Source organism: Streptomyces corchorusii, from assembly GCF_001514055.1.
Lineage (GTDB): Bacteria > Actinomycetota > Actinomycetes > Streptomycetales > Streptomycetaceae > Streptomyces > Streptomyces olivaceoviridis.
In genome coordinates, this window is sequence record NZ_KQ948356.1 from 343,103 (window position 1) to 399,155 (window position 56,053).

General features: G+C 72.5%; 52 protein-coding genes, 2 tRNA genes, 2 pseudogenes and 1 riboswitch (2 of these 57 cut by a window edge). Of the genes and pseudogenes, 23 read left to right on the forward strand and 33 right to left on the reverse strand.

The genetic code is table 11. From position 1 onward, the window contains the following. On the reverse strand, positions 1–1,595 hold the 5' portion of the coding sequence (locus tag AQJ11_RS17080) for a protein kinase domain-containing protein (protein ID WP_175252209.1). Its footprint begins 43 nt before the window's first position; the window shows 1,595 of its 1,638 coding nt (coding positions 1–1,595); it begins with the start codon at positions 1,593–1,595; its stop codon lies off the left edge, out of view. A 343-nt stretch (positions 1,596–1,938) separates the two neighbouring features. Between AQJ11_RS17080 and AQJ11_RS17085 the strand changes: the two genes are divergently transcribed. Continuing rightward, positions 1,939–3,579, forward strand: coding sequence for a protein kinase domain-containing protein (locus tag AQJ11_RS17085; protein WP_059263624.1), 1,641 nt, complete (start codon positions 1,939–1,941; stop codon positions 3,577–3,579). Positions 3,580–3,664: 85 nt separating this feature from the next. Here AQJ11_RS17085 and AQJ11_RS17090 read toward each other — a convergent pair whose 3' ends face one another. After that, complete coding sequence (locus tag AQJ11_RS17090) at positions 3,665–4,210, reverse strand: bacterial proteasome activator family protein (RefSeq protein ID WP_015493299.1); 546 nt, start codon at positions 4,208–4,210, stop codon at positions 3,665–3,667. Between the two features lie 174 nt (positions 4,211–4,384). Here AQJ11_RS17090 and AQJ11_RS17095 point away from each other — a divergent pair, with 174 nt between their 5' ends. Beyond that, positions 4,385–5,230, forward strand: coding sequence for a hypothetical protein (locus AQJ11_RS17095; protein ID WP_059263625.1), 846 nt, complete (start codon positions 4,385–4,387; stop codon positions 5,228–5,230). Positions 5,231–5,319: 89 nt separating this feature from the next. Here AQJ11_RS17095 and AQJ11_RS17100 read toward each other — a convergent pair whose 3' ends face one another. Genes AQJ11_RS17100 through pdhA form a run of 7 tightly spaced genes read right to left on the reverse strand, consistent with a single transcriptional unit; the run spans position 5,320 to position 13,360 of the window. Continuing rightward, on the reverse strand, positions 5,320–6,300 hold the full coding sequence (locus tag AQJ11_RS17100) for an NAD(P)H-quinone oxidoreductase (protein ID WP_014673831.1): 981 nt from the start codon (positions 6,298–6,300) through the stop codon (positions 5,320–5,322). A 29-nt stretch (positions 6,301–6,329) separates the two neighbouring features. Further along, a complete protein-coding gene (locus AQJ11_RS17105; RefSeq protein ID WP_175252208.1) occupies positions 6,330–7,427 on the reverse strand; it encodes a potassium channel family protein in 1,098 nt (365 codons plus the stop codon). Then, on the reverse strand, positions 7,424–8,809 hold the full coding sequence (locus tag AQJ11_RS17110; protein ID WP_059263626.1) for a molybdopterin molybdotransferase MoeA: 1,386 nt from the start codon (positions 8,807–8,809) through the stop codon (positions 7,424–7,426). The genes AQJ11_RS17105 and AQJ11_RS17110 overlap by 4 nt, the downstream gene beginning before the upstream one ends. Next, entirely contained in the window at positions 8,806–9,735 is a 930-nt protein-coding gene (locus AQJ11_RS17115; protein WP_059263627.1) for an NTP transferase domain-containing protein, read from the reverse strand. The genes AQJ11_RS17110 and AQJ11_RS17115 overlap by 4 nt, the downstream gene beginning before the upstream one ends. Before the next feature lie 60 nt (positions 9,736–9,795). Continuing rightward, a complete protein-coding gene (locus AQJ11_RS17120; protein ID WP_059263628.1) occupies positions 9,796–11,196 on the reverse strand; it encodes a dihydrolipoamide acetyltransferase family protein in 1,401 nt (466 codons plus the stop codon). Next, positions 11,196–12,200: an alpha-ketoacid dehydrogenase subunit beta gene (locus AQJ11_RS17125; RefSeq protein WP_014673826.1), complete on the reverse strand. Its 1,005-nt coding sequence runs from the start codon at positions 12,198–12,200 to the stop codon at positions 11,196–11,198. Before AQJ11_RS17125 ends, AQJ11_RS17120 begins: the two co-directional genes overlap by 1 nt. Continuing rightward, positions 12,197–13,360: a pyruvate dehydrogenase (acetyl-transferring) E1 component subunit alpha gene (pdhA, locus tag AQJ11_RS17130; RefSeq protein WP_059263629.1), complete on the reverse strand. Its 1,164-nt coding sequence runs from the start codon at positions 13,358–13,360 to the stop codon at positions 12,197–12,199. Before pdhA ends, AQJ11_RS17125 begins: the two co-directional genes overlap by 4 nt. A gap of 175 nt (positions 13,361–13,535) precedes the next feature. On the opposite strand from pdhA, the gene AQJ11_RS17135 reads away from it, so the two are divergent. Then, the gene (locus AQJ11_RS17135) at positions 13,536–14,033 is read left to right on the forward strand and encodes an Lrp/AsnC family transcriptional regulator (protein WP_382564273.1); all 498 of its coding nucleotides are present in this window, start codon (positions 13,536–13,538) and stop codon (positions 14,031–14,033) included. A gap of 2 nt (positions 14,034–14,035) precedes the next feature. Here AQJ11_RS17135 and AQJ11_RS17140 read toward each other — a convergent pair whose 3' ends face one another. Continuing rightward, positions 14,036–14,623, reverse strand: coding sequence for a TetR/AcrR family transcriptional regulator (locus AQJ11_RS17140; protein ID WP_014673823.1), 588 nt, complete (start codon positions 14,621–14,623; stop codon positions 14,036–14,038). Beyond that, positions 14,620–16,134: a 3-hydroxyacyl-CoA dehydrogenase gene (locus AQJ11_RS17145; RefSeq protein ID WP_059263630.1), complete on the reverse strand. Its 1,515-nt coding sequence runs from the start codon at positions 16,132–16,134 to the stop codon at positions 14,620–14,622. Before AQJ11_RS17145 ends, AQJ11_RS17140 begins: the two co-directional genes overlap by 4 nt. Before the next feature lie 158 nt (positions 16,135–16,292). Here AQJ11_RS17145 and paaN point away from each other — a divergent pair, with 158 nt between their 5' ends. After that, positions 16,293–17,984, forward strand: a complete 1,692-nt coding sequence (gene paaN / locus AQJ11_RS17150; RefSeq protein WP_059263631.1) for a phenylacetic acid degradation protein PaaN — start codon at positions 16,293–16,295, stop codon at positions 17,982–17,984. Here the strand turns inward: paaN and AQJ11_RS17155 are convergent. The 3 genes from AQJ11_RS17155 to AQJ11_RS17165 are packed head-to-tail and all read right to left on the reverse strand — an operon-like array spanning position 17,981 to position 20,705. Next, complete coding sequence (locus tag AQJ11_RS17155; RefSeq protein WP_059263632.1) at positions 17,981–18,733, reverse strand: TrmH family RNA methyltransferase; 753 nt, start codon at positions 18,731–18,733, stop codon at positions 17,981–17,983. The genes paaN and AQJ11_RS17155 overlap by 4 nt on opposite strands. Beyond that, positions 18,730–19,941 (reverse strand): HTTM domain-containing protein, encoded by a 1,212-nt coding sequence (locus AQJ11_RS17160; protein WP_059263633.1) that lies wholly within the window; start codon positions 19,939–19,941, stop codon positions 18,730–18,732. The genes AQJ11_RS17155 and AQJ11_RS17160 overlap by 4 nt, the downstream gene beginning before the upstream one ends. Further along, positions 19,938–20,705: a DUF5819 family protein gene (locus tag AQJ11_RS17165; protein ID WP_014673818.1), complete on the reverse strand. Its 768-nt coding sequence runs from the start codon at positions 20,703–20,705 to the stop codon at positions 19,938–19,940. Before AQJ11_RS17165 ends, AQJ11_RS17160 begins: the two co-directional genes overlap by 4 nt. A gap of 444 nt (positions 20,706–21,149) precedes the next feature. On the opposite strand from AQJ11_RS17165, the gene paaA reads away from it, so the two are divergent. The 6 genes and pseudogenes from paaA to AQJ11_RS17195 all read left to right on the forward strand — a co-directional run. After that, positions 21,150–22,178, forward strand: coding sequence for a 1,2-phenylacetyl-CoA epoxidase subunit PaaA (gene paaA / locus AQJ11_RS17170; protein ID WP_059263634.1), 1,029 nt, complete (start codon positions 21,150–21,152; stop codon positions 22,176–22,178). Further along, positions 22,175–22,462, forward strand: a complete 288-nt coding sequence (gene paaB / locus AQJ11_RS17175; protein ID WP_014673816.1) for a 1,2-phenylacetyl-CoA epoxidase subunit PaaB — start codon at positions 22,175–22,177, stop codon at positions 22,460–22,462. The genes paaA and paaB overlap by 4 nt, the downstream gene beginning before the upstream one ends. Continuing rightward, positions 22,459–23,214, forward strand: a complete 756-nt coding sequence (gene paaC / locus AQJ11_RS17180) for a 1,2-phenylacetyl-CoA epoxidase subunit PaaC (RefSeq protein WP_059263635.1) — start codon at positions 22,459–22,461, stop codon at positions 23,212–23,214. The genes paaB and paaC overlap by 4 nt, the downstream gene beginning before the upstream one ends. Further along, positions 23,208–23,795, forward strand: coding sequence for a 1,2-phenylacetyl-CoA epoxidase subunit PaaD (gene paaD / locus AQJ11_RS17185; RefSeq protein ID WP_059263636.1), 588 nt, complete (start codon positions 23,208–23,210; stop codon positions 23,793–23,795). Before paaC ends, paaD begins: the two co-directional genes overlap by 7 nt. Further along, positions 23,795–24,859: a 2Fe-2S iron-sulfur cluster-binding protein gene (locus tag AQJ11_RS17190; protein ID WP_058081180.1), complete on the forward strand. Its 1,065-nt coding sequence runs from the start codon at positions 23,795–23,797 to the stop codon at positions 24,857–24,859. The genes paaD and AQJ11_RS17190 overlap by 1 nt, the downstream gene beginning before the upstream one ends. Positions 24,860–24,890: 31 nt before the next feature. Next, positions 24,891–25,561, forward strand: a pseudogene (locus tag AQJ11_RS17195) (acyl-CoA dehydrogenase); the annotation flags it as partial. A 27-nt stretch (positions 25,562–25,588) separates the two neighbouring features. Here the strand turns inward: AQJ11_RS17195 and AQJ11_RS17200 are convergent. The 6 genes from AQJ11_RS17200 to AQJ11_RS17225 form a co-directional block, all read right to left on the reverse strand. Continuing rightward, a complete protein-coding gene (locus AQJ11_RS17200) occupies positions 25,589–25,918 on the reverse strand; it encodes a rhodanese-like domain-containing protein (protein ID WP_059263637.1) in 330 nt (109 codons plus the stop codon). A gap of 49 nt (positions 25,919–25,967) precedes the next feature. Further along, complete coding sequence (locus tag AQJ11_RS17205; protein WP_059263638.1) at positions 25,968–26,780, reverse strand: hypothetical protein; 813 nt, start codon at positions 26,778–26,780, stop codon at positions 25,968–25,970. A gap of 145 nt (positions 26,781–26,925) precedes the next feature. Continuing rightward, positions 26,926–28,413, reverse strand: coding sequence for a DUF2252 domain-containing protein (locus AQJ11_RS17210; RefSeq protein WP_398780563.1), 1,488 nt, complete (start codon positions 28,411–28,413; stop codon positions 26,926–26,928). A 38-nt stretch (positions 28,414–28,451) separates the two neighbouring features. Beyond that, entirely contained in the window at positions 28,452–28,982 is a 531-nt protein-coding gene (locus tag AQJ11_RS17215; protein ID WP_059263640.1) for a DUF3293 domain-containing protein, read from the reverse strand. Positions 28,983–29,027: 45 nt separating this feature from the next. Then, a riboswitch (SAM riboswitch) is annotated at positions 29,028–29,143 on the reverse strand. Between the two features lie 104 nt (positions 29,144–29,247). Next, positions 29,248–32,508 carry an FG-GAP-like repeat-containing protein gene (locus AQJ11_RS17220; RefSeq protein ID WP_244218276.1) on the reverse strand — a complete coding sequence of 1,087 codons (3,261 nt, stop codon included), beginning with the start codon at positions 32,506–32,508 and terminating at the stop codon, positions 29,248–29,250. A gap of 332 nt (positions 32,509–32,840) precedes the next feature. Then, a tRNA-Leu gene (locus AQJ11_RS17225) sits at positions 32,841–32,924 on the reverse strand. A gap of 440 nt (positions 32,925–33,364) precedes the next feature. Between AQJ11_RS17225 and AQJ11_RS17230 the strand changes: the two genes are divergently transcribed. The 6 genes from AQJ11_RS17230 (at position 33,365) to pknB (ending at position 41,652) form a co-directional block, all read left to right on the forward strand. Continuing rightward, positions 33,365–34,234, forward strand: a complete 870-nt coding sequence (locus AQJ11_RS17230; protein ID WP_059263641.1) for an FhaA domain-containing protein — start codon at positions 33,365–33,367, stop codon at positions 34,232–34,234. 10 nt (positions 34,235–34,244) lie between these two features. After that, on the forward strand, positions 34,245–34,775 hold the full coding sequence (locus AQJ11_RS17235; RefSeq protein ID WP_014673804.1) for an FHA domain-containing protein FhaB/FipA: 531 nt from the start codon (positions 34,245–34,247) through the stop codon (positions 34,773–34,775). Between the two features lie 140 nt (positions 34,776–34,915). Beyond that, positions 34,916–36,508, forward strand: a complete 1,593-nt coding sequence (locus AQJ11_RS17240) for a Stp1/IreP family PP2C-type Ser/Thr phosphatase (protein WP_208616539.1) — start codon at positions 34,916–34,918, stop codon at positions 36,506–36,508. A 27-nt stretch (positions 36,509–36,535) separates the two neighbouring features. Then, positions 36,536–37,978 (forward strand): FtsW/RodA/SpoVE family cell cycle protein, encoded by a 1,443-nt coding sequence (locus AQJ11_RS17245; protein ID WP_059263643.1) that lies wholly within the window; start codon positions 36,536–36,538, stop codon positions 37,976–37,978. Further along, positions 37,975–39,462 carry a peptidoglycan D,D-transpeptidase FtsI family protein gene (locus tag AQJ11_RS17250; RefSeq protein WP_059263644.1) on the forward strand — a complete coding sequence of 496 codons (1,488 nt, stop codon included), beginning with the start codon at positions 37,975–37,977 and terminating at the stop codon, positions 39,460–39,462. The genes AQJ11_RS17245 and AQJ11_RS17250 overlap by 4 nt, the downstream gene beginning before the upstream one ends. A 195-nt stretch (positions 39,463–39,657) precedes the next feature. Then, on the forward strand, positions 39,658–41,652 hold the full coding sequence (gene pknB / locus AQJ11_RS17255; RefSeq protein WP_059263645.1) for a Stk1 family PASTA domain-containing Ser/Thr kinase: 1,995 nt from the start codon (positions 39,658–39,660) through the stop codon (positions 41,650–41,652). 60 nt (positions 41,653–41,712) lie between these two features. Here pknB and AQJ11_RS17260 read toward each other — a convergent pair whose 3' ends face one another. The 6 genes and pseudogenes from AQJ11_RS17260 to AQJ11_RS17275 form a co-directional block, all read right to left on the reverse strand. Continuing rightward, positions 41,713–42,468 (reverse strand): class E sortase, encoded by a 756-nt coding sequence (locus tag AQJ11_RS17260; protein ID WP_014673799.1) that lies wholly within the window; start codon positions 42,466–42,468, stop codon positions 41,713–41,715. A 28-nt stretch (positions 42,469–42,496) separates the two neighbouring features. Then, positions 42,497–43,669, reverse strand: coding sequence for a class E sortase (locus tag AQJ11_RS50385; RefSeq protein ID WP_203348970.1), 1,173 nt, complete (start codon positions 43,667–43,669; stop codon positions 42,497–42,499). After that, positions 43,666–44,304 carry an aminodeoxychorismate/anthranilate synthase component II gene (locus AQJ11_RS17270; protein WP_014673797.1) on the reverse strand — a complete coding sequence of 213 codons (639 nt, stop codon included), beginning with the start codon at positions 44,302–44,304 and terminating at the stop codon, positions 43,666–43,668. The genes AQJ11_RS50385 and AQJ11_RS17270 overlap by 4 nt, the downstream gene beginning before the upstream one ends. After that, positions 44,301–44,462 carry a hypothetical protein gene (locus AQJ11_RS48255; RefSeq protein ID WP_014673796.1) on the reverse strand — a complete coding sequence of 54 codons (162 nt, stop codon included), beginning with the start codon at positions 44,460–44,462 and terminating at the stop codon, positions 44,301–44,303. Before AQJ11_RS48255 ends, AQJ11_RS17270 begins: the two co-directional genes overlap by 4 nt. A 63-nt stretch (positions 44,463–44,525) precedes the next feature. Beyond that, a pseudogene (locus tag AQJ11_RS51075) lies at positions 44,526–44,868 on the reverse strand (class E sortase). Between the two features lie 21 nt (positions 44,869–44,889). Beyond that, positions 44,890–45,678 carry a DUF881 domain-containing protein gene (locus AQJ11_RS17275; RefSeq protein ID WP_041665372.1) on the reverse strand — a complete coding sequence of 263 codons (789 nt, stop codon included), beginning with the start codon at positions 45,676–45,678 and terminating at the stop codon, positions 44,890–44,892. A gap of 152 nt (positions 45,679–45,830) precedes the next feature. Here AQJ11_RS17275 and crgA point away from each other — a divergent pair, with 152 nt between their 5' ends. Then, positions 45,831–46,085 (forward strand): cell division protein CrgA, encoded by a 255-nt coding sequence (gene crgA / locus AQJ11_RS17280; protein ID WP_014673794.1) that lies wholly within the window; start codon positions 45,831–45,833, stop codon positions 46,083–46,085. Between the two features lie 248 nt (positions 46,086–46,333). On the opposite strand, the gene AQJ11_RS17285 is transcribed toward crgA, so the two are convergent. Both AQJ11_RS17285 and AQJ11_RS17290 read right to left on the reverse strand, forming a co-directional pair. Continuing rightward, the gene (locus AQJ11_RS17285; RefSeq protein WP_015493297.1) at positions 46,334–47,221 is read right to left on the reverse strand and encodes a rhomboid family intramembrane serine protease; all 888 of its coding nucleotides are present in this window, start codon (positions 47,219–47,221) and stop codon (positions 46,334–46,336) included. Positions 47,222–47,306: 85 nt separating this feature from the next. Next, entirely contained in the window at positions 47,307–47,837 is a 531-nt protein-coding gene (locus AQJ11_RS17290) for a peptidylprolyl isomerase (protein ID WP_014673792.1), read from the reverse strand. Positions 47,838–48,112: 275 nt separating this feature from the next. On the opposite strand from AQJ11_RS17290, the gene AQJ11_RS17295 reads away from it, so the two are divergent. Then, positions 48,113–48,814, forward strand: coding sequence for a DUF5324 family protein (locus tag AQJ11_RS17295; RefSeq protein WP_014673791.1), 702 nt, complete (start codon positions 48,113–48,115; stop codon positions 48,812–48,814). A gap of 131 nt (positions 48,815–48,945) precedes the next feature. Here the strand turns inward: AQJ11_RS17295 and AQJ11_RS17300 are convergent. Next, positions 48,946–49,018, reverse strand: a tRNA-Ala gene (locus tag AQJ11_RS17300). Between the two features lie 182 nt (positions 49,019–49,200). Between AQJ11_RS17300 and AQJ11_RS17305 the strand changes: the two genes are divergently transcribed. Next, entirely contained in the window at positions 49,201–49,749 is a 549-nt protein-coding gene (locus AQJ11_RS17305) for a helix-turn-helix domain-containing protein (protein ID WP_014673790.1), read from the forward strand. 105 nt (positions 49,750–49,854) lie between these two features. Continuing rightward, positions 49,855–51,219, forward strand: coding sequence for a serine/threonine-protein kinase (locus tag AQJ11_RS17310; protein WP_059263646.1), 1,365 nt, complete (start codon positions 49,855–49,857; stop codon positions 51,217–51,219). Here AQJ11_RS17310 and AQJ11_RS17315 read toward each other — a convergent pair. Both AQJ11_RS17315 and AQJ11_RS51080 read right to left on the reverse strand, forming a co-directional pair. Next, entirely contained in the window at positions 51,183–52,517 is a 1,335-nt protein-coding gene (locus AQJ11_RS17315) for a hypothetical protein (RefSeq protein ID WP_059263647.1), read from the reverse strand. The two genes, AQJ11_RS17310 and AQJ11_RS17315, sit on opposite strands and share 37 nt — an antisense overlap. Before the next feature lie 333 nt (positions 52,518–52,850). Continuing rightward, complete coding sequence (locus AQJ11_RS51080; protein ID WP_003999697.1) at positions 52,851–52,979, reverse strand: DLW-39 family protein; 129 nt, start codon at positions 52,977–52,979, stop codon at positions 52,851–52,853. Between the two features lie 254 nt (positions 52,980–53,233). On the opposite strand from AQJ11_RS51080, the gene AQJ11_RS17320 reads away from it, so the two are divergent. Continuing rightward, entirely contained in the window at positions 53,234–53,617 is a 384-nt protein-coding gene (locus tag AQJ11_RS17320; protein WP_014673787.1) for a DUF6344 domain-containing protein, read from the forward strand. A 160-nt stretch (positions 53,618–53,777) separates the two neighbouring features. After that, a complete protein-coding gene (locus tag AQJ11_RS17325; RefSeq protein WP_244218277.1) occupies positions 53,778–54,560 on the forward strand; it encodes a glycosyltransferase family 2 protein in 783 nt (260 codons plus the stop codon). Positions 54,561–54,613: 53 nt separating this feature from the next. On the opposite strand, the gene AQJ11_RS17330 is transcribed toward AQJ11_RS17325, so the two are convergent. Together AQJ11_RS17330 and AQJ11_RS17335 are read right to left on the reverse strand one after the other, a co-directional pair. Further along, on the reverse strand, positions 54,614–54,814 hold the full coding sequence (locus AQJ11_RS17330) for a ferredoxin (protein WP_059263649.1): 201 nt from the start codon (positions 54,812–54,814) through the stop codon (positions 54,614–54,616). Between the two features lie 97 nt (positions 54,815–54,911). After that, positions 54,912–55,148 (reverse strand): hypothetical protein, encoded by a 237-nt coding sequence (locus AQJ11_RS17335; protein WP_059263650.1) that lies wholly within the window; start codon positions 55,146–55,148, stop codon positions 54,912–54,914. Between the two features lie 378 nt (positions 55,149–55,526). On the opposite strand from AQJ11_RS17335, the gene AQJ11_RS17340 reads away from it, so the two are divergent. Beyond that, positions 55,527–56,053, forward strand: partial view of an nSTAND1 domain-containing NTPase gene (locus tag AQJ11_RS17340; RefSeq protein ID WP_059263651.1) — the beginning only. The gene runs 3,871 nt beyond the window's last position; only the first 527 of its 4,398 coding nucleotides appear in the window; its start codon is at positions 55,527–55,529; the stop codon falls past the right edge of the window.

Consider the following 56,053-nt stretch of genomic DNA (forward strand, 5'->3'; position numbering starts at 1 on the left):
TCGGTGCCACCGGTGTCCGTGCCGCCGGTGTCCGTGCCACCGGTGTCCGTGCCACCGGTGTCCGTGCCGCCGGTGTCCGTGCCGCCGGTGTCCGTGCCGCCGTTCGTCGGGTCCGTGGGCTGCGACTGCGAGGTCTGCGGCTGCGACGGCTCGGTGCTCGGGGTGGAACTCGCCGTCCTCGACGGGGTGTACGACGGGGTCGTCGCCGGCGGCCAGCCGGAGCCGGTGCCCGTGTCGGAGCCGTTGCTCGTCTCGGGGTCCGAGGGCTGCTGGTCGGTCTTGTCGTCGGTCGGGGTCGGGGTGGGCGACTCGTGCTTCGTGCTCTTGGACTGGGTCTTCGTCGGCTGGATGTCGGTGTCGTTGCCGCCGCTGCCGCCCGCGCCCTTCAGCGCCAGCGCCACGCCCGCCGCGATGGCGATGACCGCGAACACGGCGAGGAGCCACAGCTTGCCGCGTCCGCTGCCCTTGTTGCCGTGCCCCTCGAAGCCGCCGTCGTCGCCGCTGCCGTAGCCCGCGGGCAGGATCGGCTGCGGGATCTGCGTGGTGCCCGAGGCGTCCGCCGGGTGCGGCATGACGGTCGTCCCGGCGAAACCGCCCGCCGGGGTCTGCCGGCCGTCGTGCGTCTGCACCGGGCCGGTGTTCCAGGTGCCGGTGTGCCCGCCCTGGTCGTAGAGCATCTGGAGGCCGTACTGGACGAGCCCGCGCATCTCCTCGGCCGTCTGGAACCGGTCGTCGGGGTCCTTGGCGAGCGAGCGCATGACCAGGCCGTCGAGCTCCGGCGGGCAGGTCCCCTCGGAGACCTGCGACGGCGGCACCGGCATGTCCTGGACGTGCTGGTAGACCACCGACAGCGGGGTCTCGCCGGTGAACGGGGGCCGCAGCGCGAGGAGTTCGTACAGCAGGCAGCCGGTGGCGTACAGGTCGGAGCGGTGGTCGACGGCCTTGCCGAGCGCCTGCTCCGGGGAGAGGTACTGGGGGGTGCCCATGACCATGCCGGTCTGCGTCATCGTCGTCGACGCGCCGTGCAGGGCGCGGGCGATGCCGAAGTCCATCACCTTGACGGCACCGCTGTGGGTGATGATGACGTTCGCCGGCTTGATGTCACGGTGGACGATGCCGTGCTGATGCGAGTAGGCGAGCGCCTCCAGCACACCGGAGACGATGATCAGGGCCTGCTCGGGGCCCGGCGCCTCGGCGTTCAGCAGCAGGTCGCGGATGGTGCGGCCCTCGACCAGCTCCATGACGATGTACGGCACGGACTGGCCGCCCACCGTGTCCTCGCCGGAGTCGTACACGGCGACGATCGCGTGGTGGTTGAGGCCGGCGACCGACTGTGCCTCGCGGGTGAAGCGGGCCTTGGAGACCGGGTCCTCGGCCAGGTCCGCGCGGAGCAGCTTGACCGCGACCGTCCGGCCCAGACGGACGTCCTCGGCCGCGAACACCTCGGCCATGCCGCCCCGGCCCAGCCGGTGCGTGAGCCGGTAGCGGCCGTCGCCGACGAGCCCGCCGTTGCCCCACATCTCCGGCGCGTCTGACATGCCGCCGCCAGTCGCCTCGGGGTCGGACGGGCCCTGAGAGCGCTGCGTCTGTGCCATCAGTCCTCGCCGTCGTTTCTGCCCGCGGTGCGCGCGGTGTTGTTACGGTCTCCGTCCGCCACGCTACAGCCTCCGCGGGGGCCACCGGTTCGGAACGGCAACCGGGACCGACCCGAGACGGACCGGCCATGAAACCTCTAGCACGCGCTGTCGTGCAAATTCTGTGCGCCGGCCGTACGTCCCCTGTAACGCTTGCGCGACGCTTCTTGCGCGTACGGTCACGGAACGGGCACCGCGCTTGACGTGCCGGGGCCCTCGGGCAGACTTGGCCGGGAATGACACATTCGATCAAGGCCTGTCCGCCGGCTGACGGCGCCGCACGGCCGGTGGGGGACGCGGAGAGATGAGCCAGGACGGCGCACACGGCCGGTACGCGGGGCAGGCGCTGGCCGGGGGCCGCTACCAGCTGCGCGACTTGCTGGGCGAGGGCGGCATGGCCTCCGTGCACCTCGCGTACGACGCCGTGCTGGACCGCCAGGTCGCCATCAAGACGCTCCACACCGAACTCGGCCGGGAACCGGCCTTCCGCGAGCGCTTCCGCCGCGAGGCGCAGGCCGTGGCCAAGCTCACGCACACCAACATCGTCTCCGTCTTCGACACGGGCGAGGACGAGTTGAACGGCATGGCGACGCCGTACATCGTCATGGAGTACGTCGAGGGCCGGCCGCTGGGCTCCGTCCTGGAGGAGGACATCCGGCAGTACGGCGCGATGCCCGCGGACAAGGCCCTGAAGGTCACCGCCGATGTGCTCGCGGCCCTGGAGATCAGCCACGAGAAGGGGCTGGTCCACCGCGACATCAAACCGGGCAACGTGATGGTGACCAGGCGGGGCGTGGTCAAGGTCATGGACTTCGGCATCGCCCGTGCCATGCAGTCCGGCGTCACCTCGATGACCCAGACCGGCATGGTCGTCGGCACCCCGCAGTACCTCTCGCCCGAGCAGGCCCTCGGCCGCGGCGTGGACGCCCGCTCCGACCTGTACTCGGTCGGCATCATGCTGTTCCAGCTGGTCACCGGGCGGCTGCCGTTCGACGCGGACTCACCGCTGGCCATCGCGTACGCCCATGTGCAGGAGGAGCCGGTGGCGCCCTCCTCGGTCAACCGCGCGCTGCCGCCCGCCGTGGACGCGCTGGTCGCCCGCGCGCTGAGGAAGAACCCGAACGAGCGCTTTCCGACCGCCGAGTCCATGCGCGACGAGTGCCTGCGGATCGCGGCCTCCTTCCAGGCGGCCCCGCCGAGCATCGTGCCGGGCGCCGGACCGGCGCAGAGCGGCTCGGGCGTCGGCTCCGCGGTGTTCCCGCCGGTGGACCGGACGGCCCCGGCGGCGCCGCACGGGCAGGTGCAGACGCCGTACCCGCCGGCTCCGGCACCGGTTCCGAACCCGTACGGCCACCCGACTCCCGCCCCGGGTTACGGCTACCCGCAGCAGGGCGGCTACCAGACGGCGCCCGTGGGCTACGGCCCGCAGGGCGCCGCCCCGACCCCGCCGCCGTACACGATGGCGCCGCAGCAGGCGGGCCGGCCCGGCGGCGGCCGGAACAGGCGGCCGGTGGTCGTCGGATCGGTCGCGGTGGCGGCCGTCGTGGCCGTCGGCCTGATCGTCGCGCTCACGCTGAGGAACACCGGCGAGGACGCCAGGGGCGGCAGCGGCGGATCGAGCGCCTCCGCGTCCGCGTCGCACCAGGCGGGCTACCGCGGTCCGGACACCACCCGGCGGATCGACAAGACCAAGTGCACCGATCCGCAGGAGTCCTACAGCGACCCGGACAAGATCGAGCTGCCCGACTTCCGGTACAAGGACATCGGCTCTGTGAAGGAGTGCCTCCAGGCCGCGGGCTGGAAGTGGGACATCAAGAAGGAGGACGACAACACCTGGGGTGAGGGGACCGTCCTCAACCAGTTCCCCGAACAGGGCACCGACGTCGACCAGGACGACGTGGGCACCATCGAGCTGAGGGTGTCGACGGGCAATCCGCCGCAGTGAACCGCCCCCCGGCGGTCCGGGGCACGAGTCGGGCCCGGCGGTCGTCCGCCGGGCCCTTGGTGTGTCTGGCCGAGTCAGGGGGTGCTTACAGGTACGGGCCGCCCGAGCGACCGCCGGCGTGCTGGTCGTCGCCGCCCTCCGGGCCGGTCACGCCCGGCGGGAGCGCGCGGCGCATCTGCTCCAACTGGGCGCGGGCGGCCATCTGCTGGGCGAACAGCGTCGTCTGGATCCCGTGGAAGAGACCCTCCAGCCAGCCCACCAACTGTGCCTGCGCGATCCGCAGTTCCGCGTCGCTCGGGGTGGCGTCGTCGGTGAACGGCAGGGAGAGCCGTTCCAGTTCCTCGACCAGCTCGGGGGCCAGGCCGTCCTCCAGCTCCTTCACCGAGCTGGCGTGGATCTCCTTGAGTCGCACCCGGCTGGCCTCGTCGAGGGGAGCCGCCCGCACCTCCTCCAAGAGCTGCTTGATCATGCTGCCGATCCGCATGACCTTGGCCGGCTGTTCCACCTGCTCCGTCACCGGGGTCTCACGGGAGTCCTCGTGCCCGTCGCCACCGCCGAGCGCCATCCCGTCCTGACCCACGACAAGGATCTGGGGGTTCCCCGGCGACCGTTCGTTCCTCGGCATCTCCATGCCGCCATTCTCTCGCACGCCACCACCTCATCAGCGTGGTGCCCCCTCATGGGGCTGATCCACCGTTTAGACCCGACGGCCCAATCCGGAATGCCTTCCTGGCCATGGAATGTGAGGCTTGTTCCCGTCGGTTTTCCATCGGTCACGGCACCTGGGCCCCGGGAGGTCACCGACGTGACTGCACGCCCACGACTCACGCTGCGCTGTCTCCGGCTGCTGGTCGTCCTCACGGCGACGGCACTGCCGGCGCACGGAACCGCCGTCGCGTACGGCGGCACGCCCCTCCTCGCCGCGGAGCCGGACACCGCCCGCCCGTCCGCCACCGGGCACCGGGAGCAGGCCGGCGCACGGCAGGGAACCAGACAGGGCGCGGCCCCGGGGCACGCGCGTCCGCTGCCGGCCGTCCCGGAGCACTCGCCCGTCGAGCACACGGCTCCGGAGCCTGCCGCCCCGCACCGCGGACGCCCGGACCAGGGTCCCCCCAAGGAGGCGTCCCCGGAGGAAGCCTCCTCGGATGAGCCGTCCGACGAGGCGTCCCCGGGTGAGACGTCCTCGGAGGACGCGTCCGACGAGGCGTCCTCGGAGGAGACGTCCGCCGCCGTTCCGATGCCGTCCGACTCCGCCTCGGCGTCGGCTCGCCCCTATCGCCCCCTCGCCTCCGTGGAGCCGTCCCGGGCGGGCAGCCGGGCCGGTGAGGGGCGGATGCGGCCGGGGCGGCCGGACGGGCCCGAGATCGAGGACGAGGGCGACGACGACCCCCCTCCCGCCACCCCTGCCGCCCAGCCGGAGGAGCCTGAGGAGCCGGAGACCGCGGAGGTGCCGGGCGTCTCCCCCTCGCCCCTGGAGACCGGCCCCGACCCCACCGGTTCCCCGCAGGGGCCCGCCGCCGAGCAGGCGGCCCCACCCGGAGAGGCCCCCACGGAGCCGGTGCTCCGCATCCTCCCGCTCGGCAGCGGTCTGGTCCTCATCGGCCTGGGCCTGGGGCTGGCCCTCCTCGGCCTGAGACTCCGCAAGAGCTGACCGTCCGGGACGGCCCGGAACGGCTCGGGGGCCTGCCCGCACGGCCCGGAACGGCCGGGCCTCGCGGCACCGCCCCGCACCGCCTGCCGCTACGGCGCGACCAGCAGCACCTTGCCGATGTGGCCGCTCGCCTCCACCAGCCGGTGCGCCTCGGCCGCCTCCGGCATCGGCAGCTCGCGGTCCACGACCGGGCCGACGTGCCCGGCGGCGAACAACGGCCACACGTGCTCGCGTACGGCGGCGACGATGGCGGCCTTCTCCTCCAGCGGGCGGGCGCGCAGCGAGGTCGCGCTGATCGCGGCCCGCTTGCTGAGCAGCGTGCCGATGTTCAGCTCGCCCTTCACACCGCCCTGCATGCCGATGATGGCGAGGCGCCCGTTGACGGCGAGCGCCTGGACATTGCGCTCCAGGTACTTCGCGCCCATGTTGTCGAGGATGACGTCGGCGCCCGCGCCGTCCGTGGCCCGCTTGATCTCGGCGACGAAGTCCTGCTCGCGGTAGTTGATCAGTACGTCCGCGCCCAGTTCGGCGCACCGGTCGAGCTTCTCCTTCGTCCCGGCGGTCACCGCGACCTTGGCTCCGACGGCCTTGGCGAGCTGGATCGCCATGGTGCCGATGCCGCTGGAACCGCCGTGCACCAGCAGCGTCTCGCCGGGACGCAGATGGGCGACCATGAACACGTTGGACCAGACCGTGCAGACGACCTCGGGCAGTGCCGCGGCGCGCGTGAGGTCCACGCCCTCGGGCGCGGGAAGCAGCTGTCCGGCCGGTACGGCGACCTTCTCGGCGTAGCCGCCGCCCGCGAGCAGCGCGCACACCTGGTCACCGACGGCCCAGCCGGAGACACCGGGGCCGAGCGCGGCGATCGTGCCGGAGCACTCCAGGCCGGGGTAGGGGGAGGCGCCGGGCGGGGGGTTGTAGAAGCCCTGGCGTTGCAGGATGTCGGCACGGTTGACGGCGCTGGCCACTACCTCGACCAGCACCTCGCCCTCGCCGGGCACCGGATCGGGGACCTCGTCCCACACCAGCGCCTCGGGACCACCAGGTTCGGGAATCGTGATCGCATGCATGCCGGTGACGCTACTCCCCCGGCGACCGGTCATCCTGGTGGCAGGGGGCGGATGTCCGGGGTGACCTGGGTTCCGGGGGTGGCGCGGACGATGGTGATGAGCCGGTCCGTCAGCTGGAGCGTGCCGACGGACGGATCGTCGTAGCCGAGCACCCGGTGTCCGCGCAGGACGCTCACCACCAGGTCGTCCGTCTCGCGCGGCGTCTTGCCGACCTCGCCGCGGACCACCGGCCGTTCGACGAGGTCCAGCCCGCTGCCCTGCTGGATCAGGTCCTCCATGACCATGCCGGCCGCGGGGCTGAGCACGGACAGGCCGAGCAGGCGGCCGGCCGCGCCGGAGCTGGTGATGACGGCGTCGGCGCCGGACTGCTTGAGCAGCGGGGCGTTCTCCTCCTCGCGCACCGCGGCCACGATCTTGGCGGTGCGGTTGAGCTGGCGGGCGGTCAGCGTGACGAGGACGGAGGTGTCGTCGCGCTGCGGGGCGACGATGATCTGCCGGGCCTTGTGCACCTCGGCCCGTTTGAGCACGTCACTGCGGGTGGCGTCGCCTATGACGCCCGCGTAGCCATGGGCGGTGGCCGCGTCGATCACCTTGGAGCTGGGGTCGACCACGACCACCTGCTCCTTCTTCAGCCCGGTAGCGCAGACGGTCTGGATGGCCGACCTGCCCTTCGTGCCGAAGCCGATGACGACGGTGTGGTCGCGCAAGGTGGACCTCCAGCGGTTCAGGCGCCATTCCTCACGGGTGCGTTCGGTGAGGACCTCCAGCGTGGTGCCGACCAGGATGATCAGGAACAGCACGCGCAGGGGCGTGATGACGAGGATGTTGGTGAGCCGGGCGCTGTCGCTGACCGGGGTGATGTCGCCGTATCCGGTGGTGGAGAGGGTGACGGTCGCGTAGTAGAACGCGTCGAGCAGATCGACGGGGCCGTCGGAGCTGTCGCGGTAGCCCTCGCGGTCGGCGTAGACGACGAACGCGGTGGCGACCAGCACCACCAGGGCCATGACGAGCCGCTTGACGACCTGGCGGATCGGACGCTCCACCACTTTCCTCGGCAGCTTCACCCGATGGGTCACCAGATGTTCGCCCGCCTGGCGGGCGATGGCGTCATGGCCCGGAAGTTTCACGTGAAACACACCCCGATTCCGGCGGTCGCCCATGGCAGGTCCAGCAGCTCGGCCTCCTCGCCCTGTCGGACCCCGCCCGGCGGTACGACGGCCAGCGCGTCGGCGGCGGCGATGCCCCGGAGCATGGCCGGACCGTTGTAGTGCAGCGGCGTGGCGTGGTCACCGCGCAGCACCACGGGGATGAGCCGGGTGTCGTGCGGGTGCCCGTGCACCGCCTCCCGGAGCGGCAGCGTGTACGGCTCGGGGGCCGGGTGTGCGGCAAGGGTCCGCAGCAGCGGTTCGGCGAGGGTGAGCAGGCCGGAGACGGCCGCCAGGGGGTTGCCGGGCAGGCCGACGAGGTGCTGGTGCTCCTTGGTGCGGGCCAGCAGCATGGGGTGGCCGGGGCGCACCTTGACGCCGTCGACGAGGAGTTCGGCGCCGACGCGTTCCAGGACCGGGTGGACGTGGTCGACGGGTCCGGCCGCGGTGCCGCCCGTGGTGACGATCAGGTCGGCGGCGGAGCGGGTGACCGCCTTCTGGAGAGCCTTGGCGTCGTCGCCGATCCGGCGTACGGCGATGACGTCGGCGCCGAGCGCGCGCAGCCAGGGCGGCAGCATGGGGCCGAGGGCGTCCCTGATCAGCCCGTCGTGGGGCAGTCCCTCGGTGAGCAACTCGTCCCCCAGGACGAGGACTTCGGCGCGGGGGCGGGGGACGACGGTGACCGTGTCGTAGCCGGCCGCCGCGGCGAGGCCCAGGACGGCGGGGGTGACCAGGGTGCCGACGGGCAGCAACTGGTCGCCGCTGCGGCACTCCTGGCCGCGTGGGCGGATGTCCTGGCCGTGCAGCATCTCGCGGGTGGTGTGCAGGCGGCCCTGGGCGTCGATCCGGCCGTGCTCGGTGCGCAGGACGGCGGTGGTGTCGGCGGGGACACGGGCACCGGTGGCGATGCGGACCGCCTCGCCGTCGGTGAGGGGCCCGGGCTGGGTCTGCCCGGCGAGCACGCCCTCCTCGCGCACCTGCCAGGGGCCGGGCCCGGCGACCGCCCAGCCGTCCATCGCCGAGGTGTCGAAGGAGGGCAGGTCGGTGAGCGCGTCCAGGGGCGCGGCCAGGGCCAGCCCGAGGGCCTCGCCGAGCGGCACGGAGACGGGGGCGCGGCGGGCACGGGACCGCGCGGCACGCGCGGCGGCCTCGCGGGCCTGGGGCCAGGGGGTGGCCCGGTGCCGTTCCGCGGGCCGCGCACCGGGCGACTGGGCGGCCGGGGCGGACGCCTGGCCCGCGCCGTCGTCCGTGCTGTCGTCCCGCGGCTCCCTGTGGGCATCCCTCACGAGCGCCAGAGCCTCCTCGACGTCGAGGTCGTCGGTGTCTTCGGCGGACGCCTCGGACCGGGTGCCGGGGGCGGTCATCCGGCGTCCGGGGCGCTCGGGCCCCCGCTCCCCGCGTCCGTGCTGCTCCCACCGTTCTCTTCCTCCCAGCGCAGCGCCAGCGCGGCGGCCTTGCGCGCGGCCTCGGCGACGGCCTCGGGGCCGCCCTTGCCCTGGGCTGCGGCATAGCCGACGAGGAAGGTGGTCAACGGGGCGGCGGGCCGGGCCACGCCGTGCGCGGCGTCCCGGGCCAGATCGAGGAGGACGCCGGTGTCGACGTCCAGTTCGATGCCCAACTCGTCCTTGACTGCGGAGATCCATTCATCCAACACGGACCCATGCTCCCTGATGCGTGCCCTGGCCGTCGCGATGTCGTCCCAGGTGTCGCAGTCGAAGGAGGCGAGCGGGTCCGGGACGCGGGTGAGGCGCAGGGCACCGGTCAGCCGGCGCAGCGGCAGTCCGCCGAGGCCGCCGTGCGCGGCGGCCAGGGCGGTCAGCTCACGGCGCAGGGCGGGGGTGCGGTAGGCGGCCACGAGCGGCTGGTCACGGCCGTCGGCGTCGGTGAGCAGCGCGCCGTCGGCCCCGGTGTCCTCAAGGGCGGTCAACAGCCGGCGCAGCGTGGTCCGTCCCAGGAAGGGGAGGTCCGCGGAGAGGACGACGGTGTGCCCGGCGGTGGTGAGCCGCAGGCCGGCCTCCAGCGCGGCGACCGGTCCGCCGCCGGGCGGCTCCTCGCGCGTCCAGCGCACCGGGCGTGCGGTGGGCCGGGGCGCGGCCACGACGACGGTCGTACCGGCGTCCGCGCAGGCCGCGAGCACCCGGTCGAGCAGCGCCCGGCCACCGACCCGGAGCCCTGGCTTGTCGGCCCCGCCGAGCCGCCGGGCGGCACCGCCGGCCAGCACGACGGCGTCGTACGGCGCGGGGGCGCCGGGAGCGGGGGTCCCGGGCGCGGCGGGGGCGGTGTCGGTCACCCTCCGAGTATGTCCTGCCGGTTCCTCCTTCCGAACCGGTGTCTCAGGGGTGGCCGGGTCTCACAGGGTGCGCAGCAGCACCGCCGGCTGTTCCACACAGTCCGCCACGTACCGCAGGAAGCCGCCCGCCGTACCGCCGTCGCACACCCGGTGGTCGAAGGTGAGCGAGAGCTGGACGACCTGGCGGACGGCCAGCTCGCCCTCGTGCACCCACGGCTTGGGGACGATGCGGCCGACGCCGAGCATGGCCGCCTCGGGGTGGTTGATGATCGGGGTGGAGCCGTCGACGCCGAAGACGCCGTAGTTGTTCAGCGTGAAGGTGCCGCCGGTGAGTTCCCCGGGGGTCAGCGTCCCGGTGCGGGCCGCCTCGGTGAGCCGGGCGAATTCGGCGGTCAGGGATTCGGCGTCGCGCGCGTGGGCGTCCCGGACGACCGGCACGACCAGGCCGCGTTCGGTCTGCGCGGCGAACCCGAGGTGGACCTGGTCGAGCCGGACGACCTCGCGGGCCTCGGTGTCGACGAAGGAGTTCAGCTCGGGGAACCGGGCGAGGCCGGCCGTGCAGATGCGGGCGAGCAGCGCGAGGAGGGAGATCTTCGGGCCTCCGGCCGCGTTCATCGCGGCGCGGGCGCGCATGAGTTCCGTCGCGTCGGCGTCGACCCAGCAGGTCGCGTCCGGGATCTCCCGGCGGCTGCGGGAGAGCTTGTCGGCGACGGCGCCGCGCACGCCCTTGAGCGGGATCCGGGTCCCGCCGCCCTGCGCGACGGGCGCCGCGGGGGTCCGAACGACCGGCTCCTCGGCCGTGCGGAGCGGTGCTGCCCCGGCTCGCAGCGCGTTCTCGACGTCCGCACGCAGGATGAGTCCGTCCGGCCCCGACCCGGCCAGCCGCCGCAGATCGACGCCGTTGTCCCGGGCGAGCTTGCGCACGAGGGGGGAGATCACGGGGACCGGGCCCTCGGTGGGGGCGGCGGCGGGCCTGGCCGGCGCGGTGGTGGGGGTGGACGCGTGGGCGTCGGCCCGGGCGGTCCCGCGCCGGGCGGCCCGCCCGTTGCCCGGGGCTCCGGTCGGCGCCGCCTGTCCGGTGCCGTCGGCCGCGCGCCGGAAGCCCTGTCCGTCGACCGCGGCCGTGCCCGCCCGCACCCGGCGCCGGCGTGCCGCCGGGGCCTGGGTGCCGTACCCCACCAGGACGTTGCCGGAGCCCTCCGGCTCCGGTGCCCGTTCACCCACGGCCACCGTCAGGAGCGGGGCGCCGACGGGCAGTTCGGTGCCCTCCTCGCCGAAGCGGGCGGTGACCACACCGCCGTACGGACAGGGCACCTCGACCATCGCCTTGGCCGTCTCGACCTCGACCACCGGCTGGTCCACGGCGACCACGTCACCGACCTGGACCAGCCAGCGGACGATCTCCGCCTCGGTGAGTCCTTCACCGAGGTCGGGCAGCTTGAACTCCAGCACCTGAGCCATCAGCCCTCGGCCTCCCATTGCAGCCGGGCCACGGCGTCCAGGATGCGGTCGACGCCGGGCAGGTGGTGCCGCTCCAGCATGGGCGGCGGGTACGGGATGTCGAACCCGGCCACGCGCAGCACCGGGGCCTCCAGGTGGTGGAAGCAGCGTTCGGTGACGCGGGCCGCGATCTCGCCGCCCGGCCCGCCGAAGCCGGTGGACTCGTGGACGACGACGGCGCGGCCGGTGCGCCGGACGGACGCGCAGACCGTCTCGTCGTCGAACGGCACCAGGGAGCGCAGGTCGACGACCTCCAGGTCCCATCCTTCGGCCTGGGCGGCCTCGGCGGCCTCCATGCAGACCGGCAGCGAGGGTCCGTAGGTGATGAGCGTGGCGCTGCGGCCGGTCCGGCGGACCACGGCCCGGCCGATGGGCTCGACGTCCGTCGGCTGCTCGGGGTTCCAGCTGTCCTTCGACCAGTACAGCCGCTTGGGCTCCAGGAAGACGACCGGGTCGTCGGAGGCGATGGCCTGGCGCAGCAGCCCGTAGGCGTCGGCGACGGTGGCGGGGGTGACGACGTGGAGCCCGGGCGTCGCCATGTAGTACGCCTCGGAGGAGTCGCTGTGGTGCTCGACGCCGCCGATGCCGCCGCCGTAGGGGATGCGGACGGTGATCGGCAGGGGCATCCGGCCGCGCGTGCGGTTGCGCATCCGGGAGACGTGGCTGACGAGCTGCTCGAACGCCGGGTAGGCGAAGGCGTCGAACTGCATCTCCACCACGGGCCTGAGGCCGTACATGGCCATGCCGACGGCGGCGCCGAGGATGCCGGCCTCGGCGAGGGGGGTGTCGGTGCAGCGGTCCTCGCCGAACTCCTTGGCGAGCCCGTCGGTGACGCGGAAGACCCCGCCGAGGGTGCCGACGTCCTCGCCCATGACGTGCACGGTCGGGTCGGCGGCCATCGCGTCGCGCATCGCGCGCGTGAGGGCCTGCGCCATGGTGGCGGGCTTGACGGCGACGGTGGTCATCGGGCCCCGCCTTCCGGGGCGCCGGGCTCGCCGTGCTGTTCCTGCTCGGCCTCCAGCTCGGCATGCAACAGGGCGCGCTGTTCGCGCAGTTGGGAGGTGGTCTCCGCGTAGACGTGGTCGAAGAGGTCCATGGGGTCGAGTTCGGGGTCCCGGTTCATGCGTTCCCGCAGGGAGGCGGCCATCGTCTCGGCGTCCTGGCGGGCCGCCTCGATGCCGGCGTCGTCCAGCAGTCCGCGCGTGGTCAGTTCGCGCTCCAGCAGCTCGATGGGGTCGTGGGCGCGCCAGGCCGCGACCTCGGCCTCGCCCCGGTAGCGGGTGGCGTCGTCGGCGTTGGTGTGGGCGTCGACGCGGTACGTCACCGCTTCCACCAGGGTCGGGCCGCCGCCCGCGCGTGCGTGCCGTACGGCGTCGCCGAGGACCTCGTGCACGGCCGCGGCGTCGTTGCCGTCGACCAGCCGGCCCGGCATGCCGTACCCGACGGCCTTGTGGGCCAGGGAGGGCGCGGCGGTCTGCTTGGCGAGCGGTACGGAGATGGCGAAGCCGTTGTTCTGCACCAGGAAGACGACCGGTGCCTGCCAGACGGCGGCGAAGTTCAGCGCCTCGTGGAAGTCGCCCTCGCTGGTGCCGCCGTCGCCGACCATGGCCAGCGCGACCACGTCGTCGCCCTTGAGGCGGGCGGCGTGGGCGAGGCCGACGGCGTGCGGGAGCTGGGTGGCGAGCGGGGTGCTCAGCGGGGCCACCCGGTGGGCGTAGGGGTCGTAGCCGTGGTGCCAGTCGCCGCGCAGCAGGGTGAGCGCCTCGGCGGGGTCCACGCCCCGGGCGACGACGGCGAGCGTGTCGCGGTAGCTGGGGAAGAGCCAGTCGCGCTCCTCCAGGGCCAGGGCGGCGGCGATCTCGCAGGCCTCCTGGCCGGTGCTGGACGGGTAGACGGCGAGCCGGCCCTGCTTGGTGAGGGCGGTGGCCTGCGTGTTGTACCGGCGGCCACGCACCAGCTCGGCGTACAGCCGGCGCAGCAGGCCGGGGTCGGCCTTGCCGGCCGCCTCGGTGCCGAGGACGCGGTAGGGCTCGGCGTCGGGCAGCAGCGGCGCGGCGTCCGTACGGGGCTGCCAGGCGGGCGGCGGCGATGGCCGGTACGCGCCCCGCTGCTCCAGAACCGTCATGACGGCACCTCCTCGTGGGGGTGGCTACGGGAGGCGCGTCGGCTGTGACCCGCCTCACCAACCGATTGTTCGGTCGTCGGCACATTTTGGCTACAGGTGCCTCCAGGCTGTGGACAAACGGTTCTCCACAGCCTGGAATGACAGCAGGACGTCCATGGCGAGGAAGCGGGGGGACATGGGAGCTGAACAAATGGCCGCCGGGCCGCAGGACGGCGCGGCGCCGCCCCCGCGCCCGCTGGACGCCATCGACCAGGACATCCTGAAGATCCTCCAGGCGGACGGCCGGGCCTCGATACGGTCCGTCGCCGAGCGCGTCCACGTCTCGCGCGCCAACGCCTACGCGCGCATCAACCGGCTCGTCGAGGACGGGGTGATCCGGGGCTTCAGCGCGCGCGTGGACCACGAACGGGCGGGTCACGGCACCTCGGCGTACATCACGCTGAAGATCGTCCAGAACAGCTGGCGCACGGTCCGCGAGCAGCTCAGGCAGCTGCCCGGCGCCTCCCACATCGCTCTGGTGGGCGGCGACTTCGATGTGCTGCTGCTGGTGCACACACCCGACAACCGGGCGCTGCGCGAGCTGGTGCTGACCCGGCTCCAGGCGATCCCCGAGGTGCTCAGCACCCGCACGCTGCTGGTGTTCGAGGAGGAGGACCTGGAGCCGGAGGGCTGAGGTCAGTCCTGGCGCAGCCCCGAGAAGACCAGCCGGACGACGGCGTCGGCCACCTCCTGGCCGCTCGCGCCGCGCGCGTCCGGCCGGTACCACTCCACGATCGAGTTGATCATCCCGAAGACCAGCCGGGTGGCCAGGCGGACCTCCACGTCACCGCGTACGTCCCCGTCGGCCGCCGCGGCCTTCAGCAGCTCGGCGACCCGGTGGTCGAAGTCGCGGCGCCGTTCCAGCGCCCAGCGCTCGGTCTCGGTGTTGCCGCGCACGCGCAGCAGCAGCGTCACATAGGGCAGCTCGGCTATGAGCACCTCGACCATGCGGCGCACGACGTGCTCCAGCCGTCCGGCCGGGCGCCCCGCGCGCGCGTGCTCCTCCTCCAGGATGGCGAACAGGCCGTCCAGGGCGCGGCTGACGGCCCGGCGCAGCAGCTCCTCCTTGCCGCTGACGTGGTGGTATATCGACGACTTGGAGATGCCGGCCGCCTTGGACAGGTGCTCCATGGAGGTGCCGTCGTAGCCGCGCTCGTTGAAGACGCGGACGGCGACGGAGAGCAGCGTCTCGGGGGTGTAGGTGTCGCGTTTGGCCGTGGTCATGAGGTGCCCTCCCGCTTGTCGGTGGCGTACGCGTGGCGGTACAGCGCGAGGGAGGGCGCGTAGCGTCCGGAGGGGTCGCGCTCGTGCATCTCGTCCAGGACGTCGAAGGCGAAGTCGCGGCCGAGCCTGCGGTCCCACTCGAAGGGCCCGAGCGGGTAGTTCACGCCGAGGCGCATCGCGGTGTCGATGTCCTCCTCGGTGGCCACGCCCTTGGCGACGGCGTCGTGGGCGAGGTCGATGATCCGGGCGACCGTGCGGGCGACGATCATGCCGGGGACGTCGCCGATGACGCTGACGTCCTTGCCGAGCGCCTGGAACAGGCCGGTGGCCTCGGCGAGGGTCCGCGGCGAGGTGTCCTGGGCGGCGGACAGGGCGACGCGGGTGGCCGTGCGGTAGTCCAGGGCGAGGTCGAAGTAGACGACGTCCCGGAACTCCGCCGAGGTCTGGCCGTCGGCGAGGACGAGCTGGCCGCCGCTGGGGAGCACCAGGCGGGTGCCGTGGTCCTCGTCCTCCTCGCGGACCCGGATGCCCGCCTCGCGGATCAGGGCCAGCAGTTCGGCGGCCGGCCCGAGACCGCCCTCGGCGATGACGTAGGCGGGCGGCTGCTCCTTGTCGGCGGTGTGCGGCTCGGGCCGCTCGGCGCCGTCGGCGTAGTCGTACCAGCCGCGTCCGCTCTTGCGGCCGAGCCGTCCGGACTCCACCAGCCGGCGCTGGGCGAGCGAGGGCGTGAAGCGGGCGTCCTGGAAGAAGGACTGCCACACCGAGTGGGTGACGGACTCGTTGACGTCCTGGCCGATCAGGTCGGTCAGCTCGAACGCGCCCATCTTGAAGCCGCCGCACTCCCGCAGCACCGCGTCGATGGTGGCGGGGTCGGCGGCCTGGGCCTCGTGGACCGCGAACGCCTCGGCGTAGAACGGCCGGGCGATGCGGTTGACGATGAAGCCGGGGGTGTCCGCGCAGGCCACCGGCGTCTTGCCCCAGGCGCGGGCGGTCTCGTACGCGCGCGTGGCCGACGTGACGTCGGTGGCGAACCCGGAGACCACCTCGACCAGCGGCAGCAGCGGCGCCGGGTTGAAGAAGTGCAGGCCGACGAAGCGGCCGGGGTGGCGCAGGGTGCCGCCGACGGCCGTCACCGACAGCGAGGAGGTGTTGGTGGCGAGCAGGCAGTCCTCGGCGACGATCTCCTCCAGCTCGCCGAAGAGCCGCTGCTTGACGTCCAGCCGCTCCAGGACGGCTTCCACGACCAGCCCGCAGTCGGCCAGGTCCGCGAGGTTGTCCACGGGCTCCAGGCGGGCGCGGGCGGCGTCGCGGTCGGCTTCCGCGAGCCGGCCCTTGGCCACGAGCCGGTCGAGCCGGGCGCCGATCGCTCCGGCCGCGTCCCGGGCCCGCCCGGGTGCGGCGTCGTAGAGCCGCACGGGGTGCCCGGCGACCAGCGCGACCTGGGCGATTCCCTGGCCCATGGTGCCGGTGCCGACGACGGCCACGGGGCTGCTGAGGTCGAGTCCTGTCATGTGCGCGATCCTCCCGCACGGGGTTTTCCACAGATGCGGCGGACCCCCTTGTACCGACCGATCGTTCGGTTACTCTAGCTCTGACCGCCCCATCCCGCTGCTCTTTCTGCCAGATCCGAACTCGACGACGAGTTCTCCAGACGAGGAGTTGGTCCCGCATGGCCGCCGAACTGACCGCGTCCGAGCTGATCGAGAATCACCGGCCCACGCTCGACCAGGCCCTGGAGGCCATCCGCACCCGCGCGTACTGGTCCCCGCACCCCGAGCACCCCAAGGCCTACGGCGAGAGCGGAAGCCTGGACGCCGCGGCGGGCAAGGCCGCCTTCGACGCCGTGCTGGGCACCCGCCTCGACCTCGGCCAGCCCGGCACGGACGACTGGGTGGGCGGCGAGGTCTCGCCGTACGGCATCGAGCTGGGCGTCACGTACCCGCACGCGGACGTCGACGTGCTGCTCCCGGCCATGCGCGCCGGACAGCGGGCCTGGCGGGACGCGGGCCCGGAGGTCCGTGCCGTGGTCTGTCTGGAGATCCTCAAGCGGATCAGCGACCGGACGCACGAGTTCGCGCACGCCGTCATGCACACCAGCGGACAGGCCTTCATGATGGCGTTCCAGGCGGGCGGCCCGCACGCCCAGGACCGCGGCCTGGAAGCGGTGGCGTACGCGTACGCGGAGCAGGTCCGCACCCCGGAGTCGGCGGAGTGGACCAAGCCGCAGGGCAAGCGCGACCCGCTGGTCCTCACCAAGCGGTTCACCGCGGTCCCGCGCGGCATCGGCCTGGTCATCGGCTGCAACACCTTCCCGACCTGGAACGGCTACCCGGGCCTGTTCGCCTCCCTGGCCACCGGCAACGCGGTCCTGGTCAAGCCGCACCCGCGCGCGGTGCTGCCGCTCGCGCTGACCGTCCAGGTCGCCCGGGAGGTCCTGGCCGGGGCGGGCTTCGACCCGAACCTGGTGGCGCTGGCCGCAGAGCGCCCCGGCGAGGGCATCGCGAAGACCCTCGCCACCCGCCCCGAGATCAAGATCATCGACTACACCGGGTCGACGTCCTTCGGCGACTGGCTGGAGGCCAACGCCCGCCAGGCGCAGGTCTACACGGAGAAGGCCGGCGTCAACACGGTGCTCGTCCACTCCACGGACGACTACAAGGGCATGCTGTCCAACCTGGCGTTCTCGCTGTCCCTGTACAGCGGCCAGATGTGCACCACCCCGCAGAACCTGCTCATCCCCCGCGACGGCATCACCACCGACCAGGGTCCCAAGACGTTCGACGAGGTCACCGCCGACCTCGCCCGCGCGGTCGACGGGCTGCTCGGCGACGACACGCGGGCGAACGCGCTGCTGGGCGCGATCGTCAACCCGGACGTCAAGGCCCGCCTGGAGGCCGCGGCCGGCCTCGGCGAGGTCGCCCTCGCCTCCCGCGAGGTCACCAACCCGGAGTTCCCGGGCGCGGTGGTCCGCACCCCGGTCATCGTCAAGCTGGACGGCGCCAAGCCGGACGACGAGGCCGCGTACATGAGCGAGTGCTTCGGCCCGGTCTCCTTCGCCGTCGCCGTCGACTCGGTGACGGACGCGGTGGAGCTGCTGCGCCGCACGGTCCGCGAGAAGGGCGCGATGACGGTCGGCGCGTACACCACGGACACGGAGACCGAGCGCGCCGTCGAGGAGGTCTGCCTGGAGGAGGCGGCCCAGCTCTCCCTCAACCTGACCGGCGGGGTCTACGTCAACCAGACGGCCGCGTTCTCCGACTTCCACGGCTCGGGCGGCAACCCGGCGGCCAACGCGGCCCTCACCGACGGCGCGTTCGTCGCCAACCGCTTCCGGGTGGTGGAGGTGCGCCGGGAGGCCTAAGCCGTGGGCGCGGCGCCGGTCGCGCTCCAGTGGTACAGCGTCATCGCCACGCTGGTGGCCAGGTTGTAGCTGGAGACCTGGGGGCGCATCGGGAGGCGCAGCAGGTGGTCGGCCCGGGCGCGGAGTTCCGGCGACAGACCGGAGCGTTCCGAGCCGAAGGCCAGCACGGCGTCGTCGGGCAGCTTGGTGCCGCGGATGTCCTCGCCCTCCGGGTCGAGGGCGAACAGCGGCCCGGCGGGCAGCTCGTCGACGCCCAAGCGCTCGACGACGGTCGCGAAGTGCAGGCCCGCGCCGCCGCGCACCACCGTGGGGTGCCAGGGGTCGAGCGTGCCCGTGGTGACCACACCGGTCGCCCCGAAACCGGCGGCCAGCCGGATCACGGCCCCGGCGTTGCCGAGGTTGCGGGGGTTGTCCAGGACCACGACGGGCGCGGTGCGGGGCGTGCGGGCGAGTGCGCGCAGGCCGGCCTCGCGGGACGGCCGCAGCGCGAGGGCGGCCACACCGGTCGGATGGGGGCGCGGGACGAGGGAGGTGTACGCCTGGCCGGGCACCTCCACGAGCAGGGCGTCCAGGGTGTCGCGCACGTCCCCGGCCAGCTCCTCGGCGAGGGCCAGGGCGGCCCGCCGGTCGGTGGTGACCGCGACCGGTACCTCGGCCCCGAAGCGCAGCGCGTGCTTCAGGGCGTGGAAGCCGTCGAGCAGCACGGCGGTGTCCGCGTGCTCGCGCCAGCGGCTCAGCGGATCGCTCATGCGGTGAACCCTACGTGGTCCGCCGTGTTCTCCTCCGGGGAGCGCGGCGCGGGGACCGTACGGCCGCCGCGCCGGTCGAACCGCCCCCGCGCGCGTGCCGCCAGGTCGCCCAGCCGGCGCAGGAAGGACGTCGGCAGGAAGACCGCGTCGGCGGTGATCATCGCCAGCGAGAAGAACGGCAGTCCGAGGACGACGGCGATCACCGCGTGCTCGGTCATCATCAGCACCAGCAGGACGTTCTTGGCCCGCCGGTTGAACAGGGTGAACGGGAAGGCGACCTGCACCATGACGGTCCCGTAGGCCACGATCATCAGGATCGTGCCGCTGGACGACATCAGGTCGGCGAGGCCGGGCCAGGGCGAGAAGTAGTCCAGGTGGAGCGGGTAGTAGACGGCGGTGCCGTCCTGCCAGCGCGAGCCCTGCACCTTGTACCAGCCGGCCGTGGCGTAGATCAGACAGGCCTCGGCCATGATCACGACCAGGGCGCCGTTGTGCAGCATGTTGGCGATGACGTCCAGCAGCATCCGCGGCTGCCGCCAGGCCTCCCGGCGTCCGACGGCCCACCACAGGCCGAGCACCGCCCAGACCGTCCACAGCAGCGCCTGGATCAGCCAGCCGTTGTCGAACCGGCCGGTCACCGTCGCCGCGCCCAGCGCCAGACCGAGCACCGCCCACAGCACCGGTCCCACCCGGTCGGCGGGCGCCCGCTCGCCCCGCGCGCGTGCCGCCGCGCCTCGGGCCGCCCGCCGCGCGTCGAGGGACCACACCTGTCCGCAGCGCGTGAACACCAGGTAGATGGCCATCAGGTGCAGGACGTTGTCGCCGCCGTCGCCGATGAACACACTGCGGTTCTGCAAGGACAGCACGCCCACCATGAACAGCACGGACGCGGTCCGGGTGCGCCAGCCGAGCACCAGGGCCGCGGCGGCGAGGATGGCCAGCGTGTAGCAGCACTCGAACCAGAGCTGTCCGTCGGACCACAGCAGCGCCGTGAAGGCGTGGTTGTCGGCGGTCAGCTCTTTGGCGAGGTTCCAGCCCCAGGGTCCGGCGGGGCCGTACAGCTCCTGGCGGTGCGGGAACTCGCGCAGCAGGAACAGCAGCCAGGTCCCGGCGAAGCCGATCCGGATCACAGCGCTCTGGTAGGGCCCGAGGGCCGCCTCGGTGACCCGGGCGATACCGCGCGACAGCGTCAGGGAGAGACGGTTCACCGCACACCTCCGGCGGCCTCGTCGGCGGTCACGGACCACCAGGGCAACAGGCGGTAGGCGGGCTTGTCGGAGATCCGCTCACGGCTCCACGGCGGCGGCTGCACATTGGTGGTGCGGGAACGGACCTGCACGCGCTGTATCACGCCTTCCCGGCTCGTCGGATCGTCCCGGTACAGGCGCATCACCACGATCCGGCGCAGGTACTGCTCGGACAGGGAGCCGCGCAGGCCGACGGGACGGTTGTCGGCGGCGTGCGTGGCGGTGAAGAAGTCCCAGGCCCGACGCAGCTCGTTCTGCTGGGTGTGGCTGGGCGCCAGATTGCCGTCGATGGCGGCGCCGTCCTGGGCGGACAGGTCGGTCCACCCGGTGGTGCGCAGACCGCCGTCCCGCATCCGCACCTCGGCGCGGACCTGGACGGCGATGTTCTGCTGCAACGGGTTCGGGGCGAACAGCTTCCAGTTCTGCTCGAACTCCGGGTACACCCACTCCTCTATCGCCTTGCCGTGCTGCTTCGTCACGGTGTTCGCGGGCGCGAGGCTGAGGAAGACCATCAGCAGGTGCACACAGGCGGCCACGGCGACGACGGCGAGCGCCAGCGCGGCACCGACCTGGTAGCCAGGAGAGAGCGCGGCGACGCCGGTGCGGGGCCTGGGCTCCTCGGCGGGCGGCGGGGGCGGCGGCTGCGCGGGTTCTTCCGGGAGACGCGTCCCGGCCGGCCCGTCCGGGCCCTGCGGGCCCCGCGAGTCCTCGTCGTACGCGTCCATTGCGTCCCGTCCCCCGTTTCGGCTCATGTGGCTGGTCAGTCGTGCGGTTCGTACAGTCCGGCCGTCCGGCCCAGCGGTCGGCTGAGCGGGGCGGCACGGGAGCGCGGCGCCCGTCACAGGCGTCGCGTGGTTCACGAGGGCCACTTCTCGGCGCTCGCACGGAACGGTACTCAGCCCCGGGCCCCGGGCGCAGCCCCGGGTACGGGCCACCGTGGTGGCCCTCGCCACGCGCTACCGCTCCCGACACCGGCCGCGCGTCCGGCCTGCCGCGGCTTGTCCACCCTTGTCCACAGGCTGTGGGCGCAGTTTTCCACAGCGGTTGACACCCATCGCGGCCCGGCACACCATGGACTACGCACGGACCGAACGATCGGTCGGGACCTTGTCCGGGGACGTACGGACCGGGACGGGGTTCACCGCAGAGCCCGAGGTCAGGGGGATCGCATGGCCACAGCAGCCGCGCAGCGCACGGCCCGCACCGAGGCGGACGGCACATCGGACACCGCATCGGACACCGCCGGCACGACGGCCTACCAGCGCGCCTTCGACGCGGCCGTGGCCGCCGACGAACGCATCGAACCACGCGACTGGATGCCCGACGCCTACCGCGCGACCCTGGTCCGGCAGATCGCCCAGCACGCGCACTCCGAGATCATCGGCATGCAGCCGGAGGCCAACTGGATCACCCGCGCGCCCTCCCTGCGCCGCAAGGCGATCCTGATGGCCAAGGTCCAGGACGAGGCCGGCCACGGCCTGTACCTGTACAGCGCGGCCGAGACCCTCGGCACCAGCCGCGAGGAACTGCTCGACAAACTGCACAGTGGCCGCCAGAAGTACTCCTCGATCTTCAATTACCCCACCCTGACCTGGGCCGACGTCGGCGCGATCGGCTGGCTGGTGGACGGCGCCGCGATCACCAACCAGGTCCCCCTGTGCCGCTGCTCCTACGGCCCCTACGCCCGCGCGATGGTGCGGATCTGCAAGGAGGAGTCCTTCCACCAGCGCCAGGGCTACGAACTGCTGCTGGCCCTCAGCAAGGGCACCCCCGAGCAGCACGCCATGGCCCAGGACGCCGTGGACCGCTGGTGGTGGCCGTCACTGATGATGTTCGGCCCGCCCGACGACGAGTCCCAGCACTCCGCGCAGTCGATGGAGTGGAAGATCAAGCGCCACTCCAACGACGAGCTGCGCCAGCGCTTCGTGGACATCTGCGTCCCGCAGGCCGAGTCCCTGGGCCTCACCCTCCCCGACCCGGAGCTGCGGTGGAACGAGGAGCGGGGGCACTACGACTTCGGTCCGATCGACTGGACGGAGTTCTGGGAGGTCCTCAAGGGCAACGGCCCCTGCAACGACCAGCGGATCACCCAGCGCAGGCGCGCCCACGACGAGGGCGCGTGGGTACGGGAAGCGGCCGCGGCCTACGCGGCCAAGCACACCGGCGGCACCGGTGAGACAGGAGCGACGCGAGCATGAGCACCACCGACTGGCCCCTGTGGGAGGTCTTCGTGCGCTCCCGGCGCGGCCTCTCCCACACCCACGCCGGCAGCCTGCACGCGCCCGACGCCGAGCTGGCCCTGCGCAACGCCCGCGACCTGTACACCCGGCGCGGCGAGGGCGTCTCCATCTGGGTCGTCCCCGCCGCCGCGATCACCGCGTCCTCGCCGGACGAGAAGGACCCGTTCTTCGAGCCGGCCGCCGACAAGCCCTACCGGCACCCGACCTTCTACGAGATCCCGGAAGGGGTGAAGCACCTGTGACCGCCACCGGCCCCGCGGCCCGCCCCGCCACCGGCTCCGCCCCCGTCCCGGTGACCGCCGCGCTCGCTCTCGGCGACGACGCCCTGGTGCTCTCCCACCGCCTGGGGGAGTGGGCGGGGCACGCCCCCGTCCTGGAGGAGGAGGTCGCCCTCGCCAACATCGCCCTGGACCTGCTCGGCCAGGCCCGGGTGCTGCTGTCCCTGGCCGGCGACGAGGACGAGCTGGCCTATCTGCGCGAGGAACGCGCCTTCCGCAACCTCCAGTTGGTCGAGCAGCCGAACGGCGACTTCGCGCACACCATCGCCCGCCAGCTGTACTTCTCCACCTACCAGCAGCTGCTCTACACCGAACTCGCCGCGGACGACGGCCCGTTCGCGCCGCTGGCCGCGAAGGCGGTGAAGGAGGTCGCCTACCACCGCGACCACGCCGAGCAGTGGACGCTGCGGCTCGGTGACGGCACCGAGACCAGCCACGAGCGGATGCGGCGGGCCTGCGACGCGCTGTGGCGGTTCACCGGCGAGATGTTCCAGCCGGTGGAGGGCCTGACCGCCGACTGGGCCCGCCTGGAGGAGCGCTGGCTGGAGTCCGTCACCGACGTGCTCGGCCGGGCCGGCCTCCCGGTCCCGCAGGGCCCGCGTACCGGAGCCTGGTCGGCGGGCGCCGGCCGGCAGGGCCTGCACACCGAGCCGTTCGGCCGGATGCTCGCCGAGATGCAGCACCTGCACCGCAGCCACCCGGGGGCGTCATGGTGACCGCCACCGCCTTGGAGGAGCGGCTGCTGGAGCTGGCCGGCGCGGTGCCCGACCCCGAACTGCCCGTGCTCACACTGCGCGAACTGGGCGTTCTCCGCGCGGTGCGTGTCCACACCGGCGACGCGGTGGAGGTCGACCTGACCCCCACCTACACCGGCTGCCCGGCCATCGAGGCGATGAGCCTCGACATCGAGCGGGTGCTGCGCGCCCACGGCATGCGCGAGGTCACCGTCCGCACGGTGCTCAGCCCCGCCTGGTCCACCGACGACATCACCCCCGAAGGGCGCGAGAAGCTCCGGGAGTTCGGCATCGCCCCGCCGCGGGTGCGCCACGGGGACGGCCCGGTGCCGCTGACCCTCGGCCCGACCCGCACACAAGCCCCGCACACCACGCCGGCCCCGCACACCACACCGGCCGCCCCGGACATACACGCCACGGACACCGCGACCGAACCGGTCCGCTGCCCGCACTGCGGATCGGCCGACACCGAACTGCTGAGCCGGTTCTCCTCCACCGCGTGCAAGGCACTGCGCCGCTGCCTGGCCTGCCGTGAACCGTTCGACCACTTCAAGGAGTTGTGATGGCCCGTTTCCACCCGCTCCCGGTGGCCGCGGTCGACCGGATCACCGACGACTCCGTCGCCCTCACCTTCTCCGTCCCGCCCGGCCTGCGCGAGGAGTACCGGCACGCGCCCGGTCAGCATCTCGCGCTGCGCCGCCGGGTCGACGGCACGGAGATCCGGCGCACCTACTCGATCTGCTCCCCCGCCCCCGACCCGGACGGCGAGGGCCCGGACAGCCTGCGGGTGGGGGTGCGGCTGGTCGAGGGCGGGGCCTTCTCGGCGTACGCGCTGAAGGAGATCAACGTCGGGGACGAGCTGGAGGTGATGACCCCGGCGGGCCGCTTCACGCTGGAGCCGGCGCCGGGCCTGTACGCGGCGGTCGTCGGCGGCAGCGGCATCACCCCGGTGCTGTCCATCGTCGCCACGCTGCTGGCGCGCGAGCCGGCGGCCCGGTTCTGTCTGATACGCGGCGACCGCACGGCCGCGTCGACGATGTTCCTGGAGGAGGTCGCCGACCTGAAGGACCGCTATCCGGAGCGGTTCCAGCTGGTGACCGTGCTCTCCCGCGAGGAGCAGCAGGCGGGCCTGCCCTCCGGCCGCCTCGACCGGGAGCGGCTCACCGGGCTGCTGCCCGCGCTGCTGCCGGTGGGCGAGGTGGCGGGCTGGTTCCTGTGCGGGCCGTACGGCCTGGTGCGGGGCGCGGAGCAGGCGCTGCGCGAACTGGGCGTGGCCCGGGACCGGATCCACCAGGAGATCTTCCACGTGGACGCGGGCTCGGCCCCGGCGGCCACGGCTCCGGCGCCTACGCACAGCACCGTCACCGCACGGCTCGACGGCCGTGGCGGCACCTGGCCGGTGCGGGAGGGCGAGTCACTGCTGGAGACGGTGCTGCGCAACCGGCCCGACGCGCCCTACGCCTGCAAGGGCGGGGTGTGCGGGACCTGCCGGGCCTTCCTGGTCGCGGGCGAGGTGCGCATGGACCGCAACTTCGCGCTGGAGACAGAGGAGACGGAGGCCGGGTATGTGCTGGCCTGCCAGTCGCATCCGCTGACGGAAAGGGTGGAGCTGGACTTCGACCGCTGAGGCCCGCGGGACCGTTCCCTTCTCCTGGAAGGTGCTGCGCGAGGCCGACCGGGTGCTGGCCCGGGTGCCGCTGCTGGAGCACTGCGCCGCCGCGGCGGCCGTGCAGACCTACGGCAGCCCGGAGCTTGCGGATCGGCTGCTGGTCCGGCGGGCCGGGGCGAGCTGGTGCTGACCGTCGGGGCGCAGGGCCGTACCGGCCACGACCCGGCCGAACTGGCCGTCACCGCACGGCGGGAGGGGCGGGCCTGGCTGCTGGAGGGGGTGCAGACGGCGGTGCCGTGGGCGTTCGACGCGGACCTGGTCGTCGTACCGGCGCACGTCGAGAGCACGGCCGGCGAGGGGGCCGTGCCGGCGCTGGTGCCGCGCGAGACGGACGGGCTGGTGCTCGCCGAGCAGGTCTCCACCAGCGGTGAGCGGCTGGCCGAGCTGCGGCTGCGGTCCGTGCGGGTCGGGCCCGGCGAGGTGATCGAGGCCGGCGGCGCCTGGGAGTGGCTGCGCGGGCTACTGGTCACGGGCACCTGCGCGCCGGCGCTCGGGCTGGGCGAGCGGGTGCTGCGTGAGTACACCGGCAGGCGGGAGCAGTTCGGGTATCCGCTCCACCGCTGTCACGCCTGGGCCAAGCACCTGGAGCTCTCGCTCGGCCCGGCGGCGGCGTACGAGGAAGGGCTGGGCGACCTGCTGGCCACCCATCCCCTCGGCTGACCGGCGCCCGGCTGACCGGCGCCCGGGCTACAGGACGAAGCCCGGCTTGCCGTCGTCCGTGATGACGGGGCGGCCGGCCGCCTGCCAGTGCTGCATGCCGCCGTCGACGTTCACCGCGTCGACGCCCTGCTGGACCAGGTACATGGTGACCTGGGCGGAGCGGGCGCCCGAGCGGCAGATGACGTGGACGCGTCCGTCCTGCGGGGCGGCCTCGATCAGCTCGCCGTAGCGGGCCACGAACTCGCTGAGGGGAATGTGCAGGGCTCCCCCGGCGTGGCCCGCCTGCCACTCGTCGTCCTCACGGACGTCCAGCAGGAAGTCGCCGTCCTTGAGGTCCGTGACCTGGACCGTGGGCACACCAGCTCCGAAATTCATGGCTCCGACGCTACCCGAAGCGAGGGGCGGGTCAGTCCTGCCCCAGCAGGGCGGCCAGTTCCGCCTCCCGCTGGGCGATGTCGGCGCGCAGCCGGTCGGCGATCTCGTCGAGCAGTCGGTCGGGGTCGTCCGGGGCGAGGCGGAGCATGCCGGCGATCGCGCCGTCCTCCAGTTCGCGGGCGACGAGGGTGAGCAGTTCCTTGCGCTGGGCGAGCCATTCGAGGCGGGCGTACAGCTCCTCGGCGGGGCTCGGGCGGCGCTCGGGCGGTACCGGTCCGGCGGCCCACTCCGCGGCCAGCTCCCTGAGCAGGGCCTCGTCGCCACGGGCGTAGGCGGCGTTGACCCGGCTGAGGAACTCCTCGCGCCGCTTGCGCTCCGCCTCCTCCTGGGCCAGGTCGGGGTGCGCCTTGCGGGCCAGCTCGCGGTAGAGCTTGCGGGCCTCCTCGCTGGGCCGCACCCGCTGCGGGGGCCGTACCGGCTGGTCGGTGAGCATGGCGACGGCCTCCGGGAACAGGCCGTCACCGTCCATCCAGCCGTGCAGCAGCTCCTCCACGCCCGGGATCGGCATCACCTGGGCGCGGGCCTCCGCGGCGCGGCGGATGTCCTCGGGGTCGCCGGTGCGGGCGGCCTTCGCCTCGGCGATCTCCGCGTCCAGCTCCTCGATGCGGGTGTAGAGCGGGCCGAGCCGCTGTTCGTGGAGGCGGGCGAAGTTCTCGACCTCGACGCGGAAGGTCTCCACGGCGATCTCGTACTCGATCAACGCCTGCTCGGCGGCCCGTACGGCCTGTTCCAGCCGTTCCTCGGGGCGGGGGGCCTGGGACTGGCCGGCTTCCGGGGTTGTCACCCGCCCAGCGTAGCCGTTGCCCCGGCTCGGCCCGGGCGCGGTTCCCACGCTCCCGGCGCACCACCCCTCGGACCCCGGCACGCCACCGCTCGGACTCCGGCGAACTCCCGGCAAACCGTCCCGCTGCACCCTCCCCGGACCCCCCTCAGACCCCCAGCTCCGCCTCGATCCGCCCCGCCCTGATCCCCGCGACCAGCTCGGCGTGGTCCGCCTCCGTGCGGTCGGCGTAGGCGACGGCGAACGCGGCCATCGCCTCGTCCAGCTCCTCGTTCTTGCCGCAGTAGCCGGCGATCAGCCGGGGGTCGGCGCTGTGGGAGTGGGCGCGGGCCAGCAGGGCGCCGGTCATGCGGCCGTAGTCGTCGATCTGGTCGGCGGCGAGGGCGGCCGGGTCGACGCTGCCCTTGCGGTTGCGGAACTGCCGCACCTGGTACGGGCGCCCCTCGACGGTGGTCCAGCCCAGCAAGGTGTCGCTGACGACCTGCATCCGCTTCTGCCCGAGGACCACGCGGCGCCCCTCGTGCGGCACCGCGGGCGCCTCGAAACCGGCCGTGACCAGGTGCGGGACGAGCGCGGAGGGACGGGCCTCCTTCACCTGGAGGACCAGGGGCTCGCCCCGGTGGTCGAGGAGCAGGACGACGTAGGACCGGGTGCCGACGCTGCCGGTGCCGACCACCCGGAAGGCGACGTCGTGCACGGCGTGCCGGGCGAGCAGCGGGTGGCGGTCCTCGCCGAGGGTGCCGACGTACGACTCCAGGGACGCGGCGACCGCGGCGGCCTCCGCGTCCGGTACGCGGCGCAGCACCGGCGGCGCGGGCACGAACCGGCGTCCGCCGTCCGGCACCGGCTCGGTCGACTTCGCGGCGAACCGGCCGCTGGTGTTGGCCCGGGCCTTCTCCGAGACCCGCTGGAGCGTGCCGAGCAGGTCGTGGGCGTCGGTGTGGGAGACCAGTTCCTCGTCCGCGATGGCGTTCCAGGCGTCGAGCGCGGGCAGTTTGGCGAGCAGCCGCATGGTGCGGCGGTAGGCGCCGGCCGCGTCCCGGGCCGCGGCGCGGCAGGTGTCCTCGTCGGCGCCCGCCTCGCGGCCGGCGAGCACCAGCGAGGCCACGAGCCGCTTGAGGTCCCACTCCCAGGGGCCGTGCGCGGTCTCGTCGAAGTCGTTGAGGTCGATGACGAGGTCGCCGCGGGCGTCGCCGTACAGCCCGAAGTTGGCCGCGTGGGCGTCACCGCAGATCTGGGTGGCGATCCTGGTGGTGGGGGTGCGCGCGAGGTCGTACGCCATGAGTGCGGCGGAGCCGCGCAGGAAGGCGAAGGGGGTGGCCGCCATCCGGCCCACGCGCAGCGGGGTCAGTTCGGCGAGGCGGCCGGCGTTGGACTCGGCCACCGCGCTCACCGCGTCGGGGCGCGCGGCGTCCAGGTCCAGCGTGCGGTGGGCGGAGCGCGGCACACCCGCCCGGAGCGCCTTGCCCTCCTCCTTCGGCGAGCCCTGCGGCGGCCATGCGGCGAACCCGCGCACCCGGGGCAGGCGGCGCGCGCCCCGGTCCGCCGCGTCCGTCGCTCCCACATCGGTTCCGGTCACCGCGACCGCCTTCCCCGCACGACCCGCCCGCCTTCGAACTGGCGACGGTACGAACATCAACTCGGGGAGACCGTACAGCCGGTGGCCGAAAGCCGTCAGCACCCTGGGGGAAACTCCGCGCACCCGCTCAGCGCGCCCGCGGGCAAAGACCCTGAAAGTCCTTCCGCAGCCCGCCATCCGAGTGTCAGTGCCTCCCCGGCGCCGAAGCAGGCGAGCAGCCGCCATGCCGGCGCCGACCAGGCGAACACCGCGTCCTGCCCGAACTCCCGTCCCAGCGCGCGCGCTTCGTCGTCGCTCAGGCCGACGATCGCCACGCTCACCTCGGTGTGCCGGCCGTCCGGGTCACCGCCGACAGCGGGCCACCACGCGAGCCCCCGTCCGCGCAGCAGGCCGAGCAGTCGTTGATGCGCGCGGTGGTTGTGCTGCCGGGAGGCGTGGGTGCCCCGGGGATTGTGGGCCGTGACCACGTGGATGGTCTCCCCGTGCGGGACGGGGAACCGGCCCACCGCCACCCCGGGCGGTGCCGGGGTGACGCGGACCGGTCCTTCGGGCAACTCCACGTCCACGACGGCCTGCTGGTAGAGAGCCCACCGAGGGGTGTGCGTGATCGGGACGCCGGCGGCCATGAGGGTCTCCGTTCGAGAGGGACCCCCTTACCCGCCGGGCAGGGAGATCCGCGCTTACCCCCACGGGACCGTGGGGGCCCGGTCTTCCCTGGAGGGCACCTTGCGCGGTGAGCGAGGTTGCCAGCCGACGCTCGTCCAGGGGCGCGATCGGCTTCGTGACCGAGGCGGATCCTGCCACGGGGCCCAGCGCGAAGTCCAGCACGGGCCCCGTCGCCGCCGTCACGTGACGCCACGTCTGACGTCGCATGTGGCGTCACATCTGCCGTCACATGACGGCCTTGTACCCCTTCCACCCCGTGGCGATCTTCACGCGGCCCCCGAACGAGCCCTTGCCGTTGCCGTTGTAGCGCCACACGGTGCCCGCCGTGTCGCGGGCCACGAGGTCCGCGCGGCCGTCGCCGGTGAAGTCGCCCGCGCCGACGACGGCGTTGTAGGAGGCGCCCCAGTCGGCGAACACCTTGACGCGGGCCTTGAAGCCGCCCGTGCCCGTGGTGTTGGCCTCGTACCGCCACAGCTCGTCGGACTTGTCCTGGACGAGGAGGTCGCCGCGGCCGTCGCCGGTGAGGTCACCGGCGCCGACGATCTTCTTGTAGCCGGTCCAGTGGGAGGCGATCTTCGTGCGCGCGGCGAGCCTGCCGTTCGCCGTGCCCTTGAAGAGGTAGACGTCCCCGGTCGAGGACTGGCGGCCGATCAGGTCGGGCCGGCCGTCGCCGTTGACGTCGCCGGGTGAGGTCAGGACGTCGTACGCGTTCCAGCCGGAGGTGCCGAGCGAGGTGGAGTGCGTGGCGGGCGTCGGGGCCTTGCCGCAGGCCGGGCGGTACGCCCGCAGGGCGCCGCCGGTGCGGACCAGCACGTCGTTGCAGTGGTCGCCGTCCAGGTCGCCGAACGGCACGATCCGGGCGGTGGCCGGCCAGCCGGAGCCGGAGACGGTGCCGCCCAGCGTGCCCGTACCGGTGCCGCGCCGGACGGTGAGGGTGCCGGAGGAGCTGAGGGTGAGGACGTCACCGACCCCGTCGTTGCCGGCGTAGTCGCGCGGTGCCGCCGTTCCGGCGGTCACCTTGACGTCTCCGGAGAGGGTGAGCGCGGCGCCCTGGCCGTCGGCGGGCCGGGCGGTGAGGGTCCAGGTGTAGGCGCCGTTGGCGACCAGGCGGCCCGCGGTGTCCCTGCCGTCCCAGGCGGCCGTCAGCAGGCCCCGGGCCGTGCCGCCGGAGAGCGTACGGACGGTGGCGCCGGACGCCTTCCGGCGCACGGTCACCTTCCAGTCGGCGGCGGGCTTGGACAGCCACCAGGTGCCGGACCAGTTCGCGGAGCCCGCGGTGACCGTGGCGTCGACGGCCGTGAGCGGTGACGCCGGGACGCCGGCCGGTACGACGTGCACGCGCTGGTCGCGGTCGGCGTAGGCGACGCCGCCGCCGAAGCGGTCCACGGTCCAGCTGGTCCCGGCCCCGGTGTTCTCCTGGCCGAGGTCGGTCCAGTCGGCCAGCTCGCGGCTCGGCAGGTCGGTGTGACTGCCGCCGGCCGGCAGCCCGTTGTGCAGGTCGAGCAGCCTCAGCCCGCTGTGCGACTGGGTGCCGGGAACCCGCTCGACCAGGTATCCGTCCCCGAGCAGGACCCGGCTGTCCGGGGCGGTGGAGGTGCGCTTGGTCGTACGGTCGTACAGGCCCGCGCCGTGTACGTCGCCCCAGGCGTCCCGGCAGACCCAGTAGACGAAGCGGCCCACGGCCTGGAGGTCGGACGGGGTGCAGCCGTCGCGGGTGGTGAAGGACTCGACGGCGGTTCCCGCGGGGAGCCGGGTGGCCGTGACCTTCCCGCCGCTCGCGGCGCCGCTCCACAGCGTGCTCCCCCACACGGCCGCGGCGACCCGGTCGCGCTTGAGCAGGACCTTGCCCGCCCCGGCGGTGGCGAACTCACCGATGTACTGCTTGCCGGAGGAGGCGCCGTCGACGACGGCGTACCGCCCGGAGAGGTCCGTGAGCTCCGGGGAGTAGTCGCCGGTGTCGAGGGTCGGGCCCCAGTCGGCGGAGCCGTTGGCACGCAGCATGGTCAGGCCGGACTCGGTGGAGTCGCGGCGGCCGTGGCGGCCGGTGCCGTCGGCGAACATCCGGATGCAGCGGGGCGTGGTCTCGTCGCAGAAGCCGTCCCAGCCGCTGACCAGGCCGTCCACGGTGGTCCGTGCGGGGCTCGGGGTGCCGCTCGTGGTGAGCCAGGTGCTGCGGTAGGCGCCGAGGACGGTGTGCGGCTGGTAGAGCGTGCTGTTGTCGGCCGTGGTGAGGATGCCGCTGCCGAGGGAGAGTCCGTGGACCTGCGCGGGCATCGGCTCTACGGCGGTCAGGCGGCTGCGGGTGACCGAGCCGTCGGCGCCCTGGGCGACCCGGTACACGCCCCAGTCGAGGTCGCCCCGGTCGACGTACGCCGCGGCGCCCGCCACCAGGACGGAGCCGTCCGGGGCCTGGACGAGCTGATGGGCGGCCGGGTCCATGACCTTGGTCAGGGCGGTGTCCGAGCCGTCGGACGTGAGGGCGAACAGGGGCTGGCCCCGGTACTTGTCGTCGCCCGGCGACATCGGCTCGACGCCCAGCAGTGCCGAGCCGACGACGCCGTAGGACGCCTGGTACGTCAGCGAACTCGTCTCCAGGGTGCGGGGTGCGGCGGCCGGGTCGGCCCGGTCGAGCAGGTCCGCCTTGCCGCGTCCGGTGCGCAGCCGCAGCACCGAGCCGGGGCTCAGCCGGAAGCCGGTCACCTCCCAGGCCTCCTGCGGATCGGGCCGGTCGGGCAGCGCCTCCGCCACGCCGGTGGCGAGGTCGACGATGCTCCAGTGGCCGCCGTCCTCCGTCTGGTAGCGCAGGATGACGGACCGTGCGTCACCGTCCTCGACGCGGATGTCGTAGGCGCCGCCGGGCAGCCCCGTCACCGGCGTGCGACGGACCTCGCCGTCGCCGGCCCTCAGGAGCTGGTAGGCGTCCGGGTTCCCGGCGAGGTCGCTCGCGCTGGTGAGCACGGTGTCGCCGAACGTGCCCTCGTAGGTGTGGCCCTCGGGCACCGGCACCACCACGCTGCCGGTGCCCGGCGTTCCCGCGCCCCGCACGAGCGTGACCTGCGCGTCCTCCTCCGAGTAGAGGGCGACGGTGTCCGACCCGTCCCCGTAGTGGCCGGGTGCGAAGGAGACGTCCCCGCGGTAGGAGCCGTTGTCGATGTCGTAGTGGAGCGGGACCGGCATGCGCTGGTCGAGCGCGGTGGTGGCGCCGGTGGCGTAGTCCGTCCACAGGAACCGGTCGTCGCCCTCCTGCACCCACAGGAAGCCGCTGGTCCCGGCGTTGAGGATCCAGGTGAACCGGGGAACGGCCCGCGCGGCGGCGGGCAGGACGAGTTCTCCCGCAGAGACCGTGGGCGCGGCCGGCGCGGCCGTCGCGGGCGTGTTCGCGAGGGGCAGGGCGAGGCCGAGCGCCGCCGCGAGGACGGCCGCGGCGCGTCGTGCCGGGCGTGGTGCGGGCTGGGGTCTGTGCCGGTGCGTACCGGGTCGGGCCACCGTTCCTCCAGGGAAAAGGGGTGGCATGGGCGGAGGTACGGCAACGCTCTGGCATCCCCTCCGGCCCCCCCGGCCGCTCCCCCCACGCGCGCGTGCGGAGAAGGCCAACAGCATGAACATGACGCTCTGGCCGGGATTTCCGGGGAGGGTTCCCGGGGAAGAGCGGAGGGCCGGCACCCAGACCCCGGGCGCCGCCCGTGACTTAGTTCACAGGCGGGTCCCCGCGCACCGACGCCCGGCTGTGCGATCCCTCACAACTCCGAGTACAACGAGAAACGGGCCCCTGCCGTGACTTCCGTCACCGGCAGAGACCCGTCTCATCGGTTTCTCTGTGCGCGAGGGGGGAGTTGAACCCCCACGCCCTTGCGGGCACTGGAACCTGAATCCAGCGCGTCTGCCTATTCCGCCACCCGCGCATTGGGTGTGTCTTCCGGTTCCGGCCCTTTCGGCCCGGCCCCTTCCGACACCCAGAACATTAGCACGTCGTACGGGGTGGATTCACATCGCTTCCCGCCGGTCCCCGCCCCCGGCGCGCGCGGGGCGTACCGCCTCAACGACGCGCCCGCCGAACGCCGCACGTATCAGCGAGGCGCGCTTCTCGTATCAACCTCGTACCGGTCCAGGCCATCTGCCCGGGAGGCGGGCCGGGTCCACAGCCGGGTGCGGGACACTGGACTTCGCCCGCCTCTACGATCCATGGCAGCAGGACACGCACCCGGGAGTTCGAAGGGGAGCCGCTGGGGGAACCGGCTGTTTGGCGGGCGCGTAGATACGATCAGTGAGCAGTACCCGCAGTACCCGGCAAGACAACGGCACGGAACAGGCAAGACGACGGCAGGGACGGAGGAGGTGCCCCATGGGAGTCCTGAAGAAGTTCGAGCAGCGTCTCGAAGGTCTGGTGAACGGCACCTTCGCCAAGGTCTTCAAGTCCGAGGTCCAGCCCGTGGAGATCGCCGGAGCGCTCCAGCGGGAGTGCGACAACAACGCCACCATCTGGAACCGCGACCGGACCGTCGTGCCCAACGACTTCATCGTGGAGCTGAGCGCGCCGGACTACGAGCGCCTCAGCCCCTACTCCGGGCAGCTCGGCGACGAGCTGGCCGGCATGGTGCGCGACTACGCCAAGCAGCAGCGCTACACCTTCATGGGCCCGATCAAGGTCAATCTGGAGAAGGCCGACGACCTGGACACCGGCCTGTACCGGGTGCGCTCGCGCACCCTCGCCTCCTCCAGTAACCAGCAGGGGGCGCCGCAGGCTCCCGGCGCGCCGGCGCCCGGCCGCCCCGCGGCGGGCGCCCCCGGCGGCTACGGCTACCCGCCGGCCGCCCCGCCCGCCGGCGCGCCCCCGATGCCGTCCGCGCCGCCGCCCGGCACCCGCCCCGGCGGCTACGGTTACCCGCAGCCCGCCACACAGCGGCCGGCCGCGGCCCCGATGAGCGGCGCGCGCACCCGCTACTGGATCGAGATCAACGGCACCCGCCATCAGATCTCCCGCCCGACGCTGGTGCTGGGCCGCAGCACCGACGCCGACGTGCGGATCGACGACCCCGGCGTGTCCCGCCGGCACTGCGAGATCCGGACCGGAACGCCCTCGACGATCCAGGATCTCGGCTCCACCAACGGCATCGTGGTGGACGGGCAGCACACCACCCGCGCTACGCTCCGCGACGGCTCGCGGATCGTCGTGGGCAGCACCACCGTTATCTATAGGCAAGCCGAAGGGTGAAGCGGGGGCAATGTCAGAGCTGACCCTCACGGTCATGCGGCTGGGTTTCCTGGCCGTACTGTGGCTGTTCGTGATCGTGGCCGTGCAGGTCATCCGGAGCGACCTGTTCGGTACGCGCGTCACCCAGCGCGGATCGCGTAGGGAGGCGGCCCGGCCGCAGCAGACGGGCCGGCAGCAGACCCGGCAGCAGGCCGCGCCCCCGCCGCAGCGCGGCCAGCAGGGCGGCGGCGGCCGGCGTGGCCGCAACGCCCCCACCAAGCTGGTGGTGACCGAGGGCACACTCACCGGCACCACCGTCGCGTTGCAGGGCCAGACGATCACCCTGGGCCGGGCGCACGACTCCACGATCGTGCTGGACGACGACTACGCCTCCAGCCGCCATGCCAGGATCTACCCGGACCGTGACGGCCAATGGATCATCGAGGATCTCGGTTCCACCAACGGCACCTACCTGGACCGGTCCCGGCTGACGACCCCCACACCGATCCCGCTGGGCGCGCCGATCCGCATCGGCAAGACCGCAATCGAGCTGCGGAAGTAGTGCTACGTCATGAATGAGCGCGAGCGGAGCGAGCACGCAGCGGCAGACCGCCACCCGGTCTGCGGCGCGCTCCCGACCGGAGGGTGGGCAGTGTGGCTCGACACGACCGGCTGCATTCGGAGCCGACGGGCGAGGTGCGCATGAGTCTGTCACTGCGCTTCGCCGCCGGATCGCACAAGGGCATGATCCGGGAGGGCAACGAGGACTCCGGTTACGCCGGTCCGCGCCTGCTCGCCATCGCCGACGGCATGGGCGGCCAGGCGGCGGGCGAGGTCGCCTCCTCTGAAGTGATCTCCACCCTGGTCACGCTCGACGACGACGTGCCCGGCTCCGACATCCTCACCTCCCTCGGCGTGGCCGTGCAGCGCGCCAACGACCAGCTGCGCGCCATGGTGGAGGAGGACCCCCAGCTCGAAGGCATGGGGACGACCCTGACCGCGCTGCTGTGGACCGGCCAGCGGCTCGGTCTCGTGCACGTCGGCGACTCGCGCGCGTACCTGCTCCGTGACGGTGTGCTCACCCAGATCACCCAGGACCACACCTGGGTGCAGCGGCTCGTGGACGAGGGCCGGATCACCGAGGAAGAGGCCACCACCCACCCGCAGCGCTCGCTGCTGATGCGCGCCCTCGGCAGCGGCGACCACGTCGAGCCCGACCTGTCGATCCGCGAGGTCCGGGCCGGCGACCGCTATCTGATCTGCTCCGACGGCCTGTCCGGCGTGGTCTCCCACCAGACGATGGAGGAGACCCTCGCCAGCTACCAGGGCCCGCAGGAGACCGTGCAGGAGCTCATCCAGCTCGCGTTGCGCGGCGGCGGCCCCGACAACATCACGGTCATCGTCGCCGACGTGCTCGACCTGGACACCGGTGACACCCTCGCCGGCCAGCTGTCCGACCAGCCCGTCGTGGTCGGCGCCGTCGCCGAGAACCAGAACCACCTGCACGACAACGGCATCATGCAGACCCCGGCGGGCCGCGCCTCCCACCTGGGGCGGCAGGGCCAGGGGCACGGCGGCGGCGAGTTCGGCCCGCCCGGCTCCGGCGACACCGCCGGCTACGCCCCGGCCGACGGCTTCGGCGACTACACCGACGACGACTTCACCAAGCCGCGCAAGGGGCGCAGATGGCTGAAGACCTCGCTCTACGGCGTCCTCGCCCTCGCCGTCGTCGGCGGCGGCCTGTACGGCGGCTACCGCTGGACGCAGACCCAGTACTACGTCGGCACCAAGGACGAGCACGTCGCGCTGTACCGCGGGATCAGCCAGGACCTGGCCTGGGTGTCGCTGTCGAAGGTGGAGAAGGACCACCCCGAGATCGAACTCAAGTACCTGCCGCCGTACCAGCAGAAGCAGGTGAAGGCGACGATCGCGGAGGGCGGACTGGAGGCGGCCCGGACGAAGGTCCAGGAGCTGGCCGTGCAGGCGTCCGCCTGCCGCAAGCAGGCCGAGCGCCAGGCGGCCGAGCGCGCGCGGGAGAACGCCAAGAACGACCAGGACAAGACCGGCGGCGCCCAGAGCTCCGGCGGCACCGGAACGTCCACGGGCACCACCACGCAGACCGCCTTCGTCAAGGCCTCCCCGACGCCGAACACGACCCCGAACCCGTCGGCCTCGAAGACGTCCCCGACGTCCCCTTCGAAGTCGCCGTCCACGACCCCGTCCGCGACCCCCAGCCCCGGCCCGACCCTCTCGGAGGATGAGCAGAAGGTCGTCTCGCTGTGCGGTAAGCAGTAGGCAAGCCGTGAGAGGCCCTGTCACACGATGAGCAGTACTACGAACTCGCCGACGCACCACACGTCCACGATCGGCGCGATCGGCGCGCCGAGCCGACGTAACACCGAGCTGGCCCTGCTGGTCTTCGCGGTGGTCATCCCTGTGTTCGCCTACGCGAACGTGGGACTGGCCATCGACGGCCAGGTCCCCGGGGGCCTGCTGAGCTACGGACTCGGACTCGGTCTGCTGGCCGGCGTCGCCCACCTCGCCGTACGCAAGTTCGCCCCCTATGCGGACCCGCTGCTGCTGCCGCTCGCCACCCTGCTCAACGGGCTGGGGCTCGTCGTGATCTGGCGGCTGGACCAGTCCAAGCTGCTGCAGTCACTGCCGAACTTCGTCACGGCCGCGCCGCGCCAGCTGCTGTACACCGCGCTGGGCATCGCCCTGTTTGTCGTGGTCCTGATCTTCCTGAAGGACCACCGCGTCCTCCAGCGCTACACGTACATCTCCATGTTCAGCGCGCTGGTCCTGCTGATCCTGCCGCTGGTGCCGGGCCTGGGCGCCAACATCTACGGCGCGAAGATCTGGATCAACATCCCCGGCCTCGGTTCCCTCCAGCCCGGCGAGTTCGCGAAGATCGTCTTGGCCGTCTTCTTCGCCGGCTACCTGATGGTGAAGCGCGACGCCCTGGCCCTCGCCAGCCGCCGCTTCATGGGCCTCTACCTGCCGCGCGGCCGTGACCTGGGCCCGATCCTGGTCGTCTGGGCGATCTCGATCCTCATCCTCGTCTTCGAGACCGACCTCGGCACCTCGCTGCTGTTCTTCGGCATGTTCGTGATCATGCTGTACGTCGCCACCGAGCGGACCAGCTGGATCGTGTTCGGTCTGCTGATGTCCGCGGCCGGCGCGGTCGGCGTGGCCAGCATCGAGCCGCACGTGAAGAGCCGCGTCCAGTCCTGGCTCGACCCGATGCGCGAGTACACCCTCAGCCGCCAGGGCCAGCTCGGCCACTCCGAGCAGCTCCAGCAGGCGCTGTGGGCCTTCGGCTCCGGCGGCACCCTCGGCAGCGGCTGGGGCCAGGGCCACTCGGACCTGATCCGGTTCGCCGCCAACTCCGACTTCATCCTCGCCACCTTCGGCGAGGAGCTGGGCCTGGCCGGCATCATGGCGATCCTGCTGATCTACGGCCTGATCGTGGAACGCGGCGTGCGCACCGCCCTCGCCGCCCGCGACCCCTTCGGCAAGCTGCTCGCCGTCGGCCTTTCGGGCGCCTTCGCCCTTCAGGTCTTCGTGGTGGCCGGCGGTGTCATGGGCCTCATCCCGCTGACCGGTATGACCATGCCGTTCGTGGCGTACGGCGGTTCCTCCGTGCTGGCCAACTGGGCCCTGATCGGCATCCTCATCCGCATCAGCGACACCGCCCGCCGCCCGGCGCCCGCCCCCGCCGCCAACCCCGACGCCGAGATGACCCAGGTGGTCCGCCCGTCATGAACAAACCCCTGCGCCGGATCGCGATCTTCTGCGGCCTCCTCGTCCTCACCCTGCTGCTGCGGGACAACTACCTCCAGTACGTCAGGGCCGACAAGCTCAAGGACGACCCGAACAACCGCCGGGTCACCATCGCCCGCTACGCCACTCCGCGCGGCGACATCATCGTGTCCGGCGGCGACCCGATCACCGGGTCCGCGCTGACCAGCAAGACCGGCCTGAACGACCTCAAGTACAAGCGGACCTACAAGAACGGCCCCATGTGGGCGCCGGTCACCGGTTACGCCTCGCAGGCCTTCGGCGCCACCCAGCTGGAGTCCATCGAGGACGGCATCCTCACCGGCGACGACGACCGGCTGTTCTTCCGCAAGACGCTGGACATGATCACCGGCAAGGAGCAGCAGGGCGGCAACGTCGTCACCACGCTCAACGCCGCCGCGCAGAAGGCGGCGTACAACGGTCTGAAGCAGCGCGGCGGCAAGGGCGCGGTCGTCGCCCTGGACCCCTCCACCGGCAAGATACTGGCGCTGGCCTCCTACCCGTCGTACGACCCCTCGTCGTTCGCGGGCAACACCAACGACGACGCCGCGGCCTGGAAGAAGCTCCAGAAGAAGTACAACCCCAACGACCCGATGCTGAACCGGGCGCTGCGCGAGACCTACCCGCCGGGCTCCACCTTCAAGGTGGTCACGGCCGCCGCGGCACTGGAGAACGGCAAGTACACCTCGGCCGACGAGCGGACCGAATCGCCGCTGCCGTGGACCATGCCGGGCACCACGACCCAGCTGAAGAACGAGGGCAACATCCCGTGCGAGAACGCGACCATGCGGGTCGCGCTCCAGTACTCCTGCAACACCGTCTTCGGCAAGATCGGTTCCGACCTCGGCAACGACAAGATGCTCGCGGAAGCGAAGAAGTTCGGCTTCGACGCCGAGCAGTTCACCCCGGTCCGCTCCAGCGCCTCGGTGTTCTCGGACAACATGAACCAGTCGCAGACCGCGCTGTCCTCCATCGGCCAGTACAACACCGCCGCGACCCCGCTCCAGATGGCCATGGTCGCCTCGGCCGTCGCCAACGACGGCAAGCTGATGAAGCCGTACATGGTCGACTCGCTCCAGTCCTCCAACCTGGACCCGGTCGCCACGACCAAGCCGGAGGAGCTGAGCCGGCCGCTGTCGCCGAAGAACGCGCAGATCCTCCAGGACATGATGCAGACGGTGGTCGAGAAGGGCACCGGTACGCGGGCGAAGATCGACGGCGTCACGGTCGGCGGCAAGACCGGTACCGCCCAGCACGGTGTCGAGAACAGCGAGAACCCGTACGCCTGGTTCATCTCCTACGCCAAGCTCAGCGACGGCAGCTCGCCGGTCGCCGTGGCCGTGGTGATCGAGGACGAGAGCGCCAACCGCGACGACATCTCCGGTGGCGGCCTGGCCGCCCCGATCGCGAAGGACGTCATGAAGGCGGTCATCGACTCCAAGAAGTGACCGCCGTCGGCCACCGGAAGTGACGCCGCTCACACACCCTTCACATCGCCGCACGTTGCGATACCGGTCCTGTATCGGGTTACGGGCTTGGCCAGGTCACACACAGCGAGCCGGGTACGGTAGGCCCGGACGGCAGCCTCCGGCCGCGCACAGGGGTGCGCGGCCGAGACCGACGGAGAGGGCTGGTAGGTAGCTATGGAAGAGCCGCGTCGCCTCGGCGGCCGGTACGAGCTGGGCCAGGTGCTCGGCCGCGGTGGCATGGCGGAGGTCTACCTCGCGCATGACACCCGGCTCGGCCGCACCGTGGCGGTGAAGACGCTGCGCGCGGACCTCGCGCGCGACCCGTCCTTCCAGGCCCGGTTCCGCCGGGAGGCCCAGTCGGCCGCCTCGCTCAACCATCCCGCGATCGTCGCGGTCTACGACACGGGCGAGGACTACATCGACGGGGTTTCCATCCCGTACATCGTGATGGAGTACGTCGACGGTTCCACGCTCCGCGAGCTGCTGCACTCCGGCCGCAAGCTGCTGCCCGAGCGCGCCATGGAGATGACCATCGGCATCCTCCAGGGCCTGGAGTACGCGCACCGCAGCGGCATCGTCCACCGGGACATCAAGCCGGCCAACGTCATGCTGACCCGCAACGGCCAGGTCAAGGTGATGGACTTCGGCATCGCCCGCGCCATGGGCGACGCCGGCATGACCATGACCCAGACCGCGGCGGTCATCGGCACCGCCCAGTACCTCTCGCCCGAGCAGGCGAAGGGCGAGCAGGTCGACGCCCGGTCGGACCTCTACTCGACCGGCTGCCTCCTGTACGAACTGCTGACGGTACGGCCGCCCTTCGTGGGCGACTCCCCGGTGGCCGTGGCCTACCAGCACGTCCGGGAGGAACCGCAGCCCCCGTCGGTCTTCGACCCCGAGATCACGCCCGAGATGGACGCGATCGTCCTCAAGGCGCTGGTCAAGGACCCCGACTACCGCTACCAGTCGGCCGACGAGATGCGCGCCGACATCGAGGCGTGCCTGGACGGCCAGCCGGTCGCCGCCACCGCCGCGATGGGCGCCGTCGGTTACGGCGGCTACCCCGACGACCAGGCGACGACCGCCCTGCGCTCGGAGCCGGGCGCGGCGGCGACCACCATGCTGCCGCCGATGAGCCCCGACGACGGCGGCTACGGCTACGACGAGCGCCCGGACCGCCGCCGCCAGCAGAAGAAGTCCAACAGCTCCACGATCCTGCTGGTGGTCGCGGGCCTGCTGGTCCTGGTCGGCGCGATCCTGATCGGCATGTACGCGTTCGGCGGTGACGGCGGGAGCGACGGCAAGGTGCCCGTACCGTCGTTCGTGGGCCAGCCGGAGAAGACGGCCCGCAAGATGGCCGCGAACGTCGACCTCAAGGTGGCCGTCACCAAGAAGCCCTGCGAGGACCAGGCCACGGGCAACGTCTGCTCCCAGGACCCGCAGCCGGACGAGAAGGTCGAGAAGAACAGCACGGTCAACCTGGTGATCTCCACGGGCGCGCCGAAGGTCCAGGTGCCGGACGTACGCGGCATCCAGTTCGACCAGGCCGAGGCCCAGCTCAAGGAGAAGGGCTTCGAGGTCGAGAAGAAGACCCAGGTCTCGACCCAGACGCCCGACGTCGTCATCAGCCAGGACCCGGAGGGCGGCTCCAGCAAGGAGAAGGGCACCACGATCACCCTCACGGTCGCCAAGCCCGAGGAGAAGGTGACCGTCCCCGACGTCACCGGCAAGTCCTGCGACGAGGCGAAGGCCGAACTCCAGGCCAAGGGCCTCGCGCCGAACTCCAGCTGCACCGAAACCCCGGTGACGGACCCGGCTCAGGACGGCAAGGTCCAGAACACCAACCCGTCGGCGGGCCAGCAGGTCTCCAAGAACACGCCCATCGCGATCAATGTGGGCAAGGCGCAGCAACCGCAGCAGAAGCCGGTGCCGGACGTGACGCAGAAGACCGTGAAGGAGGCCCAGCAGATCCTGCAACAGCAGGGCTTCACGAAGATCCAGGTCAACGGACCCAATGACGACAAAGCGCGGGTCGTCTTCCAAACCCCGCAGCAGGGCACCCAGGCGGACCCCGCCAACACCCAGATCGTCCTGACGACCGCGGACTTCGGCGGCGGCGGCAACAACGGCGGCGACAACGGCGGCGGCTTCTTCGGCGGCATCGGCTGACACGCCCCGCACACACGTGGGCCCCTGCCGGGACATCCCGGCAGGGGCCCACGCCCACGCTCAGCGCAGTTCCCTCGGCAACGTGCGGTCGGCGTCCACCTTCTCCACCCGGACCAGTTCCCCCCACACCACGTACCGGTAGCGGGAGGTGTAGACGGGGGTGCACGTCGTCAGGGTGATGTAGTGGCCCGGCTTCTTCCTGCCGGACTCCTTGGGGACGGCGGAGAGGACCTTGACGTTGTACTTCGAGGTCTCGGGGAGGACCGAGTAGACCTTGTAGACGTACCAGTCGTCCCGCGTCTCGAAGACGATCGGGTCGCCCTTCCTCAGCTTGTCGATGTTGTGGAACTTCGCGCCGTGCCCGTCCCGGTGGGCGGCGAGGGCGAAGTTGCCGGCCTTGCCCGTGGTGGGCAGCGTGGCCTTGACGGGGTCGGTGTAGTAGCCGGCCACACCGTCGTTGAGGACGTCCGTTCCGGTGCCCTTCTCGACCAGCACCTCTCCGTTGTGCATCGCGGGCACGTGCAGGAACCCGATGCCGTCCTTGGTGTCGAGCGCGCCGGGACCGGAGTCCTGCTGCTGCTGCTCGGCCCAGTGCTCGCGCACCTTGTCGGCCTGCCGGTCCGCCTTGCGGTCCGCTATCACGTTCGTCCACCACAGCGAGTAGACGACGAACAGGCCGAGCAGCACGCCCGCCGTGATGAGGAGTTCCCCGAAGACGCTGACCGCCAGCGCGATCCGGCCGGGGCGCCGGCGGGGAGCCGGTTCCGGTTCGGACGCGTCCGTGGTCTCTTCGGTCTCGTCGGCGGTCGCTGCCACTGTGTCCTCTGCCCTTGGTCGGTGAGCCCTACTCGATGAGCGCGTCCGGCTTGCCCTTGCTGCGGGGGCGTTCCTGGACCATCTTGCCCCAGACGATCAACCGGTACTTGCTGGTGAACTCCGGCGTGCAGGTGGTGAGGGTGATGTACCGGCCGGGCCGGGTGAAGCCGGAGCCCGGCGGGACCGGGTTCAGCACGCTGGTGTTGGACGGCGGGGTCACCGGGAGCATCGAGGTCACCTTGTACACGAAGTAGGTGTCCTGCGTCTCGACCACGACCGCGTCCCCGGCCTTGAGCCTGTTGATGTACCGGAACGGCTCGCCGTGCGTGTTGCGGTGCGCGGCGAGGCCGAAGTTGCCGGTCCTGGCGTCGGGCATCGCCGTCTTCAGCGGGGCCTCGCCGTAGTGCCCGACCATGCCCTTGTCGAGCACCCTCTTGTTGCTGACGCCCTCCGCGATGGGCGCGACCACGTCCAGCTTCGGGATGTGCAGGATGGCGAAGCCCTGCCCCGGCTCGAAGACGCCCGGATTGCGCTTGCCGTTGGCCCAGTCGTCCTGGAGCTGGTGCGTCTCGCTGCCGGCCTGCGCGTGCGCGCGGACGTTGGTCCACCACAGTTGGTAGGTGACGAACAGCAGCATCAGGACGCCGGTGGTGATGAACACCTCGCCGATCGCCCGGCTCGCCACGGTCGCCGGGCTCGGCTTGCGCAGCCGGGCCTGCCGCCGGGCCTCTACCCGGCTCAGGGGCCGCCGCGGGTCCCGGTCCGCGGGCGGCGCCGCCGGCTCACGGGCGTCCCTGGCCCCGCCGTGCCGCCCTCCACGCCGCTTGGCGGCCCTTCTCCGGGCCGCACGGCCGCCGGGGGCGACGGGGGTGGCCGAGGCGGCCGAGGAGGCTCCAGCGGCCCCCGTGCCCGACCGTGCGGCGTCGCTCTGCGCTCCGTACCCCGCCGGCCGCGGGATCCGCAGCGCCATCGTCTCCTCGTCGACGCGGGGCAGGGCTGCCGTGAGGTCCTCACCGGGAGGCGGCGGCGCCGCGAGGTCCTCCTCGGTCAGCCGGGGCATCGGAGCCGTCGGCGGATCCTGCCGCCGCCCGCCGTAGGGCCGCGTGCCACGGGGGGACTCGTACGGCCGCGCACCGCCGGAGGACTCGTACGGTCTCCCGCCGTCGTACAAGTCCTCGCGCTCGGGGCGCAGCGCGGTCACGCCGTGGCCCTGCCCACCACCGGGGCGAGCCCCGCCGACCTCGCCACGGCACCGTCGTCGCCGCACTCCGCCAGCCAGTTGGCCAGCATCCGGTGCCCGTGCTCGGTCAGCACCGACTCGGGGTGGAACTGCACGCCCTCCACCGGAAGGTCGCGGTGGCGCAGCCCCATGATGATGCCGTCGTGCGTGCGGGCGGTCACCTCCAGCTCGGCCGGGACCGTGGCCGGTTCGGCGGCCAGGGAGTGGTAGCGGGTCGCCGTGAAGGGGGAGGGCAGGCCCGCGAAGACGCCCTTGCCCTCGTGCTCGACCGGTGAGGTCTTGCCGTGCAGCAGCTCGGGCGCCCGGTCGACCACACCGCCGTACGCCACCTGCATCGACTGCATGCCGAGGCACACGCCGAAGACCGGCACCCCGGTGGCCGCGCAGTGCCGGACCATGTCCACGCACACGCCCGCCTCCTCCGGGGTCCCCGGTCCGGGCGACAGCAGCACGCCGTCGAAGCCGTCCTGGGCGTGCGAGGTCGACACCTCGTCGTTGCGCAGGACCTCACACTCCGCGCCCAGCTGGTACAGGTACTGGACGAGGTTGAAGACGAAGCTGTCGTAGTTGTCGACGACGAGAATCCGCGCACTCACTGGTTGTCCACCGTCACATCGTTGAAGGGCAGCAGCGGTTCGGCCCACGGGAAGACGTACTGGAACAGGATGTAGACCACGGCCAGGACCAGGACGAGGGAGATGAGGGCCTTCACCCACGCGTTGCCCGGCAGATGCCGCCAGATCCAGCCGTACATGCCGTCCCTTGCCGTCCCTTCCGTATCCCCTACGGCACCAGACCCACGCCGTACGTCACCAGACTAACGGCGCAGAGCCCTCGGTTCGCCTGCCTCCACAGGCTGTGTGGAATCCAGGTGCGCCCAGACGATCAGCCGGTGACTGTGCCCCCATAACAGGGTCGATCATCTCGACATCGGTCGGCACCGTTTTGCAGGGGCCTTTGTCGATCCGATACGTGAACCAGGTGCTCCCGTCCGTGAGCACCACCGCGTCACCCGGCCGGCACCGGCTTGTTCCACGTGGAACCGAAGCGCGGGACATACATGATCGCGAAGGGGGTGCCGGGGTCATACGTTCGAAGAGCACGATCAGGGTGCCGACGGTGACGCAGAGCTCGCTGACGGTCCTGGCGATCACGCGCACCGGCGGCTCCCGGGCGGACGTCTATCCCACTGGCTTCGCGTAGTGCAGATCCACTGTTCCGGAGTAGCCGGGAAGAGTCACCGTCCCGTCGTCGGTGACTTTCCAGCCGAGGCCGTAGACATTGACGTAGACCATGTAGGTCTGGATCGCCTTGCTCGCGGCGAGCGCCTGCTTCAGCCGGTCCGGGTCCCCGACCGCGGTGATCTTGTACGGCGGTGAGTAGACGCGGCCCTGGAGGATCAGGGTGTTGCCGACACAGCGCACCGCGCTGGTGGAGATCAGTCGCTGGTCCATGACCTTGATGCCCTGGGCGCCGCCCTGCCACAGCGCGTTCACCACGGCCTGGAGGTCCTGCTGGTGGATGACCAGGTAGTCGGGCTGCGGCTCGGGATAGCCGGGGAGCTTGGCGGTGGCGTTGGGCGGGGCGTCGTTCAGGGTGACGGTGACGGCCTTGCCGGTCAGCTTCTGGGTGCCCGCGCTCTTCTCCAGCCGGCCGAGGTTCTCGTCCTCGGCCTTGGTGCTGCCGTCGTCGCTCTCGGCCAGCGACTCCACGCTGTCGCGCAGGGTCGCGTTGGACTCGTCCAGCTCCTTGTTCTTGCGGCTGCGCTGCTGGATCAGGTCGGACAGCTTCAGCAGGGAGCCGTCCTGGCGGATGTCGGTGCCCTTGGCCGTGTCGAAGCTGGTGAAGAAGATGAGCCCGGCGAGCGCGAAGACGGCAGCGGTGAGGATCCGCACGGGCCGCACACGCGGTCGGCGGACGGGGCCCGGACCCGTTGATCCCGTCCCGGGGGAGTCGGCAGAATTGCTCAACGTACCCTTATCTCCTTCGGCGCCACGGAAGCACTACGCTAACGGACGCCCGGGGGAGCACACAGAGTCGTCATGTTGGCCCCTTGTACGCTGCCCCGAGCCCGACCCAGTTACCTGCGCGGCCACGCAGCGCATCGACAGGAGAGACCCTCGTGCCGAAGTCACGTATCCGCAAGAAGGCCGACTACACGCCGCCGGCGGCGAAGCAGGCGCAGGCCATCAAGCTCACCAACCGCGCATGGGTCGCGCCCGTGATGCTGGCCATGTTCCTCATCGGCCTGGCCTGGATCGTCGTCTTCTACGTGACCGACGGCTCGCTGCCGGTCGACAGCCTGGACAACTGGAACATCGTCGTCGGCTTCGGCTTCATCGCCGCCGGCTTCGGCGTCTCCACGCAGTGGAAATAGCTCTGCCCAGGGCTATCCGCCGAGTTATCCACAGGCCAGGGGTGCTGTCCACAATCCCCTGGGGAAAAGAAACTACGATCTGTGGATAACTCATCGGGCGTTGACGCCGGTGTGACTGGCCCACTGATCCCCATACATCTGTTCGCCCCCTGTCCGACCTGCGAAAACACATCCGAGCGGCAGGGGGCGCAGCTGTGTCCGCACGCCGTGCACAAGATCCGCCACAGCCTGTGGACAACGGTTCGGTATCAGGTGAGCTGAGCGGTCCTGACCAGGGCCAGCGCCACCGCCAGCACCAGGACGACGGCACAGGTGCCGTACTGCACCAGGGCCCGCTTCTCGCGCGGGGCGTGGACCATCGCGTACCCGGTCACGACCCCGGCGACGAGCCCGCCGATGTGCGCCTGCCAGGCGATGTTGCCGACCCCGAAGGTGAAGATCAGGTTGATCACCAGCAGCGCGATGACCGGGCGCATGTCGTAGTTGAGCCGGCGCATCAGCACGGCGGTCGCGCCGAAGAGGCCGAAGATCGCGCCCGAGGCGCCGAGCGAGGCGGTCTGCGGGGAGGTGAGCAGATAGGTCAGCGCGCCGCCGGCCAGCCCGGAGACGAAGTAGACCGCCAGGTAGCGGGCCCGGCCGAGGGCCGCCTCCAGCGGGCCGCCGATCCACCACAGGCTCAGCATGTTGAAGCCGATGTGCCAGTACTCCTGGTGCGCGAACATCGACGTCACGAAGCGGTACCACTCGCCGCCGGCGACGCCCGAGGTCGGCGCGAACGGCTTCGGGGGCCAGGCGCCGTAGAGCACCAGGTGGTCCAGGAGGGAGCTGTCGGCCTGGACGGCGATGAACACCGCGAGGTTGATCCCGATCAGGATCTTGGTGAGCAGGCGGGGGTCGGACGTGACCGCGCCCCCGGCGACCGTGCGCGGCCGGGACGCCGCCGGCGCGTGTCCCGTGCCCGAGCCCTCGCGGACGCAGTCCGGGCACTGGAAGCCGACCGAGGCGCTGATCATGCACTCCGGGCAGATGGGCCGCTCACAGCGGGTGCAGCGCACGCCGGTCTCGCGGTCCGGGTGCCGGTAGCACACCGGCACGCTCCGGGCGGCGTCCTGCGCGCTCCCTGCGGCCTGGTCCATCGGATCCCCTTGCTCGTCGTGTCCGTCCTGACGGTACTGCCCTGCTCCGCCCATCCTTACGGACGAGCGGCGCGTTTGGTTCCCCTCACCTCTCCCGCGTCCCCACCACCACCGTCTCGATGACGACGTCGGTCAGCGGGCGGTCGTTGCGGCCGGTGGGCACGTTCGCGATGGCGTCGACCACCTTCTGCGAGGCCGGGTCGGTGACCTCGCCGAAGATGGTGCGCTTGCCGTTCAGCCAGGTGCTCGGGGTGACGGTGATGAAGAACTGCGAGCCGTTGGTGCCCGGGCCTGCGTTGGCCATGGCCATCAGGTAGGGCGTGTCGAAGGCCAGGTCCGGACGGCACTCGTCCTCGAAGCCGTAACCGGGTCCGCCGAGGCCGTTGCCCAGGGGATCACCGCCCTGGATCATGAACCCGCTGATGACGCAGTGGAAGACCGTGCCGTCGTAGAGGGGCTTCCTGCTCCGCTCGCCGGTGCCCGGGTGGATCCATTCGCGTTCGCCGCGGGCGAGCTCGACGAAGTTTCTGACCGTGACGGGAGCGTGGAGGGGGAAGAGCCGCACCTCGATGTCGCCGAGGGTGGTCTTCAAGGTGGCATACAGCTGCTCGGCCACGATCTGCCTTCCGTCGTCGTCCGCCGCTCCGCCTTCGATCCTTCCACGGTCCCGTCCGCGCGTCGCCGGGCGGCCGTGACTTCCGCCGGGCGAGCGGCGCGCGCCGGTGATTCGTGGCAGTGTCGACCACGAGCCCCCTGTTGCCCCGGATCAGGCCGCAGGGAGCGATGGGCACCCGAATGCGCGTCCGCACATGCCCCGGCAGCCGCGGGCAGGCATGATCCGTAAAAGGGTGGAAAGTCGAAATACCGTACGCCACCGAGGAGGAGGAACCCGTGACCCGCATCGACAGCGTGCGCGCCGCGACCGGCTCGGCGAAGGACAGCGTGCTGCACGCCGCGGAAGTGGTGGCGCCCTACGCCGACACGGCCAAGGAGCGTGCCGCGTACTACGCGCAGGAGGCACGCGTACGGCTGGCGCCCGTGGTGTCGCAGGCCGCCGAACAGGCCCGCGTGCAGTACGACGCCCGGCTCGCCCCGCGCCTGGAGCAGGCCCGCACGCATGTGCCGCCGAAGGTGGACCTGGCCGCGCAGGAAGCCGCCGTCCGCACCCGCAAGGCGGCCCGGCAGGCCGCCGCCTACTCACGTCCCAAGATCGAGCATGCCGTGGCCGCGACCGCTCCGGTCCGCGACGAGGCAGCCGCGCGCGGTGCGGCGGCGCTGGCCGCGCTGCGCGGTCAGGTCTCGGCCCGGGACATCCAGAAGCTGGCCCGGCGGAACGCCCGCCGGTCCCGGGCCGGCCGCGCCCTGAAGGTGGCGGCGGTGCTGACCGCTCTGGCGGGCGGCGCCTTCGCGGCCTGGAAGTGGTGGGACAAGCAGGCCAACCCCGACTGGCTGGTCGAACCGCCCGCGGCGACGGAGGTCCCCGACGAGGGGCGCATCACGTCCGTGGACGGCAGCGAGGCCCAGGGCCTGGACCCCGAGGTCCAGGCGAAGCAGGCGGAGGAAGACGCCGTGGACCGCGACGACGAGGTCTGAGCGCCGGGCCCGCATCAGCGCACACCAGGAGACCCTTCGGCCGCGAGTGAATCGGGCCGAAGGGTCCTTCGTGCGCGCAAAAATGCCCCCTGATACTGCGTTTCCGCAGATCAGGGGGCATTTTCTTGGGGTGGAGCCTAGGGGAGTCGAACCCCTGACATCCGCCATGCAAAGACGGCGCTCTACCAACTGAGCTAAGGCCCCGGGAAGGAGCGACCGGCCGGAGGGATCACGTTCCGGCGGGCGCCGCAGACCAGAGTACCGGGTCACCCCCCGTATCCCGCAAAAAGATTGGGGGTCCCCGTGGATGACCACTCTCCGTAAGATGCTCGACGTGGTTCGCTACAGCGAACCGCGGTTTTCAGGGGAAGCGATGGGGAGACGCAATGGACGCCGCACAGCAGGAAGCCACCGCCAGAGCACGGGAGCTACAGCGGAACTGGTACGGGGAGCCGTTGGGGGCGCTCTTCCGTAAGCTCATCGACGATCTCGGGCTGAACCAGGCCCGGCTCGCGGCGGTCCTGGGCCTGTCCGCCCCGATGCTCTCGCAGCTGATGAGCGGCCAGCGCGCGAAGATCGGCAATCCGGCGGTGGTCCAGCGGGTGCAGCTGTTGCAGGAACTGGCGTCCCAGGTCGCGGACGGCAGCGTCAGCGCCGCCGAGGCGACCGAGCGGATGGACGAGATCAAGAGGTCGCAGGGGGGCTCCGTGCTCAGCAACACCACGCACACCACGAACAGTTCGGGTGCGCCCACGGTCAAGCGGGTGGTGCGCGAGATCCAGTCGCTGCTCCGCTCGGTGGCCGCCGCGGGTGACATCATCGACGCCGCGGACACCCTCGCCCCGAGCCACCCCGAACTCGCGGAGTTCCTCCGCGTCTACGGCGCCGGCCGCACCTCCGACGCCGTCGCGCACTACCAGTCCCACCAGAACTGACCGCGCCGCCGGTTCGGGACGGGGGGTCCGGGCCGGCCGGACGCGGGGTGCGCGGGGCAGGGGCGCGGGGGGCTTCGTCGGAGCAGGGGAGGAGCGGCGGCTGCCATGGGTGAGGTCTTCGCCGGCCGGTACGAGCTGGCCGACCCGATCGGACGCGGTGGCGTGGGCGCCGTGTGGCGTGCCTGGGACCACCGCCGCCGGCGGTACGTGGCCGCCAAGGTCCTCCAGCAGCGTGACGCCCACTCCCTGCTCCGCTTCGTCCGCGAGCAGGCGCTGCGCATCGACCACCCGCACGTCCTCGCCCCGGCGAGCTGGGCCGCCGACGACGACAAGGTGCTGTTCACCATGGACCTGGTCGCGGGCGGCTCCCTGGTCCACCTGGTCGGCGACTACGGCCCCCTCCCGCCGGTGTTCGTGTGCACGCTGCTGGACCAGTTGCTGTCCGGCCTCGCCGCCGTCCACGCCGAGGACGTCGTCCACCGGGACGTCAAACCCGCCAACGTGCTCCTCGAAGCCACCGGCACCGGCCGGCCCCGGCTGCGGCTGTCCGACTTCGGCATCGCCATGCGGCTCGGCGAACCCCGGCTGACGGAGACCAACCTCGTGGTGGGGACGCCCGGTTACCTCGCCCCCGAGCAGATGCTGGGCGCCGAACCCGACTTCCCGGCCGACCTGTTCGCCGCCGGCCTGGTCGCGCTGTACCTCCTCGAAGGCGCCAAGCCCGATGCCAAGGCGCTGGTGCAGTACTTCCTGGAGCACGGAACGCCCGGCCCGCCCAAGGGCATTCCGGAACCGCTGTGGCAGGTCGTCGCCACACTGCTCCAGCCCGACCCCGCGGACCGGTTCCGCACCGCCACGGGGGCGCGCAAGGCGCTCGCCGCCGCCGCCGAACTCCTGCCGGAGCCGGGCCCCGACGACGAACTCGTCGAGATCTTCGACCAACTCGGCCCGCTTCCGCCCGGGTTCGGCCCCGACGGACCCCTCCGGCGGGCTTCCGGTGTGGCGTCGGACGTGGTCGCGGGCGGGACGGACGAGTCCGGAGCGGCGGCCGATCCCCTGGGGAGCAGGGCAGTTGGGCGTGTCGACAGTGGGCCGGCCGACCCCGTTCCGGGCCCGGCGGCGGAGGGGCGCTCGGCACCCACCTCCACCGGTTCCCTCTCGGACACGGGGAGCTTCCGCCTGCCGCCGCCCCAGCAGGTCCCGGTCCACCCGCTCCCGCCCCCGGCCCCCGTGCCGGCCCCCGCTCCGGCTCCGGACCCCCGGATCGACACCGCCACCGCCGCCTACACCACCCGCGACCCACAGATTCCGCCGCCCTCACCCGCTCCCCGATCCCCTGCCCGCGCCCACGGGCGCCGGGCGCGGCGTGCGGCCCCACGGCCCGGTCCCCCGGCCCGGGCCGTGATCCCGCTCCTGCTGCTGGCGCTCGCCTGCTACGCCGTGGGTTTCTGGGCGTTGACGCGGGTGTGAGCCCGCCGGGCCGCCACCGTCCACCCGCCCAGGACCAGCAGCAGCGCGGTGCCCGTGCCGATCCCGCCGACGGCGACCAGCCGCATCACCCGGCCGTCGGCTCCACCCCCGGTGTCCCCGGTCACCGCGGCGTCCCGGTCCTCGTCGGTGACCGTGAGGAGGTCGTCCGGCACGGGCCGGCCGGCGTACGCGGGTCCCGCCTGTTGCTGTCCGCGCACCCGGACCCGCAGGGTCACCTCGAACGGCCCCGGCCCGAAGGTGTCGGCCAGCCGCGTGCTGAGGTGCAGGACCAGGTAGTACTCGCCGGCGAAGCGGACGGAGGCCACCCCGGCGGGGACGGCGTACCGGTTGGCGTACTCCACCGGCGGGAGCGGTGCGAGGGCGGCGGACCTGGGGGTGCCGGTGTAGCCGAGGGAGGCGTCGTCGACGTGGTCGCGGACGGGGTTGTAGAGGGAGAGGTTCAGGGCGCCGCCGACGTAGCCGTGGCCCGGCGCGCCGTCCAGGCCGGCGGAGGCGTGCAGTTGCCGGCCCCAGTCCAGCGGCACCTTGTAGAACCGGGTCTCGCCGGGCGTGAGACGGGTGCGCCAGATCCCCTGGCCCACCGGGCGCGCCGTGGCGAAACCGGTGCCGCCGGAGCGGTCGCGGGGGGTGCCGGTGAGGGGTTCCGGTGTGGCGGAGTCCCAGGTCCGCGGCGCGGTGGTGGGGCCGGCCTCGGCGAGGCGGGGCTCCGTGGCGGGCGCGATCTCCAGGTCCCAGGGCTCGGACCCCGCCGCCGCGCCGGAGCCCTCGGCGTCGAGGCGTTCGACGAGCAGGTAGTACGTCCCCGCGCCCTGGCACAGCGCCTTGCCGGCCTCGCGCTGGGCCAGGGCCGTGACCGGGCGCGGGCTGAGCCCGGCGCCGATGCGGGCGGAGGCGTAGAAGCACGAGGCGCCGTTGGCGTCCCGGAGCGAGACGCGGATGCCGTCGGTGGCGGAGACGGTGGCGTCCGCCGGTGGTACGGCGGTGACGGGGACGTACGCCGTGTCCGCGGCGGTCAGGCGCAAGCGGTAGTAGAGCCTGCCGTTGCGGGGCAGTGAACTGCGGTAGGTGTGGCGGGGGTCGAGCAGGGCGGCGTCCGTGGTGCCCTTCGTGCCCGCGACGGTCCGGGCGCCGGGGGTGAAGGCGTACGACCCCGGGCGCGCGTCGGCGGCGGTCCCGGCCGGCACAGCGGGGGCGGGGGTCGGCGTGGCGAGGGCCGCGGAGAGTCCCAGCAGCAGGCCGATCACGGCACCCCGGGCGAGGACGGCCCGCCGCCGCACCCGCGCCCGACACGCCGCCGGCCACCCGGCCGACCCGGCCCCCGCCGCCGTACCGCCCCCTCGGCCCCGCACGCGCCACACCCCCAGTCGTCGGACGGCCGCACCGGACCGGCGGACCGCAGGCCCATCCTGCCCCGGCCGCCGCTGCGCCATCCGGGCAACGCGTACGCCCGTCCGAAACGCGCGGCACCGTCCGGTCCCTGCCGCCCCGCCCCGTTTACCGCACCCGCCGGGACCCCGCAACACGAAGCAGGGGGCCGCGCGGCACGGCCGGGAAACACGAAACCCCGACCGCGCAGGCGGCCGGGGTCGGTACAGATCGGGTATCGGGACTCACGAACCCGTGGGCACGGAGTCAGTCGCCTCCGTCCACAGATCCTGCTCGGCGCGATCCGCCTGGATCTGGCGGTACACGAGGAGCCCGCCGATGGCGGCCAGTGCGACCAGGAGCAGCTTCTTCACCGCGCGACCTCGTCTTTCCTTGACGTAGGGGACCTCTGGCGCCCGACTATACACACCGACCGATATCGATCGGTGACCTGCGTCGGGGCCCGGTTGCCGCCTCGGCAGCGGCAGAGGTTCCCCGCCCCCGTGCACCCGTCCGAGTGGTGTTGATCTGAACATCGACGCGCCACGGGCGTCGGTCCACCACTTCCCGGCCCACATACACATCATGAGGAAAGTACGCAAATCGCCCAACCCGAAAGTGAGGGGCCATGACCGCCCAGAACAAGGTCATGAAGCTGTGGACCGCCATCGTCACCGCCTTCCTCGCGCTGTGCACGGCGCTCGGACTCGTCTCCGCCACCGCCACGACCGCCGCCGCGGCCGCACCCCGGACCGAGACCCCGAGCACCGGCACCGGCACCGCGCACCGCACCACCCCGACGATCCCGGCGATGCGCCACTGGGCCTGGTCCCATGCCAGGGCCCTGCCCCCCACGATGAAGCAGCGGATCCGGGCCGAGGCCCACGGCAAGACGCCGAGCTGCCGGCACCGCCCCCTCGACGGAACACAGACGGAATCGCAGCCGCGGGTACCGGAGCAGACGGAGCCCAGCTCCCACGACCAGCACCTCTCGGACTCCCTCGACTGCTGATCCCTCCTCCGCCGCAGTACCGCAACGTCTCGACCGCACGGCGACTTGCGTACGCACCAGTCGACACGAACAGACCCCCGGCCGGGTTCGGCCGGGGGTCTCGCGCGTTTCCCGGTAGGCCATCCTCGTACGGCAACGACCCGCACCCCACGGAAAGGTGGTGAGCGCTGCCGTGAACCGGCGCGTCACCGTAGTCACCGCTGTCCACGGCCCGTCCGCCCGGTTCCTGGCGGACGCGTACAGATCGCTGTGCGCACAGCGGCTGCCCGCCGGCTGGGAGTGGGAGTGGCTCGTCCAGGAGGACGGCACGACGGACGCGGTCCGCCCGCACGTCCCGGACGACGCCCGCGTGAGCTTCCGCCAGGGCCGGCCGGGCGGGCCCGGGGTCGCCCGGACGATCGCGCTGGCGCGCGCCGGGGGCGCGTACGTCAAGGTGCTCGACGCCGACGACCAGCTCATGCCGGGCGCGCTCGCCCGCGACCTGGCCGTGCTGGAGGCGGACCACACCGTCGGCTGGACGACGTGCCGTGTCCTCGACCTGCTGCCCGACGGCTCCACGGCCGCCTTCCCCGGTGATCCCGACGAAGGCCCGATCGAGCGCGGCACCGTCCTCGACCACTGGAAGCGGAACGACTTCCTGGCCCCGGTCCACCCGGCGGGCCTGTGCGTGCGGCGGGAGCTGCTCACCGCGCTGGGCGGCTGGATGGCGCTGCCGGCCTCGGAGGACACCGGCCTGCTGCTGGCGCTGGACGCGGTGAGCCGCGGCTGGTTCTCGGCGGAGCCCGGTCTGCTGTACCGCAAGTGGGAGGGTCAGGTCACGGGACAGGCGGCCCATGCCGACCCCGCCGAGCGCGCGGCCCGCATGGCCGTCGCGGAGGCCCGGGCGCGCGCGCTCGCCGCCTTCGGCTGGACCTATCCGCCGGCTCCTTCCGCCGCTCGCTGAGGTCGGCCGTAGTACTGGGTGAGGCGGGCCCGTACAGGTGTGGAGGGCCCGTACTACTCGGTGAGGACGATCGCCTGCGACGGGCACTTCTCGGTGGCCTCCAGGACCGCCTCCCGGACCCGCGGGTCCTCGGCCGCGTCCGCTCCGCCGGGCCGTACGACGCCGTACCCGTCCTCGAACGCGAACACGGCCGGCGCCCGGTGCGCGCACTCGGCGGAGCCGTAGCACAGGGAGCGGTCGACGGAGACCTTCATCTGTCCTCCAGTCGTGGGCGGAGACCTTCCGGCGGTCCTCAGCACGTCACTGCCCGGCCGCGCGCCTGCCGAACCGGACCACCGGGCCGGCTCGCGACTACCGCTGCCCGCCCGCCGCCGCCGGCCGGTGGGCCACCCGGCGGACGGTCGGTTCGTCGAGCCGGTCGGCCAGGGCGCGGACCGCCTCGTCGTCCCCGGGGCCCAGGTCGTACAGGCCCGCCTTGCCCAGCCCGGCCATCAGCACCTGGTGCCGGCGGTCCGTCACGGGAACGGCGGGCGAGCCGAACCGTAGCTGGCGGAGGGTCGGATAGCCAGGTTCCCGCCCGCTCGGCACCGGTCCCTCCCCTCGTGGGGACCGGTGCCGAACGGTGCGGGGCTGTCGACCCGCGCCAAGTCGGCGAAGCGGCGCGGGTCGAAGAACGGGGACGGCTTCCGGGACTGCGCGCGGGTCGGCGCGGGTCGGCGCGGCGCGATGCGAGGTCGCCGACTTTGACCGAGAACGTTCGGTGCCATGGGCTGTCTCTCCGAGCGCTGGGCCGGTGGCCTGTCCGGACGGTGTGTGACGGGTCCGCTACCGGGTTCGGATCCTGCCATCTGTCACCGCCGAGGAGGAGGTTCCGGTCTCCGGTCCGGCCCTTAACCGCAGGTCAGGCGTATAAGGTGAGTTTTCCGGTCCGGACGTCACACGCGGAGGAAAGTGAGGGGTGGGACCTTGAGTTCCGACTCAGGGGCACGCACAGCCTTCGCCGAGCGCCTCGCGCTGCTGTACAAGGAGGCCGGAAATCCTCCCCTCAAGAGCGTCTCCGAAGCGGTCGCACGGCTCCAGCGGATCGATGAGCGCGGCCGGCCGGTACGGGTGTCCGCGCAGCGGATCAGCGACTGGCGCCGGGCCAGGAACGTACCGGCCCAGTTCGCCGCCCTCGCGGCGGTCCTGCACATCCTGATCCCGGAGGCGCGGCGGCTGCGTCCCGCACCGGTCTCCGCCGGCCTGTACGACCTCGCCCACTGGCAGCGGCTGTGGGAGCTGGCGGTGGCCGGACCGGCCGGCGACCGGCCCGCGCCGCCCTCGGAGGAGAACCGGCGGCCACCGGCCCAGGCCCCGCCCGTCGCCGGTGGCGTGTGTCCGTACCGAGGGCTGGCCCCGTACCGGCGGGAGGACGCCCGGTGGTTCTTCGGCCGGGAGCGGAGCACGAAGGCCCTGGTCGACCAGCTCCGCGCGGCCGACCGGTCCGGCGGTCT

Excerpts from the sequence above, each read along its gene's own strand:
- AQJ11_RS17085 (WP_059263624.1), top strand. The coding sequence starts at position 1,939 with ATGAGCCAGGACGGCGCACACGGCCGGTACGCGGGGCAGGCGCTGGCC.
- AQJ11_RS17090 (WP_015493299.1), bottom strand. The coding sequence starts at position 4,210 with ATGGAGATGCCGAGGAACGAACGGTCGCCGGGGAACCCCCAGATCCTT.
- AQJ11_RS17100 (WP_014673831.1), bottom strand. The coding sequence starts at position 6,300 with ATGCATGCGATCACGATTCCCGAACCTGGTGGTCCCGAGGCGCTGGTG.
- AQJ11_RS17110 (WP_059263626.1), bottom strand. The coding sequence starts at position 8,809 with ATGACCGCCCCCGGCACCCGGTCCGAGGCGTCCGCCGAAGACACCGAC.
- AQJ11_RS17120 (WP_059263628.1), bottom strand. The coding sequence starts at position 11,196 with ATGGCTCAGGTGCTGGAGTTCAAGCTGCCCGACCTCGGTGAAGGACTC.
- AQJ11_RS17125 (WP_014673826.1), bottom strand. The coding sequence starts at position 12,200 with ATGACCACCGTCGCCGTCAAGCCCGCCACCATGGCGCAGGCCCTCACG.
- pdhA (WP_059263629.1), bottom strand. The coding sequence starts at position 13,360 with ATGACGGTTCTGGAGCAGCGGGGCGCGTACCGGCCATCGCCGCCGCCC.
- AQJ11_RS17135 (WP_382564273.1), top strand. The coding sequence starts at position 13,536 with ATGGGAGCTGAACAAATGGCCGCCGGGCCGCAGGACGGCGCGGCGCCG.
- AQJ11_RS17140 (WP_014673823.1), bottom strand. The coding sequence starts at position 14,623 with ATGACCACGGCCAAACGCGACACCTACACCCCCGAGACGCTGCTCTCC.
- AQJ11_RS17145 (WP_059263630.1), bottom strand. The coding sequence starts at position 16,134 with ATGACAGGACTCGACCTCAGCAGCCCCGTGGCCGTCGTCGGCACCGGC.
- paaN (WP_059263631.1), top strand. The coding sequence starts at position 16,293 with ATGGCCGCCGAACTGACCGCGTCCGAGCTGATCGAGAATCACCGGCCC.
- AQJ11_RS17155 (WP_059263632.1), bottom strand. The coding sequence starts at position 18,733 with ATGAGCGATCCGCTGAGCCGCTGGCGCGAGCACGCGGACACCGCCGTG.
- AQJ11_RS17165 (WP_014673818.1), bottom strand. The coding sequence starts at position 20,705 with ATGGACGCGTACGACGAGGACTCGCGGGGCCCGCAGGGCCCGGACGGG.
- paaA (WP_059263634.1), top strand. The coding sequence starts at position 21,150 with ATGGCCACAGCAGCCGCGCAGCGCACGGCCCGCACCGAGGCGGACGGC.
- paaB (WP_014673816.1), top strand. The coding sequence starts at position 22,175 with ATGAGCACCACCGACTGGCCCCTGTGGGAGGTCTTCGTGCGCTCCCGG.
- paaD (WP_059263636.1), top strand. The coding sequence starts at position 23,208 with ATGGTGACCGCCACCGCCTTGGAGGAGCGGCTGCTGGAGCTGGCCGGC.
- AQJ11_RS17190 (WP_058081180.1), top strand. The coding sequence starts at position 23,795 with ATGGCCCGTTTCCACCCGCTCCCGGTGGCCGCGGTCGACCGGATCACC.
- AQJ11_RS17210 (WP_398780563.1), bottom strand. The coding sequence starts at position 28,413 with ATGTTCGTACCGTCGCCAGTTCGAAGGCGGGCGGGTCGTGCGGGGAAG.
- AQJ11_RS17215 (WP_059263640.1), bottom strand. The coding sequence starts at position 28,982 with ATGGCCGCCGGCGTCCCGATCACGCACACCCCTCGGTGGGCTCTCTAC.
- AQJ11_RS17230 (WP_059263641.1), top strand. The coding sequence starts at position 33,365 with ATGGGAGTCCTGAAGAAGTTCGAGCAGCGTCTCGAAGGTCTGGTGAAC.
- AQJ11_RS17235 (WP_014673804.1), top strand. The coding sequence starts at position 34,245 with ATGTCAGAGCTGACCCTCACGGTCATGCGGCTGGGTTTCCTGGCCGTA.
- AQJ11_RS17240 (WP_208616539.1), top strand. The coding sequence starts at position 34,916 with ATGAGTCTGTCACTGCGCTTCGCCGCCGGATCGCACAAGGGCATGATC.
- AQJ11_RS17245 (WP_059263643.1), top strand. The coding sequence starts at position 36,536 with ATGAGCAGTACTACGAACTCGCCGACGCACCACACGTCCACGATCGGC.
- AQJ11_RS17250 (WP_059263644.1), top strand. The coding sequence starts at position 37,975 with ATGAACAAACCCCTGCGCCGGATCGCGATCTTCTGCGGCCTCCTCGTC.
- pknB (WP_059263645.1), top strand. The coding sequence starts at position 39,658 with ATGGAAGAGCCGCGTCGCCTCGGCGGCCGGTACGAGCTGGGCCAGGTG.
- AQJ11_RS48255 (WP_014673796.1), bottom strand. The coding sequence starts at position 44,462 with ATGTACGGCTGGATCTGGCGGCATCTGCCGGGCAACGCGTGGGTGAAG.
- AQJ11_RS17285 (WP_015493297.1), bottom strand. The coding sequence starts at position 47,221 with ATGGACCAGGCCGCAGGGAGCGCGCAGGACGCCGCCCGGAGCGTGCCG.
- AQJ11_RS17305 (WP_014673790.1), top strand. The coding sequence starts at position 49,201 with ATGGACGCCGCACAGCAGGAAGCCACCGCCAGAGCACGGGAGCTACAG.
- AQJ11_RS17310 (WP_059263646.1), top strand. The coding sequence starts at position 49,855 with ATGGGTGAGGTCTTCGCCGGCCGGTACGAGCTGGCCGACCCGATCGGA.
- AQJ11_RS17320 (WP_014673787.1), top strand. The coding sequence starts at position 53,234 with ATGACCGCCCAGAACAAGGTCATGAAGCTGTGGACCGCCATCGTCACC.
- AQJ11_RS17330 (WP_059263649.1), bottom strand. The coding sequence starts at position 54,814 with ATGAAGGTCTCCGTCGACCGCTCCCTGTGCTACGGCTCCGCCGAGTGC.